This is a genomic window from Vibrio cionasavignyae, assembly GCF_050337155.1.
In the GTDB taxonomy this organism is placed as follows: domain Bacteria; phylum Pseudomonadota; class Gammaproteobacteria; order Enterobacterales; family Vibrionaceae; genus Vibrio; species Vibrio nomapromontoriensis.
The window spans coordinates 403,701-461,371 of the sequence record NZ_JAKJSR010000010.1; the positions used below are offsets into that span (position 1 = coordinate 403,701).

General features: G+C 44.8%; 55 protein-coding genes (2 of these 55 cut by a window edge). 29 read left to right on the forward strand and 26 right to left on the reverse strand.

What is annotated here, in order from left to right:
* Positions 1 to 966: the end of a beta strand repeat-containing protein gene (locus tag L4D74_RS05050; RefSeq protein ID WP_428751044.1), read on the forward strand. 3,474 nt of this gene lie to the left of the window's left edge; 966 of the gene's 4,440 nt are visible here — the last part of the coding sequence; its start codon lies beyond the left edge, outside the window; its stop codon occupies positions 964 to 966.
* Positions 967 to 1,090: 124 nt separating this feature from the next.
* Here the strand turns inward: L4D74_RS05050 and L4D74_RS05055 are convergent, their stop codons facing one another.
* The 4 genes from L4D74_RS05055 to L4D74_RS05070 form a co-directional block, all read right to left on the reverse strand.
* Complete coding sequence (locus tag L4D74_RS05055; protein WP_428751045.1) at positions 1,091 to 1,324, reverse strand: YfgJ family double zinc ribbon protein; 234 nt, start codon at positions 1,322 to 1,324, stop codon at positions 1,091 to 1,093.
* 433 nt (positions 1,325 to 1,757) lie between these two features.
* Positions 1,758 to 3,062: an HlyD family type I secretion periplasmic adaptor subunit gene (locus L4D74_RS05060; protein ID WP_428751047.1), complete on the reverse strand. Its 1,305-nt coding sequence runs from the start codon at positions 3,060 to 3,062 to the stop codon at positions 1,758 to 1,760.
* Positions 3,063 to 3,070: 8 nt separating this feature from the next.
* Entirely contained in the window at positions 3,071 to 4,771 is a 1,701-nt protein-coding gene (locus tag L4D74_RS05065; protein WP_428751048.1) for a type I secretion system permease/ATPase, read from the reverse strand.
* 125 nt (positions 4,772 to 4,896) lie between these two features.
* On the reverse strand, positions 4,897 to 5,529 hold the full coding sequence (locus tag L4D74_RS05070; RefSeq protein ID WP_428751049.1) for a hypothetical protein: 633 nt from the start codon (positions 5,527 to 5,529) through the stop codon (positions 4,897 to 4,899).
* A 232-nt stretch (positions 5,530 to 5,761) separates the two neighbouring features.
* Here L4D74_RS05070 and L4D74_RS05075 point away from each other — a divergent pair, with 232 nt between their 5' ends.
* The gene (locus tag L4D74_RS05075) at positions 5,762 to 7,249 is read left to right on the forward strand and encodes a DUF3131 domain-containing protein (protein WP_428751050.1); all 1,488 of its coding nucleotides are present in this window, start codon (positions 5,762 to 5,764) and stop codon (positions 7,247 to 7,249) included.
* Between the two features lie 75 nt (positions 7,250 to 7,324).
* On the opposite strand, the gene L4D74_RS05080 is transcribed toward L4D74_RS05075, so the two are convergent.
* Positions 7,325 to 7,669, reverse strand: coding sequence for a RidA family protein (locus tag L4D74_RS05080; RefSeq protein ID WP_428751051.1), 345 nt, complete (start codon positions 7,667 to 7,669; stop codon positions 7,325 to 7,327).
* A gap of 258 nt (positions 7,670 to 7,927) precedes the next feature.
* On the opposite strand from L4D74_RS05080, the gene L4D74_RS05085 reads away from it, so the two are divergent.
* The 9 genes from L4D74_RS05085 to L4D74_RS05125 all read left to right on the forward strand — a co-directional run bounded on the left by L4D74_RS05085 (position 7,928) and on the right by L4D74_RS05125 (position 18,068).
* Positions 7,928 to 8,857, forward strand: a complete 930-nt coding sequence (locus tag L4D74_RS05085) for a 2-dehydropantoate 2-reductase (protein ID WP_428751052.1) — start codon at positions 7,928 to 7,930, stop codon at positions 8,855 to 8,857.
* A 160-nt stretch (positions 8,858 to 9,017) separates the two neighbouring features.
* Complete coding sequence (locus tag L4D74_RS05090; RefSeq protein WP_250617161.1) at positions 9,018 to 9,248, forward strand: glutaredoxin family protein; 231 nt, start codon at positions 9,018 to 9,020, stop codon at positions 9,246 to 9,248.
* A gap of 372 nt (positions 9,249 to 9,620) precedes the next feature.
* Positions 9,621 to 11,738, forward strand: a complete 2,118-nt coding sequence (gene nosR, locus L4D74_RS05095; RefSeq protein ID WP_428751053.1) for a transcriptional regulator NosR — start codon at positions 9,621 to 9,623, stop codon at positions 11,736 to 11,738.
* A 78-nt stretch (positions 11,739 to 11,816) separates the two neighbouring features.
* Positions 11,817 to 13,709: a TAT-dependent nitrous-oxide reductase gene (nosZ, locus tag L4D74_RS05100; protein ID WP_428751054.1), complete on the forward strand. Its 1,893-nt coding sequence runs from the start codon at positions 11,817 to 11,819 to the stop codon at positions 13,707 to 13,709.
* Positions 13,710 to 13,784: 75 nt separating this feature from the next.
* Positions 13,785 to 15,110, forward strand: coding sequence for a nitrous oxide reductase family maturation protein NosD (locus L4D74_RS05105; RefSeq protein ID WP_428751055.1), 1,326 nt, complete (start codon positions 13,785 to 13,787; stop codon positions 15,108 to 15,110).
* A complete protein-coding gene (locus tag L4D74_RS05110) occupies positions 15,107 to 16,045 on the forward strand; it encodes an ABC transporter ATP-binding protein (protein ID WP_428751056.1) in 939 nt (312 codons plus the stop codon). Before L4D74_RS05105 ends, L4D74_RS05110 begins: the two co-directional genes overlap by 4 nt.
* Positions 16,042 to 16,860 (forward strand): ABC transporter permease, encoded by an 819-nt coding sequence (locus L4D74_RS05115; RefSeq protein WP_428751057.1) that lies wholly within the window; start codon positions 16,042 to 16,044, stop codon positions 16,858 to 16,860. The genes L4D74_RS05110 and L4D74_RS05115 overlap by 4 nt, the downstream gene beginning before the upstream one ends.
* 122 nt (positions 16,861 to 16,982) lie before the next feature.
* Positions 16,983 to 17,468, forward strand: coding sequence for a nitrous oxide reductase accessory protein NosL (locus tag L4D74_RS05120; RefSeq protein WP_428751058.1), 486 nt, complete (start codon positions 16,983 to 16,985; stop codon positions 17,466 to 17,468).
* A 246-nt stretch (positions 17,469 to 17,714) separates the two neighbouring features.
* Positions 17,715 to 18,068 (forward strand): DMT family transporter, encoded by a 354-nt coding sequence (locus tag L4D74_RS05125; protein ID WP_428751173.1) that lies wholly within the window; start codon positions 17,715 to 17,717, stop codon positions 18,066 to 18,068.
* A gap of 73 nt (positions 18,069 to 18,141) precedes the next feature.
* Here L4D74_RS05125 and L4D74_RS05130 read toward each other — a convergent pair whose 3' ends face one another.
* On the reverse strand, positions 18,142 to 19,011 hold the full coding sequence (locus L4D74_RS05130) for a LysR family transcriptional regulator (RefSeq protein WP_428751059.1): 870 nt from the start codon (positions 19,009 to 19,011) through the stop codon (positions 18,142 to 18,144).
* 117 nt (positions 19,012 to 19,128) lie between these two features.
* Here L4D74_RS05130 and L4D74_RS05135 point away from each other — a divergent pair, with 117 nt between their 5' ends.
* Together L4D74_RS05135 and L4D74_RS05140 are read left to right on the forward strand one after the other, a co-directional pair.
* Complete coding sequence (locus L4D74_RS05135) at positions 19,129 to 20,331, forward strand: MFS transporter (protein ID WP_428751061.1); 1,203 nt, start codon at positions 19,129 to 19,131, stop codon at positions 20,329 to 20,331.
* A gap of 79 nt (positions 20,332 to 20,410) precedes the next feature.
* Positions 20,411 to 20,974, forward strand: coding sequence for a DUF1415 domain-containing protein (locus L4D74_RS05140; RefSeq protein ID WP_428751062.1), 564 nt, complete (start codon positions 20,411 to 20,413; stop codon positions 20,972 to 20,974).
* Here L4D74_RS05140 and L4D74_RS05145 read toward each other — a convergent pair.
* Entirely contained in the window at positions 20,960 to 21,124 is a 165-nt protein-coding gene (locus L4D74_RS05145; RefSeq protein WP_428751063.1) for a hypothetical protein, read from the reverse strand. The genes L4D74_RS05140 and L4D74_RS05145 overlap by 15 nt on opposite strands.
* A 53-nt stretch (positions 21,125 to 21,177) precedes the next feature.
* On the opposite strand from L4D74_RS05145, the gene L4D74_RS05150 reads away from it, so the two are divergent.
* The 3 genes from L4D74_RS05150 (at position 21,178) to L4D74_RS05160 (ending at position 22,752) form a co-directional block, all read left to right on the forward strand.
* Positions 21,178 to 21,306 (forward strand): hypothetical protein, encoded by a 129-nt coding sequence (locus L4D74_RS05150; RefSeq protein WP_428751064.1) that lies wholly within the window; start codon positions 21,178 to 21,180, stop codon positions 21,304 to 21,306.
* Between the two features lie 173 nt (positions 21,307 to 21,479).
* Positions 21,480 to 21,743: a hypothetical protein gene (locus L4D74_RS05155; protein WP_428751065.1), complete on the forward strand. Its 264-nt coding sequence runs from the start codon at positions 21,480 to 21,482 to the stop codon at positions 21,741 to 21,743.
* Positions 21,744 to 22,179: 436 nt separating this feature from the next.
* On the forward strand, positions 22,180 to 22,752 hold the full coding sequence (locus L4D74_RS05160; RefSeq protein WP_428751066.1) for a nucleoside triphosphate pyrophosphohydrolase family protein: 573 nt from the start codon (positions 22,180 to 22,182) through the stop codon (positions 22,750 to 22,752).
* A 132-nt stretch (positions 22,753 to 22,884) separates the two neighbouring features.
* Here the strand turns inward: L4D74_RS05160 and btuD are convergent, their stop codons facing one another.
* From btuD to L4D74_RS05205, 9 genes are all read right to left on the reverse strand, one after another.
* Positions 22,885 to 23,640, reverse strand: a complete 756-nt coding sequence (gene btuD / locus L4D74_RS05165; protein ID WP_428751067.1) for a vitamin B12 ABC transporter ATP-binding protein BtuD — start codon at positions 23,638 to 23,640, stop codon at positions 22,885 to 22,887.
* Positions 23,624 to 24,622 carry a vitamin B12 ABC transporter permease BtuC gene (btuC, locus tag L4D74_RS05170; RefSeq protein WP_428751068.1) on the reverse strand — a complete coding sequence of 333 codons (999 nt, stop codon included), beginning with the start codon at positions 24,620 to 24,622 and terminating at the stop codon, positions 23,624 to 23,626. Before btuC ends, btuD begins: the two co-directional genes overlap by 17 nt.
* A 44-nt stretch (positions 24,623 to 24,666) precedes the next feature.
* Positions 24,667 to 25,695 (reverse strand): succinylglutamate desuccinylase, encoded by a 1,029-nt coding sequence (locus L4D74_RS05175; protein WP_428751069.1) that lies wholly within the window; start codon positions 25,693 to 25,695, stop codon positions 24,667 to 24,669.
* 211 nt (positions 25,696 to 25,906) lie between these two features.
* The gene (locus L4D74_RS05180; protein WP_428751070.1) at positions 25,907 to 27,703 is read right to left on the reverse strand and encodes a M3 family oligoendopeptidase; all 1,797 of its coding nucleotides are present in this window, start codon (positions 27,701 to 27,703) and stop codon (positions 25,907 to 25,909) included.
* Positions 27,696 to 28,313: a histidine phosphatase family protein gene (locus tag L4D74_RS05185; protein WP_428751071.1), complete on the reverse strand. Its 618-nt coding sequence runs from the start codon at positions 28,311 to 28,313 to the stop codon at positions 27,696 to 27,698. Before L4D74_RS05185 ends, L4D74_RS05180 begins: the two co-directional genes overlap by 8 nt.
* Before the next feature lie 19 nt (positions 28,314 to 28,332).
* Positions 28,333 to 28,884 carry a bifunctional adenosylcobinamide kinase/adenosylcobinamide-phosphate guanylyltransferase gene (gene cobU / locus L4D74_RS05190; RefSeq protein ID WP_428751072.1) on the reverse strand — a complete coding sequence of 184 codons (552 nt, stop codon included), beginning with the start codon at positions 28,882 to 28,884 and terminating at the stop codon, positions 28,333 to 28,335.
* Positions 28,885 to 28,899: 15 nt separating this feature from the next.
* Positions 28,900 to 29,679, reverse strand: a complete 780-nt coding sequence (locus tag L4D74_RS05195) for an adenosylcobinamide-GDP ribazoletransferase (protein ID WP_428751174.1) — start codon at positions 29,677 to 29,679, stop codon at positions 28,900 to 28,902.
* A 38-nt stretch (positions 29,680 to 29,717) separates the two neighbouring features.
* Positions 29,718 to 30,746, reverse strand: coding sequence for a nicotinate-nucleotide--dimethylbenzimidazole phosphoribosyltransferase (gene cobT, locus L4D74_RS05200; protein WP_428751073.1), 1,029 nt, complete (start codon positions 30,744 to 30,746; stop codon positions 29,718 to 29,720).
* A gap of 229 nt (positions 30,747 to 30,975) precedes the next feature.
* The gene (locus L4D74_RS05205; protein ID WP_428751074.1) at positions 30,976 to 31,260 is read right to left on the reverse strand and encodes a hypothetical protein; all 285 of its coding nucleotides are present in this window, start codon (positions 31,258 to 31,260) and stop codon (positions 30,976 to 30,978) included.
* A gap of 378 nt (positions 31,261 to 31,638) precedes the next feature.
* Here L4D74_RS05205 and L4D74_RS05210 point away from each other — a divergent pair, with 378 nt between their 5' ends.
* The 9 genes from L4D74_RS05210 (at position 31,639) to L4D74_RS05250 (ending at position 42,156) form a co-directional block, all read left to right on the forward strand.
* Entirely contained in the window at positions 31,639 to 32,526 is an 888-nt protein-coding gene (locus tag L4D74_RS05210; RefSeq protein WP_428751075.1) for a sigma-70 family RNA polymerase sigma factor, read from the forward strand.
* Between the two features lie 140 nt (positions 32,527 to 32,666).
* Positions 32,667 to 33,350: an NAD(P)H-binding protein gene (locus L4D74_RS05215; RefSeq protein ID WP_428751076.1), complete on the forward strand. Its 684-nt coding sequence runs from the start codon at positions 32,667 to 32,669 to the stop codon at positions 33,348 to 33,350.
* Between the two features lie 160 nt (positions 33,351 to 33,510).
* A complete protein-coding gene (locus L4D74_RS05220; RefSeq protein WP_428751077.1) occupies positions 33,511 to 34,881 on the forward strand; it encodes an L-cystine transporter in 1,371 nt (456 codons plus the stop codon).
* 378 nt (positions 34,882 to 35,259) lie between these two features.
* The gene (locus tag L4D74_RS05225) at positions 35,260 to 37,500 is read left to right on the forward strand and encodes an FUSC family protein (protein WP_428751175.1); all 2,241 of its coding nucleotides are present in this window, start codon (positions 35,260 to 35,262) and stop codon (positions 37,498 to 37,500) included.
* A 10-nt stretch (positions 37,501 to 37,510) separates the two neighbouring features.
* Positions 37,511 to 39,178 carry a TolC family protein gene (locus L4D74_RS05230; RefSeq protein WP_428751078.1) on the forward strand — a complete coding sequence of 556 codons (1,668 nt, stop codon included), beginning with the start codon at positions 37,511 to 37,513 and terminating at the stop codon, positions 39,176 to 39,178.
* Positions 39,178 to 39,381 (forward strand): DUF1656 domain-containing protein, encoded by a 204-nt coding sequence (locus L4D74_RS05235; protein WP_428751079.1) that lies wholly within the window; start codon positions 39,178 to 39,180, stop codon positions 39,379 to 39,381. The genes L4D74_RS05230 and L4D74_RS05235 overlap by 1 nt, the downstream gene beginning before the upstream one ends.
* A gap of 25 nt (positions 39,382 to 39,406) precedes the next feature.
* On the forward strand, positions 39,407 to 40,327 hold the full coding sequence (locus L4D74_RS05240; RefSeq protein ID WP_428751080.1) for an HlyD family secretion protein: 921 nt from the start codon (positions 39,407 to 39,409) through the stop codon (positions 40,325 to 40,327).
* A gap of 19 nt (positions 40,328 to 40,346) precedes the next feature.
* Positions 40,347 to 41,039: a potassium channel family protein gene (locus L4D74_RS05245; protein ID WP_428751081.1), complete on the forward strand. Its 693-nt coding sequence runs from the start codon at positions 40,347 to 40,349 to the stop codon at positions 41,037 to 41,039.
* The gene (locus L4D74_RS05250) at positions 41,032 to 42,156 is read left to right on the forward strand and encodes an AI-2E family transporter (protein ID WP_428751082.1); all 1,125 of its coding nucleotides are present in this window, start codon (positions 41,032 to 41,034) and stop codon (positions 42,154 to 42,156) included. Before L4D74_RS05245 ends, L4D74_RS05250 begins: the two co-directional genes overlap by 8 nt.
* 131 nt (positions 42,157 to 42,287) lie before the next feature.
* Here the strand turns inward: L4D74_RS05250 and trhO are convergent, their stop codons facing one another.
* From trhO to L4D74_RS05270, 4 genes are all read right to left on the reverse strand, one after another.
* Positions 42,288 to 43,268, reverse strand: coding sequence for an oxygen-dependent tRNA uridine(34) hydroxylase TrhO (gene trhO, locus L4D74_RS05255; RefSeq protein WP_428751083.1), 981 nt, complete (start codon positions 43,266 to 43,268; stop codon positions 42,288 to 42,290).
* A 159-nt stretch (positions 43,269 to 43,427) separates the two neighbouring features.
* On the reverse strand, positions 43,428 to 44,039 hold the full coding sequence (locus tag L4D74_RS05260; RefSeq protein ID WP_265673546.1) for a LysE family translocator: 612 nt from the start codon (positions 44,037 to 44,039) through the stop codon (positions 43,428 to 43,430).
* Between the two features lie 394 nt (positions 44,040 to 44,433).
* Positions 44,434 to 44,865 (reverse strand): hypothetical protein, encoded by a 432-nt coding sequence (locus L4D74_RS05265; RefSeq protein WP_428751084.1) that lies wholly within the window; start codon positions 44,863 to 44,865, stop codon positions 44,434 to 44,436.
* Complete coding sequence (locus L4D74_RS05270; protein ID WP_428751085.1) at positions 44,858 to 47,071, reverse strand: LysM peptidoglycan-binding domain-containing protein; 2,214 nt, start codon at positions 47,069 to 47,071, stop codon at positions 44,858 to 44,860. Before L4D74_RS05270 ends, L4D74_RS05265 begins: the two co-directional genes overlap by 8 nt.
* A gap of 438 nt (positions 47,072 to 47,509) precedes the next feature.
* Between L4D74_RS05270 and L4D74_RS05275 the strand changes: the two genes are divergently transcribed.
* Together L4D74_RS05275 and L4D74_RS05280 are read left to right on the forward strand one after the other, a co-directional pair.
* Positions 47,510 to 48,349 (forward strand): helix-turn-helix domain-containing protein, encoded by an 840-nt coding sequence (locus L4D74_RS05275; RefSeq protein ID WP_428751086.1) that lies wholly within the window; start codon positions 47,510 to 47,512, stop codon positions 48,347 to 48,349.
* Between the two features lie 69 nt (positions 48,350 to 48,418).
* Positions 48,419 to 49,006, forward strand: coding sequence for a GNAT family N-acetyltransferase (locus tag L4D74_RS05280; RefSeq protein WP_428751087.1), 588 nt, complete (start codon positions 48,419 to 48,421; stop codon positions 49,004 to 49,006).
* 55 nt (positions 49,007 to 49,061) lie between these two features.
* On the opposite strand, the gene L4D74_RS05285 is transcribed toward L4D74_RS05280, so the two are convergent.
* Positions 49,062 to 49,745 carry a DNA alkylation repair protein gene (locus L4D74_RS05285; RefSeq protein WP_428751088.1) on the reverse strand — a complete coding sequence of 228 codons (684 nt, stop codon included), beginning with the start codon at positions 49,743 to 49,745 and terminating at the stop codon, positions 49,062 to 49,064.
* A gap of 261 nt (positions 49,746 to 50,006) precedes the next feature.
* Between L4D74_RS05285 and L4D74_RS05290 the strand changes: the two genes are divergently transcribed.
* The gene (locus L4D74_RS05290; protein ID WP_428751089.1) at positions 50,007 to 51,269 is read left to right on the forward strand and encodes a metal-dependent hydrolase family protein; all 1,263 of its coding nucleotides are present in this window, start codon (positions 50,007 to 50,009) and stop codon (positions 51,267 to 51,269) included.
* Positions 51,270 to 51,349: 80 nt separating this feature from the next.
* Here L4D74_RS05290 and L4D74_RS05295 read toward each other — a convergent pair whose 3' ends face one another.
* From L4D74_RS05295 to L4D74_RS05315, 5 genes are all read right to left on the reverse strand, one after another.
* Complete coding sequence (locus L4D74_RS05295) at positions 51,350 to 52,000, reverse strand: DUF3299 domain-containing protein (protein WP_428751091.1); 651 nt, start codon at positions 51,998 to 52,000, stop codon at positions 51,350 to 51,352.
* Between the two features lie 86 nt (positions 52,001 to 52,086).
* Positions 52,087 to 53,475 carry a metal-dependent hydrolase family protein gene (locus tag L4D74_RS05300; protein WP_428751092.1) on the reverse strand — a complete coding sequence of 463 codons (1,389 nt, stop codon included), beginning with the start codon at positions 53,473 to 53,475 and terminating at the stop codon, positions 52,087 to 52,089.
* An 84-nt stretch (positions 53,476 to 53,559) separates the two neighbouring features.
* The gene (locus L4D74_RS05305) at positions 53,560 to 54,765 is read right to left on the reverse strand and encodes a carbohydrate porin (RefSeq protein ID WP_428751176.1); all 1,206 of its coding nucleotides are present in this window, start codon (positions 54,763 to 54,765) and stop codon (positions 53,560 to 53,562) included.
* 275 nt (positions 54,766 to 55,040) lie between these two features.
* A complete protein-coding gene (locus L4D74_RS05310; RefSeq protein WP_428751093.1) occupies positions 55,041 to 56,285 on the reverse strand; it encodes an NADH:flavin oxidoreductase/NADH oxidase family protein in 1,245 nt (414 codons plus the stop codon).
* Positions 56,286 to 56,657: 372 nt separating this feature from the next.
* The gene (locus L4D74_RS05315; protein WP_428751094.1) at positions 56,658 to 57,095 is read right to left on the reverse strand and encodes a carboxymuconolactone decarboxylase family protein; all 438 of its coding nucleotides are present in this window, start codon (positions 57,093 to 57,095) and stop codon (positions 56,658 to 56,660) included.
* A gap of 126 nt (positions 57,096 to 57,221) precedes the next feature.
* Here L4D74_RS05315 and L4D74_RS05320 point away from each other — a divergent pair, with 126 nt between their 5' ends.
* Positions 57,222 to 57,671: the 5' portion of a LysR family transcriptional regulator gene (locus L4D74_RS05320; RefSeq protein ID WP_428751095.1), read on the forward strand. 459 nt of this gene lie beyond the right edge of the window; the window shows 450 of its 909 coding nt (coding positions 1-450); its start codon is at positions 57,222 to 57,224; the stop codon falls past the right edge of the window.

The following is a 57,671-nucleotide window of genomic DNA, read 5'->3' on the forward strand; positions in this document are numbered from 1 at the left end:
GGCGAAGGTGATGACAAGCTTTATGGATATGGCGATAACGATACGCTAGACGGGGGCACTGGCGCCGATAAACTTTATGGCGGTGACGGTGACGATACGCTAACAGGTGGTACTGGTGATGACCGGTTGAAAGGCGACAGTGGCACTGACCAACTATTCGGTGGCGAAGGTAATGACCGCCTTGAAGGTGGATCCGGTAACGACCTTCTCTATGGTCAAGACGGCAATGACACTATGTATGGTCAATCTGGCGACGACCACATGTATGGCGAGCTCGGTAATGACAAAATGTACGGCGGTTCTGGTGCTGACCACATTTCCGGTGAAGAAGGTAACGACACACTCGATGGTGGCGGTAACAATGATTACATTGATGGTGGAGTTGGTGATGACACACTTCGTGGCGGATCGGGCGATGATTTGATCTTTGGTCAAGAAGGCAATGACTCGCTCGACGGTGGTAGCGGCCTTGATCAATTATTTGCTGGCAGTGGCGACGACACGCTTATATTCGACAGTGAAGAACTGACCTCTGGTGATGTTAACTCGGTCTACTTTAGCGGGGGCGAAGGCTTTGATGTTCTGGTCGTGGGCAACGATGGTGACAACCAAACCATCGACATGTCAAAAACCGCCTTCCAAGAAATTGAAGGCATAAAAGTCAATTCAACCGATACCGACATTTCAATTGCGCTCGATAAGGTCACCGTCAATGACACCGCCGGCGACGTAAACGGTCAATTTGTTTGTACCGGTGCAAAATCTATCGACTTATCTGGTTGGGGATGGGAGCTCAAAAGTACCACGACAGATATGGACCAAGGGCTTAAAGATGCCTACGAAGCACAAAACCTTGATACGTCTAATCTGTATGGCTACAAACTCGAAAGCTCAGATGGAAAAGAAGTCACTATTTGGAGCGACTTAGAGCAAGACGATATTAACTTCCCATCAGACGTGGTTTAACTATTTAATTAATAACTTAGCTATTGAATTAACAGTTTAGCTTCCTTGCAACATTTGACTGTTTGCCCTCTTCTACAGAGGGCTTTTTTTATCGCAGCCATGAGCAAAAATTAATTCGCTAAGGTTAATTCGCTACGGGATGCAATCTCCAATCAATCGTCGTGCGAGACTTTTGCATCCTGCAACCATTACAGTAATAGCTCACATTACCACACGCTTTTAACGCTTCAAGTGAGTCACCGCACTCTGGACAAAAAGGGATTTTACGGTATTTCGTTGTACACTCTGAACATGTGTGTCCGGCGCTGCTTGTTACTTCCGCGTCGCAGTTCGGGCACAATAACGTTGGCTTAGTCATAACGGTTCCTCTTTCGCCAAATCTATGGCAAGTTCCTGAATCTACTGAAAACTCGCCGAATTATTGACCGTAAGAAACTGACAAACAAGTAACATACCGTATTGACGGCATCTATTAGAGAAGGCGATTAGAAACTAAGCTGAGAGCAGCCTACAAGTGCGTTTTCACGTTAGTGAGAGTGCAAACAACCGTACACTTTTTCATGACAGCATTGGCACTGGTATGAGTGTCGGTGCGTCTTCTCGCCACAATGGGGACAAGGTATCATCCTCTTATCAGAGCTGCATAAAATAAGGATTAACCCCACAGGACCAAGTACATACCCTAATAGCGCACCCGCAATGACTCGCCCCTTCTTTGCCCCTACTATGACGGACAGCACGAGAAAAAAACCATAAAAGGACAACCAAAATACCATCTCCGGCTCCATATCCTATACCTCTCTCATCGCTCGATAATAACTGACTGTCAATGGCGCAGTTAAGTAGTCCCATAATGTTCGTTGCTCTAACACAATAAACACCTCGGTCTGCATGCCCGGATATAGCTCTATATTCTCTAATCCGTTCAATGCATCTTTTCCTAGTTTGACCTTCACCATATAGCCCGTTTGTTGCTCGTTCGTGTCACCACTTAATCTGTCAGCGGCAATGTAAGTCACTTCTCCATCTACTGGCGGTGTTTTCCTCACATTGTACGCACTTAACCGCACCTTAGCTTGCTGCCCTACGCGCACCACGTCGATATCTTGCGGTGGAATCAGCGCTTCAATAATAAGCTCGTCACTATCAGGTACAATCTCCATCAGCACATCGCCTGGATTAACCACGCCACCAACACTGGCCACATTAAGTCCCACTACCGTGCCATTATGTTCACTTCGAATAGTGACTCGAGACTTAACATCCGTGGCGGCTTTTAATGCCTCACTAATATCGCGTGACTCCTTTTGAATCTGTGCCAGTTGCGAAGAATAGGTCTGTTTCAACTCCAAAAGCTGTGCTTGATGAGTTTGTTCTAATGTCTTCAATTGACGATGATTCACTTCTGTTTCTGCCGTAACTTCTGCAAGCTCTGCGTCTACCCGTGCCGCGGCTCTTTTTAATTCCAACATTCTTGTTTTTGACACGTAGCCTTTTTTGACTAGCCCTTGCGTCATATCAATTTCTTCTTTAAGTAGTGCTCGCTGCCTCGCTATCGCTCTTCTTTGGAAAGTCCCACCGCGAATCTGCTCGTCCAATAGTGCTTTTCTTTGAGTATACTGACCTTTTGTCAGCTCCAACTTCAGCATTGCTTGCTGAAATTGAAGTTGCTCGCTACTAATGACATTGGCAACAATTTGAGTCTTATCGACGGTATCAACGTCTAAGCCATCATCAATAAACGTCCAATCCACGGTATTCTTTCCAGCAAGCAGTGCATTAAGTCGACGTTTTTGATAGTCCAAAGAAATAGATTTCAACATCAAACGTTGAAAGTCTGCTTCGGCTTTTGAATTGGATAACTCTAGGAGTACGTCTCCCACTTTTATACTTTGCCCTTCTTTCACATAAACTTGTTTCACCCACCCCCCTTCAAGGTGTTGAACTTGTTTACGTTTGCTTTCTACCACCAGCACTCCTCTGGCAATAGATGCGGCACTTAAGTCGACAGACGTCGCCCACCAAACGAAACCTATCGTTGTAAGTAAGCTAAGAATAATGCCCTTTTTAACGACGTTCGCTGTATCAAAAACCATACCGACTCCTAACTCGCGCTGCGCGATTGTCTCTTAGATGATCCCACTGCATTTTCCGCTTCCGCATGCAACCCAAGAAACTGTTCACTTTTGCCCGCTTTTTCTACCTTTCCATCTTTAAGTAAAATGACCCAATCCATTTGCCTTAAAAATCCAGGACGATGGCTTATCATAACCGCGGTGATTTCATTTTCCTTACAGTGCTGCAATACAATTGCGAGTGCGACCTCACCTTCGGGATCAAGGTTTGAGTTCGGTTCATCAAGCACCAAAACCTTAGGGTTGGAGAAAATGGCGCGAGCCAAACCTATGCGCTGCATTTGTCCACCTGAAAGTTGTAAACCTCCTTCGCCACAATAGGTTTGATAACCATCCGGTAGAGATATAATCAACTCGTGTATACAGGCAAGTTTTGCAGCGGCGACGACATCTTCATCTTTGGCATTGCTAAAACGACAAATGTTGTCTCTAACCGTACCTGACAGCAACCCCACATGTTGGGGTAAATAACCAATATGTTCACCAAACTGGGTTTCTGACCATTGTTCAATCGTCGCCCCATCGACTTCAATCATGCCAATACTAGGTTGATAGATACCCATGATGAGCTTAGCTAGCGTCGACTTTCCAGAACCCGAATTCCCCAAAATGGCGAGCGACTGACCACCTGCTAATTTAAAGTTAATATTTTGCAGCAAGGGCTCTTGCATCGCTGGCAGCTTCAGTGCCACATTTTTAAACTGAATATTACCCTTAGGTTGCGGTAGCGTGACTTTCGCCACGGAGTGTTCGCTTTCACCTAGTTTATTTAAACGACGCCATGCGCCCATCGCGCTATACCAAGACTTCCAGCCCGATACGGCTTGTTCGAAAGGCGAAAGAACACGTCCCATTATGATTGAACTCGCAATAATCGCGCCTGTCCCCAACTGTTGAGTCAGTACCAAATACACACCCAATGTGAGCACTGCTATTTGTAACAAGGTGCGAAAATATCGACTCAATGACAGCAGCCAGCCAGTTCGAGAATTCACCTTCCATTGATACGCTAATAGCTTTTCACTCTTGCTTTCCCAAACCTTACCAATATTTTCAGACATCCCCATCGCTTTTAACATGGGAGCATTTCGTAGGTAGTCGTTTAACTCCATATTGGTACGATTAGAATACTGGTTGGATGCATCATTCGATTGTCGGCTCTGATACATCATCACCACAGCCATCACCATAAAAACAGTGCTGCCCAGCAATGCTACCGCCCCAATATATGGATGAAGCATAAACAAAATAACAACAAAGAAAGGCACCCAAGGAAGGTCAAAAATAGCGGAAGTAGATGGTGTCACTAAAAAGTTACGTATTTCAGAGAGATCTTGTAGACCTTGCTTCTCTATCCGATTGGTAATGGATGACTGAGAAATACTTTGCGCGAGCAATAGACCGCTCAAAGAACAATCTAACTTTAACCCTGACTTTTGCAGCAGTTCTGTACGAATATATTCCATCAAGAATTGCGCTGTCACTAAGAAAAGAGCAATTCCCATCAGAGCAAACATCGTTTCAAGGCTGGAGCTTGACAGCACTCTATCGAATAGCTGTAAGCCATAAATAGGCAGTGACAATACTAAAAAATTAATCACTAGGCTGAAGTAACACACTATCCATAGTTCTTTTCTTGCTTGTGCAAAGGCAGACTTTATGCGCTCCATGAAAGTCTTTACTCCAAATAAGGTCCATTTAAAAAGGAGTATAGTAACTACAATGCCAATGTGTACTTTTTTACGGTTCTATAAATTTCTTTACAAACAAATCGTTAGCTCCGTCAATTACGACGTTATGCTAAGTTAAGTTTCTTACTGATTTCAACACCGGTCGCCACCGCGCGGTGGCTTTCTTTTAGTATCCAGTTAATTGGATTCCTGACCCAAGGTTGTGGGTCTTCCGCAGGAAAGCGGTTCACTGTTTTAACCGCGACGACATTGAGCCCCACCTCCTCACACGTTTCAATACAGCGTTTAGCATGCCATGACTGAGCCACTACAATGACATTTCGTCCCACAGCACGCGCAAGTGCTTGCTTAGCAATATCCGTTGTTGTTAGGTAGCTTTCACTTGTTATGACATGAGCGTGTTTAATGCTATTGATGGCATGGGTCGCAACTTCTTGTTGAAGGTGTGCATCCAAAAATGGATATTGCTTAACAATTTTTATTGTTTCTTGAGCAAGAGAGCTATTCACGTCATCGCTATCGCCAAAGGAAAATGCAATCACGCTGTGAGCATCTAAAGGGTTACCATAATCGTCAATCGACAGAGGGGTTTCCCCTAAATAAGTTTCCACTCTTTGTTTTTGTTGTTGACTAAGTTGATAGTCGCGTGAAGACGCAAGGAATTGTTGTAACACTGTCGCCGAATGGCGAACGGGAGAAAGTTCTGAGCGAGTTAAAGTATTGATAAAGTTTCGCATAGCAGCACCTCGTTAGGTTAGCCCTGCCTATCCGTTGACTCAATACAGTCCGTTGACGCCATGATAGTATCAACTTCAACGGAAAAATGACAGCGCCTAGTATAAAAAGTAATCACTTTTTCTTAACGCTGAGCGTTCGATTTTGAGACACTCTCGATCTAATCAAACTCGAAAATAATAACTTATGTATTATCATTAAGTTATCTTCTGTATTCCTTCCGGGGACTTTTTATTGGCATCTCGCTTAATTCGGTACTTTTTCATCACCTTACTGTCAGCGGCTTCTGTGCACGCTGATACTGACGCACCCGAATTGCCAAGCTTTTACGGCGGTCGGTCTGTGGCTCCCGGTGAAACAGCAAAAGAAGCGACAGCCATAGACTATCAACGGCGCGCTTTAGCACCGCCCATTCTCCCAGAAGACACCATTGAAGAGTATAACAAGGCCAATTCATCCCCCTCTCCCTTAATCGTGATGGATGAGTACGTACACAATCAGGAATTGTTTTTAGCAGACATTCAAAAACTTTCTCGCAATGATTGGCTTCTTGCACGAAAAGCCCAGCATTACTTTCAGAAAAACTACCACGAACCAACGGGGATGTGGGATTCTGTCCAAGGCTACCACCACGCGACAATGTGGGATATTGCCAGCGGGTTAGCCGCCACATTAGCGCTGCACGCTCTTGAGTTAGAAACAACCGAAATAACCCGAGATCGACTTCGTACCACCTTGACCACACTCGCTGACTTTCCGCTTTACAAAACAACGCTGCCCAATCGAGAATACAGCGCAAAAACTGGCTTACCCAGTGGCAGTTATAGTACCAGCTCATCAAATGGTAACGGTTGGTCAGCATTAGATATTGGCCGTCTGCTCATTTGGTTGAAGATTACCGAAGCTCATTTTCCGGAGCTGTCACCCATTGTCCAAGACATCACATCCCGTTGGACCTTGTCGGCAGCAATAAAGAAAAAAACTCTCTATGGGACAAAATTGTATAAAGGTAAGGAGTATTTTAGGCAAGAAGGTCGATTAGGTTATTTGCAGTACGCGGCACAAGGTTACGCGCTCTATGGATTCGACTTATCTGCTAGCTACGACAATACCACATCAGAAACCATTACCGTGGATGGGATGGACCTGCATGTAGATACACGCAATGTGCCCTATTTTACCAGCGACCCCTATGTATTACTTGCATTGGAGATTGGTCGTCCACAAGTATGGTGGAATCAATTAGATGCGCTCTATCAATTGCAGAAAAAACGCTCAACGCTAACAAATAAACTACACATTTACGCAGAAGATGCGATGAGTAAAAGCCCTTGGTTCGCCTACAATAATATCTACTATTACGGGACGAGTTGGTTGAGTGTCAGCCCTGGAGGCAAACCCATTGAAACACCACAGCGATTTAGTAATAAAGTAGGATTTGGTTTTAGCGTGTTATTTGACGACACTTTCAGTACAAAACTAAGAGATGAAGTCCTTCGAACCAGCTTAAACGCTAGAAGCATACCCACAGGTATCTATACTGACAATGGCACTAACAACGCGTTCAACATCAACACTAATTCATTAGTTTTGGTGTCATTATGGTACAAAGCACTCGGAAAAACCCCAATCCTAGAAGCCTCAATGAGCCAGCGTCTTCAGTGGAAAAATCAAGTATCCGAAGATCAAACGTTGCGAATAAAGAACATGAACGACGGATAGTCAGAGAATGTTGATGTCCCTTTAAATAGACCACCTTTTTTAGGGTAAAGGCGGTCTTTGTACTACAGCGCCGATTTATACTGCTGCGACGACTGATATTTCCACTAACAGCTCTTCTCTCGCCATGCTCGCTTCAACACACGCTCGCGCAGGCGCGTGGCCTTCAGGTACCCAAGCATCCCATACATCATTCATGGCTTTAAAGTCATCCATGGTTTTCACATAGATAGTTGCTGACAGTAGTTTTTCGCGGCTCGAACCCACGCTTTCTAATAGCTCGTCCACTTTTTCTAACATGGTTGTGGTTTGGTGAGTAATATCTTTTGTTGAATCCTTAGCCACTTGCCCACAAAAATAAACCGTGCCGTTATGAATCACGGCGCGACTCATACGTTGTTTTGTCTCTTTTCTTTCAATCATCTTACTACCTACTATTACATCAACATGTGCGGCTTAAACCGAATAAATACCCGCAAATGATAAATTGCATATCATGGTGTAGCAATGGATTCCTTCTAAAACCGAGAACACGCGCTAAGTATCTGTATCATCATTATTAATATCAGAAACTTAAGGTAGCCGACAATTCACATTTTGCTACCAATGTTGCCTCCAAAGGTTCACTAATTCGTCAGTTCATGTACATTACTTGAATCAAGGTATAACAAGGATGTAGATATGACAAAGAAGGTGTTCGCGGTAATTGGGACTGGCGCTATTGGCGGCTACTATGGTGCAAGGCTGCATCACAGCGGACAAGAGGTGCATTTTCTTTTTAACTCTGATTTTGCGCATGTTCGTGAGCACGGTTTAACAGTTGATTCTCACTATGGCGACTTTTCGATTGCTCCCAACTCGCTGCATGCCTATTCAACAAGTGAAGCGATGCCGAAAGCCGATGTCATCTTGGTTGCCATCAAAACGACAAGCAACCAGCTGTTATCTAAGCTCATCGCACCAATAGCCAAACCCAATACGCTAGTAGTATTACTGCAAAACGGTATTGGCGCAGAACAAGAGCTATCTGAACAGCTCAACTTACCCTTTGTTGCTGGTGGGCTTTGCTTCATCTGTTCTAATAAGATTGGCCCTGGGCATATTCATCATATCGATTACGGCCGACTGACTCTGGGAGTGTATGGCGAAGAAGGGCTTATACCATTGGAAAATGTTGCGAGCGATTTTCGAGGCTGTGGCGTAGAAGTTGACGTAGAACAGCGCATTGTCGACGCGCGTTGGAAAAAACTGCTGTGGAATGTGCCATTCAATGGACTGTCCGCCGTATTATCTGCCGATACCAAGCAAATCATGCAATGCCCCGAACTTGTCTCTTTAGCAAAAGAAGTCATGCAAGAAGTCCAAACGGCAGCAAAGGCATTAGGAACAGACCTGCCATCCTCTTTAATTGATACCATGCTTAGCAATACGGCGGCGATGAAGCCTTACCACACGAGTATGCTGCTCGATCTAAAGAACCAAAGAGCATTAGAACTGCAATACATGTACAAAAATGTATTAGAGCTCGCAGGTTCTCATGATATCGGCATGCCGAAAACAGCAACGTTATATCAACAACTGTGTTTTATCGACCCGGCAACAAACACTTAACGCACTGTCACACATCATCTAAACGAGTCAATTTCACTCATAAACAACGAAAAGACCAATTTAGTCACTCTACTCACCTGCTCATCGTTAGCAGGCGAGTGGTAATTTCCACCAATTATCGATAAACTGCGCCCGTCAAAACCCGCTTTAGAGTAATGCTATGAAACGTTTAGTCCTGTATGTCGCTGACAAATGCCCTCACTGTAAAGATGCCCAACGCTATTTGGATAGTAAAGGCTACAAATATCGTCTGACTAACGCAAAAATGCAAAGAGGACGCAAAGAGCTACAAGCAATGGGGGCTCGCTCTATTCCTGTGCTAAAGATTGGCGATCAAGTCATGGTTGGCTGGAATCAAAAAAACTTCGAGCGCATGTACAATTCGAACTAAGCCGTCGCGCTGTATATAAGTAATAGCGCTCCATAACCATTCCTTTGCTCTAGTCAAGCAAAGGAAAATGGATCAAATAGCATTCAGCGTTTCACGCCTCAGTTACTCATCCTTAACCTCTTCCTTCTAATCTCTAATTCCGCTTACACTTATAGGTCAAAATGACCTACTAAAAATCAATAATATTTCGTTACAACTCTGTGATCGCGAGCAACCCTTGTACTATTGATAGCTTGCATTGTATTTAAACTTGATACAAATCAAAAACACCCCATTAACAAGACTCTACTCTAACGCCTCACACCTGCCCGTCTCATCGTATTTATCTCGATGATTGTTCGGTCTGGCAATATGGATAGAAAGGGAGCGCTTATGCTGAGAATTGCCACAAAAATTCTAGTGTGTCAGGTGTTCGCTCTACTGTTTATTAGCGTGCCCAGCTACGCACTATTTGTCAGCCCTCCCAAAGATCCTATTCCGCTCATCGAACAAGCCTTCCCTACCCAGACATCCATTTCAGATAAGCTCGGCGATCCTCTAGTAAGAACCATCAAACATAATGAGGACGTTCTCGGCTATGCCTTTGAAACTAATGACATTGCAAGCATACCTGCCTACTCAGGTGAGCCTGTTAACATGCTAGTGATTATGGATCCTGAAGGCACCTATCTCGCCTCCAAAGTTCTTGAGCACCATGAACCGATCATTTTAGCCGGAATACCCGAAAGCAAATTATGGGGATTTAGCGATCAGTATGTCGGACTGTCAGTGAAAGACCGGATTAAAGTGGGCGGTAAGGTAAACGAAAACTACATCCCTATTGACGGTTTATCAGGTGCTACGGTCACAGTCATGGTCATGAATGTCGCCATTACAAAAGCAGCGACCAAGGTGGCCGAGTCTTTGGGCATCGTTAAACCGAGCAGCAATATCATTCAACCAAAATCAACGATAAAAAAAGAACTATTTGAGCAGAAAAACTGGTTGGAATTAACCGGGGATGGCTCCATTCGTAAATTATTGATACGAAAAGGAGCCGTTCAAGACGCGTTTACCGATACCGCAGCAGAAAACATTGATCGCGTAGCAACCAGCGAGAGCGATCAGCCTTTTGCTGAAATCTATTACGCACAAGCCGACATCCCTACCATTGGCAAGAACCTATTCGGCGAGCAAGAGTACCAATGGCTAGTTAACGATCTTCAAGTCGATGAACATCTTATTGCTATTTTTGGCAATGGTTACTCTTACAAAGGCTCTGGCTATGTGAGGGGTGGTATCTTCGACCGAATCCAAGTCCACCAAAGCGACAATGAAATCTCTTTTCGAGATCTAGACCATAATCGAATCCTCGACCTATATATCTCAGGTGCCCCACGATTTCATGAAATGTCGGTATTTAAAGTACAAGCGCACCATGAATTTGACCCCGGTGCCGACTGGCAAATTGAATTGCTTGTGCGCCGCCAACTTGGCGCGGTGGATAGCGTTTTTACTAGCTTTAAAGGCGACTATAGCCCTCTACCACAATACGTAGACACACCAGCGCCGATCATATTGCAACCCGAGCTTTCCTTAACTCAGCAAGTGTGGCAAGAAAACCAAGTAAAAGTAGTGCTGCTTTCTCTTCTCATTGTGACCTTACTGCTTATTCTATTCTTCCAAGATCTCTTAGTACGCCATCCGACTTTCATGCACCGCCTACGCCACGGTTTTTTAATTATTACCGTTGTTTTCATAGGCTGGGTCTGGGGCGGACAACTTTCCGTAGTCAATGTTTTCACTTTCCTCAACGCGCTAATGACACAATTTTCGTGGGATCTTTTCCTACTCGACCCAATAATTTTCATGCTGTGGTGCGCCGCGGCAGTGACCATTCTAATGTGGGGACGCGCAGTCTATTGCGGCTGGTTATGCCCTTTTGGCGCGCTGCAAGAGTTGATCAATCAAAGTGCGAGAGCGTTTAAAATCCCACAATTCGAATTGCCATGGGCAGTTCATGAACGACTATGGGCGATCAAATACCTTATTCTTCTCGGCCTATTTGCTCTGTCTCTTGACTCACTAGCACTCGCAGAACAGTTCGCAGAGATCGAGCCTTTCAAAACCACATTCTTGCTCAAGTTCGACCGGGAATGGCCTTTCATCCTGTGGGCGGTATTTTTGCTGTCTCTTAACTTATTTAACCGCAAAACCTTCTGCCGCTACTTGTGCCCATTGGGCGCTGCACTTTCCGTATCCAACAGTATTCGTCTTTTCGACTGGTTAAAAAGACGCCCTGAATGCGGCTCTCCATGCAAAATTTGCGCAAAAGAATGTGAAATTCAAGCAATCCATCCGAACGGGGTTATTAACATGCGTGAATGTCACTACTGCTTAGATTGCCAAATCACCTATTCCAACGATGGAAAATGCCCACCATTAAAAAAACAGGCATATAAAAAACGGAAACAGAGCGACGCTGATATCCCAGTAACACAAATACCGTAATGGATAACGAGGCAATGACGGACTTACCGCATTGCAACACTACGTATCAGCCCTACATACGAAGAATGGAGACTCAACATGAGCGATGACAAAAAGACCCTCACCCCGGACAATATGCCCGTCGATACCGAGCGAAGAAAGTTCTTTGGTAAAACTGCTGCCATCGGGTTAGGCGTCGCAGCTGCGCCAATGTCGGCCGCCATGTTTGCCTCAATGGCAAAAGCGCAGGCAGCCGAGTCAGGTAACAGCCCTTATGTTGAGCCGGGTGAGATGGATGAATACTATGGATTTTGGAGTGGTGGTCACTCGGGCGAGGTACGAATCCTAGGCATCCCATCAATGCGTGAATTAATGCGTATTCCAGTCTTCAACGCAGATAGTGCAACGGGCTGGGGATTTACTGACGAAAGTAAACGAATCAAAGGTGACAGCGCCCATATTCTATCCGGTGATTCCCATCACCCTCATATGAGTATGACCGACGGTCGCTATAACGGTAAATACGTGTTTATCAATGATAAAGCAAACTCACGTGTTGCCCGTATCCGCTGTGACGTCATGAAAGTGGATAAGATGATCACTATTCCTAACGTACAAGCCATCCATGGTCTTCGAGTCCAAAAAGTACCGGAAACCAAATACGTTATTTGTAACAGTGAATTTGAAATTCCAATGAACAATGATGGCAAGGCGACGCTAGAAGACGTCAGCACTTACCGTTCACTGTTTAACGTTATTGATGCAGAAAAAATGGAAGTGGTCTTTCAAGTCATGGTTGATGGCAACCTAGACAACACCGATGCAGACTATGATGGTAAATACTTCGCTTCAACGTGTTATAACTCAGAAATGGGCATGAGTCTGGGTGAGATGATTACGGCAGAACGTGACCATGTAGTGGTCTTTAGTCTGGCACGTTGTGAAGCCGCATTAAAAGCCGGTAAATTTAAAACCTACAACAACAATGACATTCCAGTACTCGATGGCCGTAAAGGATCTGACCTTACTCGCTATATTCCTGTTCCAAAATCGCCACACGGAATGAACACCTCTCCAGACGGCAAGTATTTCATTGCTAACGGTAAACTGTCCCCTACTGTTTCGGTTATTGCCACAGCAAAACTCGATGATCTCTTCAATGACAAAATCCAGCCAAGAGACACCATTGTCGCTGAGCCAGAACTTGGTCTCGGTCCTTTGCATACGGCATTTGATAACCGTGGATTTGCGTATACTACGTTGTTCCTAGATAGCCAGATTGCCAAATGGAATGTAGAAGAAGCCATCCAAGCGTACAACGGAGAAAAGGTAAACTACATCAAACAGAAAATTGATGTGCATTACCAACCTGGGCATAACAGCACGTCCAGTGGCGAAACTCGTGACGCTGACGGAAAATGGCTGGTCTCACTCTGTAAGTTTTCTAAAGACCGCTTCTTACCTGTTGGGCCACTGCGTGCCGAAAACGATCAGCTAATCGATATCTCCGGTGACGAAATGAAACTGGTTCACGACGGACCTACGTTTGCAGAACCGCACGACGGCACCATTATTCACCGCAGTAAAGTGAAGCCAAGTAAACTTTGGTCACGTGATGATCCTATCTTTGCTGAAACCATTGAAATAGCCAAAAAAGACGGAGTCAACGTGATGACGGACAACAAGGTTATTCGAGACGGCAACAAAGTCCGAGTATATATGACCTCCATCGCACCAACTTTTGGCATGAACGATTTCAAAGTCAAACTCGGTGACACTGTGACCGTGGTCATTACTAACTTAGATACGATTGAAGACGTCAGCCACGGTTTCTGTATGACGAACCATGGCGTACAAATGGAAATCAGTCCTCAACAAACCTCATCTATCACGTTTGTTGCCAATAAACCTGGAGTGCAATGGTACTACTGTAACTGGTTCTGCCACGCCCTACATATGGAAATGCGAGGTCGAATGCTCGTCGAAGCGTAGACACTTCTGCGTATTGCTCCCTCTGCGATGATGGAGGGAGCACTCTTCTCCCACGACTTAATTAGGATAACGTCATTGAAGCATTTTTCTTGGCTACTCTTTGTTACTTTCCTCTATCACGGCATCGCCTTCGCCGCGGTAACGACAGTGAACCCAAGTGATGATTTACAACACGCACTCGATCGTGCCCAACAAGGTGACACCATTGTACTTGGGCAGGGGCGGTTTTACGGGAACTATGTGGTTTCGACACCGCTGATACTCACGAGCAAGGGCGACGCGATTATTGATGCACAAGGCACTGGCAATGCGATTACCCTTACCAATTCGAATATCGAGGTTTCCAACTTACATATCGTAAATTGGGGGCAAGATCTTACCGAGCAAAATGCAGGCATCTACTCAGACACCACAGCAGAGCAACTCACTATCATTAACAATAGACTTGAAGGTGATGGGTTTGGCATGTGGATTCAGCGTGCTCAAAACATTACCATTAACGACAACACGATTATTGGCAACACCGCATTGCGCTCCGCTGATCGAGGTAATGGCATACAGCTTTCAACCGTCAAATATGCTTACGTTAGTAACAATACCATTTCTCAAACTCGTGATGGTCTCTACATCATATCAAGCCAGGATTGTGAGCTTCGCAATAACACCATGTATAACCTCCGCTATGGCATTCATTACATGTACTCACACAGTAATCGCGTCATAGGAAACACCGCTTACAACACACGTGCAGGCTACGCTTTAATGAGTTCGAAACACCTTCAAGTCATGGGCAATATTAGCCGTGACAATGAAGACTACGGCATGCTAATGAACTTCATCACCCACTCCACCATTAGCTATAACCTAATAAACAATATTTGGACGAAGCCAGAGAATAAAGTGGTGGGTCGCGAAGGCAAAGGACTCTTTGTCTACAATTCTGGATACAACGAAATTAGCCACAACACCATAGATACCGCTGAAATTGGCATTCACCTCACTGCGGGCTCTGAAAATGTCAAAGTCACCGGCAATAGCTTCATCAATAATCCGATTCAAGTTAAGTATGTTTCAAATCAAGCGCAAGAATGGAGCATTAACGGCAAAGGAAACTATTGGAGTAACTATCTAGGATGGGACCTCAATAATAGCTCAACGGGCGATACCCCATTCGAGCCCAACGATGGTATTGATAAAGTGGTATGGAAATACCCAGAATCCAAAGTACTGCTCGATAGCCCTACTATTTTGATGCTGCGCTGGATTCAAAAACAATTCCCAGTATTAAAACCATCGGGAGTGAAGGATTCCTACCCACTCATGTCACCGCCCAATCACTCGGAAAAACGCGAGCAACTACTGGCTCCAACAGCATCACAATTACAGGGGAGTCACTCATGAATCAGGCTATCGTTCAACTCGACAATGTGAGCAAGCAATACAAAAATGTCTGTGCGGTTGATGCGCTGAGTTTCTCCATTATGCCCGGCGAGGTATTGGGGTTATTTGGTCACAATGGCGCGGGCAAAACCACGACCATGAAACTCATTCTAGGCGTCACACAAGCATCGCAAGGAAGCGTATCCGTCTTTGGCATGAATCCAAGCGGTCAACAAGCATGGCAAGAACGCAAACAAATTGGCTATTTGCCTGAAAATGTCAGCTTTTACGAGCAACTAACCGGGCTCGAAGTCCTCACCTACTTTGCTCGTTTAAAATCGGCGCCGAAGCAACAGATCACAGATTTACTCAACCAAGTGGGTCTGTCCCATGCACTACACCGACAAGTCAAAACTTACTCAAAAGGCATGCGACAACGTCTCGGTTTAGCACAGGCTTTTCTTGGTAAACCGAAACTACTGCTTCTCGATGAGCCCACAGTTGGACTCGACCCAATTGCCACTCAGGAATTTTATCAAAGTGTCGACACATTAAAAAAAGAAGGGGCAAGCATCATACTCTGCTCTCATGTACTACCGGGTGTCGAGCAACATATCGATCGAGCGATGATCTTATCTCAAGGTCGCTCAATCACCATTGGTACTTTGGATGAACTGAGGTCACAAGCACAGCTACCGACAAAAATAAAAACCAGTGGGCTGAATGGCGCAATCTATAGCAACAGCAAACTCGCGGAATTCGCGATTTCAAATGATCAACTCTCTGTTCCCAAAGAAGACAAAATGCGAGTGCTCAAAGAGTTACTCGCACATGAATCGTTGAGTGATATTCAAATGGAACCCGCTAACCTAGAGCAGATTTACCAACACTTTCTCGGGTTAACACCAAGCACCAGTCAGGACAAATTCACTAAGCCGCAGGAGAACACACTATGAACCCTATTTTTGCTGTCGCGCTTAAAGAGTTTCAAGACGGATTGCGAAACCGCTGGTTAGTGTCCATCACTCTGGTCTTTGCCTTGTTATCGATTGGTATTAGCTATTATGGAAGCGTCGCCTCTGGTCAACTGGCGACACCATCGCTATCTTCCACCATTGCGAGCCTCTCTAGTCTATCCGTATTCATTATTCCGTTAATCGCGCTGCTACTTTGCTATGACAGCTTTGTTGGCGAGCAAGAGTCTGGCACCTTACTATTATTAATGACCTACCCTGTGAGTCATGCGCAATTGCTGTTCGGTAAATTTATCGGACAGGGAGGAATCATTACACTCGCAACGGTACTAGGTTTTGGTTCTGCTGGCGTTTTGTTAAGCCTTACCACACCAATTCAAGCCATTTGGGGGGCGTTTACTCTATTTATTATCACCTCTAGCTTACTCGGTTTATGCTTCGTTGCACTGGCGTATCTCATTAGCCTTATGGTGTCTGAAAAATCCAAAGCGGCCGGGGCTGCATTACTCACTTGGCTATTTTTTGTTCTGGTTTTTGATCTTGTGCTACTAGGGGTACTTATTGGCGGATATGAATTACTCGACCAACAGACGCTCGTGCAGATCATGCTACTCAACCCTGCCGATCTTTTCAGGCTCATCAATCTTTCCGCCCTTAATCAAACCGATGTGAATGGCGTACTCGCCGTCGCAATAAACAGCAGCCTATCAACGCAGAGCCTAATTTTCGCCTTGTTCGCTTGGATCTTATTGCCCCTAAGCGTGTCACTTTTCATTTTTAGACGTAAGCATTTATAGCAATAACGCACGTACGCATCACCGCAACAACATTTATAACAGCAGTGATTACGACAATAATAATCACAATAACGATATACCTTGAATGACTTAAATCTCCAAAAGACTAAGGACGACGACTAATGAATACCATCAAATCACTGTTTATCTCTATTTTTGCCTTGCTCCTTTTTGGCTGCGGAGAGTCGGAACAACAGCAGGTTATTCGACAAGCACAAGCTATCGAAAGCGCTGACGAATGCCACCTTTGTGGCATGGTCATCACCAATTATCCCGGACCAAAAGGGCAAGCCTATCAAAAAGGCAGCGACACGACGGTTCGCTTCTGCTCCACCAAAGATATGTTTAGCTATATTTTACAGCCAGATAACCAGCGCCAGATCGAGCAGATCTTTGTCCATGACATGAGTAAAACACCATGGCAGAAACCAGAAGATGAGTACTTTATTGATGGCAAAACAGCGTGGTATGTCATTGGTTCAAATCAAACCGGAGCAATGGGCAAGACATTGGCAAGTTTTAGTAAAGAGTCCGACGCCAAGGCATTTTCAACGGAATTTGGCGGCGAGGTCTATCGCTTTGACGATATCACTCTCGACAAGCTGTAACGGACACACTGCATCGGCTTCACTTTAGCCTTTAGCCTATTTCATCTAGCCGTTATACATGAAAAATCGACCTGTCTGGAAAGAATGGAGCCACTCTTTCCAGACGGTAGTCAACTCGTCCCTAGATTATTGCAATACCGTAATATTCAATTACGCTTTCCGTACTTCCAAATTGATATTTTTTATTTATACTTCGCGCCTCAGAATACGAGTTGTTTCGTATTCATCTATGTGGCGTGTTGCTATATGTTCCAACTACTCGTTTCGTTACCCCCAGCAATTGCACTTTCTATTGCCATCGTGGCTGAAGTTATTGCAACTTCATTTATTCCAAAAACACAACAATTCACCAAGTTATCACCCAGTATTATTGTGCTCATTGGCTACGGCATCGCTTTCTTTTTACTGTCCGTCACGGTAAAAACAATGCCCGTTGGCGTGGTGTACGCGATTTGGAGTGGTGCTGGTATCGTGTTAGTCGCAACCGTTAGCTACTTTGTTTACGGCCAAAAACTCGATTTACCAGCATTAATCGGCATTGGGTTTATTCTTGCCGGAGTTCTTATCGTGAACTTATTGTCAAAAACCGTTGGTCACTAAATACGCGCTTTCGTTGGGAACCATAGAAAAGACAAGGTCGGATTAAAAGTGCCTACCTTGTCTAATTAAACGCTTACGTGTGGTTTTTGATGTATTCCATAAACGCCCTATCGGCGCGAGACAAATAGCCATCTTTACGCCATGCTAATGCAAGATCGACAAAAACAGGTGGATCAAACGAGACACCGCGCGTTTTGGGTTCGTGCTCCGTCACCAATTCTAATAAAGCGGTGATAGCAAAGTCTTGCTTTACTATGCTTAAAATCATCGGCAGTAAGTTCGTTTCGTAAGAAAACTGAGCTTCTACCCCTCTTCTTTGACACTCTTCATCAATAAAATCCCGGTGAAAATAACCCGGCTTGAACATCACCAACTCTTCTTGAAAGAACGCATCAAAGGTTAATGTGTCTTGCGACGCAAAAGGATGGTGTTCGCTCATTACCGCAACCATCTCTGAACGGTAAATGGGGTCGACATCTAAGTCATCCGGTACATCGGTGTTGCGAATAACGCCTAAATCAATCTCCCCTGCCAGTAGCATTTTACGAATATCTTGCGTGCCCGCTTCAACCACTGTCATTTTTAAGTTGGGGTACCTTGATTTAAACGCCATGATGATTTTTGGGAAAAAATAGCTCCCCATCATGCTTGGAGTGCCTAAACGCACCTCCCCTTTCAGCAAGCCTTTCAGCTCATCAATGGCCAATGTCGCGTCGTCGACTTGCTGCAATATTTTTTGGGCGTGCGGCTTCAGCGCCCGCCCTTCCTGAGTCAACACCACCTGCTTGTCGATCCGGGAAAATAGCTGAACACCCAATTGTTGTTCAAATTTTTTGATTGAAATACTTAACGCCGGTTGAGCAATGTTTACCTTCTTTGCTGCTCGGGTAAAGTTTTGCTCTCGAGCCACCGCGAGGAAATGTTTGAGCTGTCGAATATCCATATAAACAAAATATATTGTAGTGATATTTTTAATATATTTTATTTATTACCATTCAGGTGATAATTTCGTCACATTGCTGCATTTTAGTCGGCATTTAGAAACCAAATGAGGTGAATTGTGATTGAACGACATTCAGCAGAATATAGTAAAGTGACTTGGGGACTTTCACTCGGTTCATTTCTGGTATTTTGTAACCTCTATATCTTTCAACCAATCCTGCCCCAACTCTCACAGCATTTTGCGGTTTCTGAAACCGAAATCAATTGGGTCTTTGCCGCTGCAACGTTAGCACTCTCCCTTTCATTGGTGCCGTGGGCAATCAGTTCAGAGAGCTTGGGACGACGCGCGGTCATGTTAACTGGGCTATTTCTACTGCCTGTCATTGGCGCATTAATGCTACTTACGACAAGCTTATTATCGCTTGTTATGCTGCGCGCGTTAATGGGGTTTGCTTTAGCCGCATTTGCCTCTGTTGCTGTCGCCTATATGGTTGAGGAGCTCTCTAGCGAAGCATTTAACAATGCGATTGGCGGTTACATTGCAGCCAATTCTTTGGGGGGAATCGCCGGCCGTATCGCAGGAGGCGTATTAACCGATATGTTTGATTGGCAAACCGCTGTCATTGTTATCGCTTGCTTTACCTTTGTATGCGTCTTAATAGTGGCATGGCTGCTTCCGCAACAAAAACACTTTAAACCCACTAGAGGCATGTTCCGCCACCACAACCGAGCCTTAGTGATGCATCTCTCCAATCGCAATATATGGCTTGCCATGCTGATTGGCGGGGTAAATTTTGCTTTGTTTGTTAACCTATATTCAGTCATGGGGTTTAGGCTAGTCAGTGAGCCTCACAACCTGCCCATCGCAATGGCGGCACTGATTTTTCTTTGCTACCTCGCTGGTACACTAAGCTCCAAATGGAGTGGTATTTGGAGTCGCCACTTTCCCCCTATCACCGGAATGGCACTCGGCGCGACCATTAGCCTATGTGGGATGCTCATTGCCATTGTCGACACCATTCCTGCAATGGTTGTTGGGTTACTATTCATTAGTGGCGGCGCTTTCTTTACGCATACCTTAGCCTATGCATGGGTAAGCCAAAAAGCGCAACAGGCCAAAGCGACCGCAACTGCATTATATTTGGTGCACTATTACATAGGCGGCAGTTTAGGAGGATTCTTTCTACTTTATTGCTGGCAACACTCTCAATGGCTCGGGGTCGTAGAAGGCGGGGGAATATTATACTTACTGCTATTCTCACTTTGTTGGAAGCTAAAACTCGTCAACGAGTCTCTGCTAGTCGTCAACTCTCCCGCTTAACGGTTATTTTGAGCGATTATTAGCGAAACGTCTTCAGCGATCATATAATCCGATTTAAGAATTTTATCGGTAGAGTGTTATGTCGTTACGAGAAGAAATCGTCCACATTGAAGAGCAAGTCCAGCAATGGTTAAAGGAGGTCGTAATCGGGCTCAATTTGTGCCCTTTTGCAGCAAAACCAGAGCGCAATAAGCAGATCAAAACCTTTGTAAGTTTAGCGAATAAGGAAGAAGGACTGCTAGAGGATATTTTGGGAGAACTCATGCTATTGGAGCAGACAGAGCCCGAAGATCTCGAGACGACTTTGGTCGTTGTACCTAACATGCTTGATGACTTCATGGACTACAACTTCTTTATCGATTGGGTCGAAGCGCTCATTAAACAAAATGATTGGGAAGGCATCTATCAAGTGGCTACCTTTCATCCAAATTACTGTTTTGGTGGTGCCGACCCTGAAGACGCAGAGAACCTGACGAACCGTTCCCCTTATCCTATTTTCCATTTAATTCGTGAAGCGAGTATGGCAAAAGTACTTAAGCACTACCCGGATCCAGACGCCATACCCGATAACAATATCGCCCGTGTCAGTGGCCTTAGTGAAGCTGAACGTAAAAAACTATTCCCATATTTATTTGTCAGCTAAATCAACCGATAGCCGTTGGCTTGGCTTGGCTTGGCTTGGCTTGGCTTGGCTTGGCAGTATTCGTTTCTTTTTAGAGATGAATACTGTCAACGCTGGCATAACAGAGTCAGCGAAGACAGCAAAGTAACATTGCGATAATAGCGATTTCATCGTAACCAAGTGAGTGATAATTTCTCAGTATTCACCTATTAGAGACTATCGCTATGAAAGCTTGGATCAAATTTATTCCACTCGTATTACTTATCACCTACTGCATTACTTACGACGTCATGGACTCAATGCAGCACAACGATGCAAATACCCCATCTCAGCAAGTAATTTCCGGCGATTAATCCTCGCCTTAGCGCATAAATGTAAACGCTCAATACCCTATCAAAGCGAGTGTGTAATCGCCCGCCATAAAGGCTTTACAAACGCTCACAAATTTCACTATTCCATATGGTGATAGGTAATGTAATAACTGTTACCATCGCGCTCAAAAGTCGTGTGCGACAATGGAGCAATCATGAAAATGTCTCTTGCTATTTTTATGCGTAATGAAGACAGCGGTATCGAGCTTGCGCGCAGCAATGAGGTCAGCGAAAACGAATTATTGGCGCAATGGCATGCGATTCCACAAGCAAAAAGCATCACAAGTCATTTTTTAGTACTAATGAGCGGGCACGAGCACATTAACGCAAAATTTATTGATGACCCATCGCTCAATCAGCTGCTTCATTTGTGGGGAAAATTCGACAACTTTTACCAAGACCTATCGGAATGTGGCTAAATCATAGCGTATTTAAATTAGGTTTTTAGGACGCCAAACGTCATCAAGTAAAAAGCCACCTCTTTCGAGGTGGCTTTTTGTGACGAATCGGGACCCTAATTCCAAAACGTCGTTTCCAAAAAGTACGTGTACCTTTTGAAACTGGCTGCCTAACAAAAGCAATTCCCCCCCCTGTCAGACATTAACCATAAACAACCGAGCGGTCACCACTCCATCATTTTTAATCTAATAAAAGTATATGACGTGATAGCCTCACAAGCAAAACCTTGTAAGATATCAATCACTTTGTATATAAACCTTATAGAATCACCACTAATTTTACAAGATAAAATTAGTCACAGAGTGTGTCTTCTCCTTCACGACGCTAACTTAATCTAGCTATAACGAAACGCGTTTGATAGGATCACAAGCATTGTTGCCTAACGAATAATTATCAATGAAACTAACAAAACTGACACCAGAGATTTTTACCCACCTTTATCGTGATATCACTGAGTTTCGTGCCACGTTCGACTTACCGGTTAACGCACCCGAGACACTAGACGACGCAGCCGACACGCTGCACAGCTCGCTAGCTATCGAAGAGATGACGGAGCTTGCAGAAGCCGATTCAAAAGTAGAACAAGCTGATGCCATCATCGACTCTGTTTACGTATTGATGGGGCGACTGGTGCACTTAGGTGACGACAAAGTCGAAGCAAACGTAGCCATTAGCTATTTGATTGAATTGCTACTGCACGTGGCAGCGAATCGCAACATCGACTTCATCAAGTGCTGGGATGAAATCCATTCCAGCAACATGAGTAAAGTTTGTCGTAACGAGCAAGAATACGCAGAAACAGAAGCACATTATGCGACCCAAGGCATCACTTTGATGGCGGTTCAAAAAGGGGCTTACGTGATTGCTAAGTGTGCAGAAGACTTCGTATCCGATGCTAAAACGATTCGTAAAGGCAAAGTACTCAAGTCGGTTTACTACCGCCCTGCTGACTTAGCACCGATCGTATAACGTTTACTGCAAGTAAGTTTGTAAGAAAGGGCCGTGCGGCCCTTTTTTTATTCGACTTGTTTGGAGATCTAATACTGTAGATCATTTCTAGCCAAACGCTGTGATGAATCAGAAACCCAAGCCCCCCTCGCATCACTCATCAAAAAGTAAATAATCCCGTTGATTAATCGTAACTCGCTGCACTCGGGTTGAATAAACGTCACTCACGTTCTCTTCCGTCAATACGCTGCGGCTATCGCCTTGCTGTACCAACACGCCGTTGTTGAGCATAACAACGTGATCAGCTCGCTTTAGCGTCACGTTCAGATCGTGGTTGGCGACGACGACCGCGGTTCCCTGTTGGGTAATCCTCGCGATCATTTCGTGCAGATATTTTTCTTGGCCTACATCAAGCGGTGCTGAAGGTTCATCAAGGATCAGTAGCTTGGAAAAGGGGTTGATGGGCTTCCAAATCTGTAAACAACACGCCGCTAACCTCACTCGTTGCCATTCACCGCCAGACAAATGATGAACGGTTCGAGTTAGCATTGACGTTAAGTTGAGCAACTGAGTGATCTCTTCTACCGCTGTGTTGATCGCAGCACTTGAGGTGGCACAACTTGGAATGGAGAGCGACAAATATTGATAAACAGGCATATTAAAAGCCGGACGCGATGACTGGTTTAGGTACGCACGCAGCAAAGAGAGATCCGCCAATGACAGCGTTGCCATTGATACATTATCAATGGTTGCTTCCCCTTCTGCACTCAGTACACCAGCCAACGCCGATAAAAAGGTGCTTTTACCACTACCATTGGGGCCGATAACATGCGTGACTTTACCTTGAGGAATCCTCACCGATAACGGTAATAAACGCGTGCCCACCGCTAAATTATGAACCTGTATCATGACTCTTTACCAACATCCAAATAAACACAGGCGCACCAATTGTCGTCGTCATCACGCCAACAGGAAGTTCAGCAGAGTCAAGCACAGTGCGAGCTAATATGTCTGAAACCACCAGTAACGCGGCACCAGACACCGCAGACAATGGTAGTAAGTAGCGGTTCTCAGTACCAAAAGTGAGACGAAGTAAATGGGGAATGACCAAACCAACAAAGCTGATCACCCCACCTAACGCGACTGAACCACCCACCAATAGCGACACCGCAAGTATTAACTGCCAACGAATACGGTGTACATCAACACCCAGTTGCTGCGCATGCACTTCGCCAACCATGAGCTTATCGAGCACAGAGCCCTTAGCACACAACCACAGCGCAACCGGAATCATAATCAACGTCAAACTGTGTTGGTACCAACTCACCCCGCCTACGCTGCCCATCAACCAATACATTAACTGGCGAATACTTAAGTCATCACTAAAATAAAAAGCCCATGTCACGACAGCACTCGATAAAATGCCCAACGCGACACCGACGAGCAAGAGGCGAGTGGTCGTTAGATGCATTGCACGCGCCATGCCCACCAGAAGCAGCGTAAAACATAACGCTCCTCCCACCCCTGCTAACATAAATGCTAAAGGCGTTGCTGCCACCGGAAGGATGAACAACACCAAAACCATGCCTAGACTGGCTCCACCTGAAATACCCAGCACACCGGGTTCAGCAAGCACATTGCCCAATAACACTTGCAATGCCGCACCAGAAAGCGCCAATGCAGCACCAATCGCCGCAGCGGCAAGTAAGCGAGGCATCCTTAAGTCATACAGTAGTCGCGACTCAAGTGCGCTATTGGGAGAAAATGGATTAATTAAGATTTCACCCACTGAAAGGTGAAGAAAAGCGCAACCTAGCAAAACGCAGCTCATCGCAATAATTAAATTGCGCCAACGTCTCTGGTTTCTATGCAGTAACTGATTGAATTTCATAAGAGGAGAATAACAGTGGCGCTAAAATACGCCACTGTTTTTTGTTAATCGTAGACGAGTTGGTCATCCTCGTAGCGAATCGCGACTTTAACGACCATTAATGCCGCGCGCTGACCAATTTCAACATTGCGGTTAGGAAACACAATCGCTTCATTGTCATTTTTCGCCATCAAAGGTTTGTCTCCATCATGACCAAACACTTCACCGTGTTTAAACTCAGTGAAATTAGCCACCTGTTCATCAAACAAAAAGTCAAAATCTTCATGATGACGAGCAATGGTTCTGGAGACACGATACATTATCGAAGGTTTGGCGATATGCTCGGCCGTCTCATCCGAAAGTAGGTCCCTTGTTGCGATATCAAACGCAAGTAATTTATCGAGATCATTTTCACCAATTTTGGCAACACGACCCAACTCCATCGTTAGTGCCTGAGCGGCAAAGTTTTCAGCGGAGTACCAGCTAAATGTACTCGATGGTGAGTTAGAGAGTAGTACCGCATCAATATGTGCGCTAGCTACGTAATCAAACAAAGCTTGGCTACGAACTGGATGGCGAGTTTTAGGACTCACTACAAAGGAATAATGCGCCGATTTACGTATCGCACAATGCAAATCTAAATGCCAGCGCTGAGACTCTAATGTACCTTGATAAAACGCCGTCACCTGAGACTTAAGATGCTTAGCAATAGCAACTTCGCGGTTCATCGGATGCGAACGTTCATCGAAGAGTCGATTTAAGTTTTCATCAATGTAACGAGTGTGTTTATTCGTCGACTCTGGATGAGCGATAATAAACAGGCATCTCGATCTCAAAGTAAGAAAACCAGATTCGATGTCTTCCACCATCTTGTCAACGAGTTCCATGGGCGCAGTCTCGTCGCCATGGATACCACAAGAGATGATGATATGTTTCGTGTCCTTATTGACCGAACACGGTGTCACTTCCAACATTCCACGGTGAGTAAGATCCATTTTGATACCGGCATCGGTCACCATGGATTTTGCTTGAAACTCAATATGGGTTTCTAACGTATCTTTAAGAAATGATTGGCGAAAAAACGATTTCGTCATGCGCTGCTCCCTATCTGACAGCGGTATGGTAATGAATCAGAGCGTAAATTTATACTGAGATGATCGCGTTTATCGAAGTAAATCGCGTTTAGAGAGACGAAAGACTTCAATTTGGACACAAATCGCCCCTATAAATACAACCAATTGAGTTGGTTAGCCGCGCTTTGGTTCAATACCGTCCACGGTAAATGGCGTATTCATTGCCACCCTATTACAAAAGGGTGGCTAATAATGTTTCAAACTCATCCACTTTTTGTTCCAACCTTGCCATGCTCTCCTGCCAGAACTCAGGTTGCGTTAAGTCGCGTCCCATATGCTGCGATACCACCTCTTCGGCCAAGAAGGATCCCGTATCTCTAAGTAATGAGACATAATCGGAATAAAATGCTTCCCCTTTCACTGAGCGTTGTGCATATACCCCTAGGCTAAACAAGTAGCCAAACAGATAAGGATAATTATAAAAACTTAACTCAGAGATACTAAAGTGAAGCTTACTCGCCCAAAAATACGGATCCTGCCCTTCCATGGAATCCCCGTACCAGGCTTGCCAAGTATCTGACATCAGTTGGCACAGCTGCTCTGCATCCAGTTCATTGCGTTCACGTGCTTGATAAAATGCTTTTTCAAACTCATAGCGAACAGGGATGTTGATGGTCAATGCATAAGCTGAAGAAAGCTCTTCCCATAACATTTCCAACTTTTGCTCTGGGCTTGTCGCATGGCTAAGCAAGTAATCTCTAACAATATTTTCAGCAAAAATAGACGCCGTTTCGGCCAAGGTCATTGGATAACGAGTACGACAAAGCGGTAAGTCTCGCATCACCCAGTTGTGGAAGGCATGCCCAAGCTCATGCGCTAAGGTCAGCAAATCTGAGCGGCTGCCTCCCCATGTCATGAACACCAACGGCGTACGCGTTGCCGCCAATTTGGTACAATAGGCGCCTAAGCGGCGATTTTCTGATGGTTGCGCATCAATCCATCCGTTATCAACCATAGTCTGAACAAACTCTGCCATCGCGGGTTCAACGGTAGCGAAAGCGGCTTTAATAACATTAATGCCCTCTTCAAATGTGTAGACTTGTGGCTCAGTTTTCCCCAACGCAGGCATAGCGGCAAGGTGGTTCCACGGTGTCATCGCACTACCGCCATGAACCTTAGCCATCAATCGACCCGCGCGCTGACCAATGTGCTTGTTCGACTCGGCAACCGACATCATCGCATCTAGGGTTTCGCGCTGAATACGATTCTCCCTTAAACTGGAATCTAAGAAATGTTCCGGTTGGTGAGAAGAGCGCTTCTTCGCTTCCGACAGTCGCCAGCCTGCCAAAGCATTCAAAATGGCGGCGAAGGAATGGCAATGTTGCGCCATTGCGCTCTGAATGCCTTTCCACGCGGCTTCTTGCTTGGCAAACTCACTGCCGTAAAGCAAACTCGCCGCTTGAGAAAAACCGATAATCTCTTGCTTATCATCGCACTCTATTGTGATTTGAAGTGCGCCGGTGATGTTATCGTAAAGCCGCCCCCACGCGTCTCTACCGTCCACCTGCATCGCAGATAATAGCTGCTCTTCCTCTATACTTAATTGCGTTTGCGCCTTGCGCTGCAACAGCTCTATTTGAAAACCTTGCCCTGCAACACAAGGATCTGCATGATCCAAAACTTGCTCAATAAAGGGGAAGTCAGCCAACGCTAGGGTGTTTTCATACGGGGTAAACGCCTGCTCTAGTTGAGAGCTCAGTTGGGCAATGCGTCCAATGAGTTGCTTAGCTTGAGTATTCATGGCATTGGTTGAAGCCGCACACGTCGCTAGCGTATTTACCGTTGCTAACAGTGTACTTGCGGCTGACTGAGTTTGAATCGCGTTCTGCATCGCAATCACTTGCGCTCGCTCGTCTTGATAACTTTCAAGCAGCTCAATCGAACGTTGAATTAATACGATATCTTGCTCTATTTTTGGATCATCTAATCCACTATAGGCAATCGTCAGATCCCAAATAGCTTTAGTCATCGTTAGGTCCTTTTATCGGCATACCGATCGCTTTGATCAATACATGCTCTGGAAATTTAGGGTTAATTTGAATATGTGTCAGTGAGCCGTTTTGGATAGATAAGGTCGAATACCATTTCGCATTCGTCCAATCAAGATCTAGAAGGTGGGCGAGAATCATTCTAATGACCCCACCATGCGTCACGACTAAGGTGTCTTGTTTTTGTGTAGCCAGTGACTCCCAATAACCGACAACACGAGTGTGAAAGTCACTGAGTGATTCTGCGTTAGGCAGCCGTATTTGAGCTGGCACTGTCCAAAATGGTTCAAGCATTTGCCACTCTTGCGTCGACATCGTATCAAAAGGGACACCATCAAGATCCCCAAAGTACATTTCGCTAAGTTCAGGCGCCACGCATAACGGCAAGGCTTGTTGGTGCGCATATTGCTCGGCAACGCTGTGACAACGGACTAAGGGTGAAGTAATCACCTGCCTTAACCCTAAGGATAAGGAGCCCAAGTTAGCCGCTATACGATCATTCTCTTCACAAGGTACTGAAATATCCGTATGACCATAGAGGGCAGCCTTTCCGGTCACTTTACCGTGCCTGAGTAGATAAATATTAATCATTGAATTAGCCGTTCCGTGCTCACTCACTCTCCGATTTTAGCGTCAGCGGTAACCCAGCTGACACCAACACCACTTGTTGTGCAATACGTGCCAGAGCCTGATTCATCCTGCCTGCATTATCTACAAACAAACGCGACACCGCCCCCATAGGTACGACCCCCATCCCCACTTCATTTGAAACTAGAATCACATGGGCGGAACATTGCTGCAGGGCAACCACTAACCTTTCAATTTCTTGTTCTAGACTCTGATTGCTACACGACGCCCCTTGATGATAAATCACATTGTTTAACCAAAGCGTTAGGCAGTCAATCAGTACCACATCCGCTGAATCAAAACGGTCAAGTTGCGAGACAAGATCACAGGGGCACTCCCATTCTTTCCAACCTTCGCCTCGCTGCAGCTTATGATGTTTGATCCGGCTTACCATTTCATCATCTAAGGCTTCCGACGTAGCCACATAATGTCTAGTGAGTGGTTTTGACGCTTGCGACGCGAGTGCTTTGACTCGGTTTTCCGCAAAGCGTGATTTTCCCGAGCGCGCGCCACCTAAAATAAGTTCTATTGGCATAGTAATTACCGCCTATTACCCTAAATACACCAGCAAAGCGAGATAGATCAGCAACTCCATAATTTGCTGCGCTGCCCCCAAGCAATCCCCTGTATAGCCACCAATTCTAAGCTGTAACCAGCGTCGAAATAAGACATGGAACGCCACCGCGATAACAAAAACGATTAAAGTGAAATCGATGCCTATGAATAAAGCGGGTAGAACACCGCAACCCGCTAGAAACAACAGTTCGCTTGGGCGTTGTGTATTGGCAAGTGGTTTGCTTTTGCTGCCATCTGGGTCAGAGACGTATGGCATCGTTGATATAAATGACGCGGCAACGGCTCGGCTGGTGGTATAACCAACGATCCACACCGCGAACATGGACGTAATAGCCGTTAATTCAACTAATGTGACGAACTTGACAAGCAGCCCCATCATCAGTGTCGCCGCACCATACGTGCCTAATCGGCTGTCCTTCATAATGGTTAAGCGTTTATCTAGCGTCATCCCACCGCCAATACCATCCGCCATATCGGCCAATCCATCTTCATGAAATGCCCCCGTTAGAAGCAAACTCACGACCATAGTCATTACAATTGACACCGATGACGGCAACACCATATTTAGCAGTTGGTACGCTATCGCACAGATCAGCCCTAGAAGCAGACCAACCAGCGCAAAGTAGCGCCCAGAACGATTCATTCGCTCTGGAGAATAAGGGGTTGAAGCAGGGATGGGAAGACGAGAGAAAAAACTCAAAGCCAAGCAAAATAGTTGCCACTGAACCAATAGCCACGAAGAACGCGGATCTATTACACCACCCTCGTGATTCTCGACCTCCCTTTTATCACTCACACCGTCACTCCGGCGCTTTCAAAACTGGCCATATGATTATAGAACTCGACCGCGCATGCCAGAAGCGGGTATGCCAGTGCAGCGCCTGTGCCCTCTCCTAATCGAAGAGACAAATCCAATAACGGACGAGCTTGCATGCGCTCCAACACCAATTTGTGTGCCCCTTCATCCGAACGGTGAGAGAAGATCATGTAATCGCGAGTTTCTGGAACCATTTGGGTCGCAATTAATGCTGCAACAGAAACGATGAACCCATCGACCAATACTGGGATTTTGTGCTCGGCTGCACGAATAAAACCGCCCACCATATGAACAATCTCATGACCTCCAACTTCACTCAATACTTCCATGACTGATTTGTCTGCGCAGCGCTCAATTCCGAGCTGAACCAAATGACGTTTTCTAGCAAGTTGGTCTAGAGTAATTCCGGTACCAAAGCCTACGCTTTGTTCCACTGGCACTTGGGCAATACTCGACAGCAAGGCTGAAGCTGAGCTCGTATTGCCAATACCCATCTCACCAAAGATCAGTAATTCACATCCCGCCTTTACTTTGCGAGTGACAATTTCGCTACCGCTAGAAAGCCCTTGCGCCACTTGCTCCATCGACATCGCCGCCTGAACGGAAAAGTCATGGGTACTTGCTGCCACACGACTAACAATTAGGTCTTGGGAATCGCTCTCTACCGCGGCCAACATCCCGCAATCCACAACGGAAAACGCTAAATGATTGGTTCGACAAAAACAATTAATCGCAGCGCCACCGGCTAAAAAATTAAGCACCATTTGCTGCGTGACTGAACTTGGCGCGATACTCACACCTTGATTGGCGATGCCATGGTCCCCTGCAAAGACAATAACAGACGCTGCATCAATGGAGAGCGACGACACAAACTTACCGGTTCGATTACTTTGGATCTGGGCGAGCTGAAACGCCACGTTTTCTAGCGCACCGAGAGCACCGAGTGGTTTGGTTTTTTGGTCGATTCGATGTTGTATTTGCGCGTCAAACTGTTTATCTAACATAGATCCATTCTTGTTATCGATATGATGGGAGTCAGTTTCGCTATCTGACTGAAGGCTAAAGCGAAACGACAGTACTTTTGTGGCAAACAGTGTACTGGTTCAACCTAGGTAAACCAAGGTGAATAGATAAGTTTCTGTTAACAAAAAGTCCTCGATGAACGAGGACTTTATTAACAATAAAATGTGAACATGGCATTAGAAGTAATGCACCATTTAAATTACAGGATCTTCAACTTGGTTGCTGCAATTCACTAAAGAGCAGTGCTAAGCTTTCTTGCGACACTTTCGATGACTCCATATGGCATGCATCACAACCATCCGTCGCCCCAGAACACACCTGTCTCATCATAATTTGGTCTAGGTTTCTAATTCCCGCTTTGCTGTCAGCTTCAATCGATTTAAATATGTGGCAACGCTCCGTATTTGGCGCATCAACCAACCCGACAATGGAAACACCTTGTGACTTTGCCAATACAAGGAGTTCTTCCAGTTTTTGTTGAAGTTGTTCGTTCATTGATCTATCTACCTCTACGCCACTGTGAATAACAAACACATTTTGACTAAAGTCTAATGCAGTTTATGAATGTCACAACCTTAACCTTGTAAAACGGTAGCCATGTCATATTTTGCTGTTTGAATGCGTTCGTTCCCCTCGCATTAAGGAGCAAAAACCAACAAGAGCGAACAATAGCGATAATAACAATGAAATCAATAGGCTATATAGCCGTGTCGAAGTAATTAATTCGCAGCGTGAATAGCTAATTCTGACAAATATTTAATTGTAATTTGTTTTATCTTTGCTGTAACGTAAGAGTACAGCGTACAGTGAATGCAGCATAAACCAAATAATAACGGTATTCATATAATAACAAGCATTAAGAAAGGACTCTCTATGGGTAAAGTAGACGCTAAGGATAGCCAAGCAACAACACGAAGTGACGATGGATTTAACATCGGTACCACTTATTTCAAAGAAGTCTCTCATCATGACTTGCTCAGCGCTGAAGATGAACGACATATTGCCCGAAAAGCTCGCGCAGGCGATGCCCTCTCCCGACAAAATTTGATCAATGCCAATCTACGCTTAGTCATCCGAACTGCGAAACGCTATACCGGCCGAGGTGTGGATTTTTATGACCTCATCAATGAAGGCAACATCGGCTTGATCCAAGCCGTAGACAAATTTGACCCAGAGCTTGGTTTCCGCTTTTCTACTTACGCCGTATGGTGGATTCAACAATCCATCGATCGTGCGATTATGAACCAAGGGCGTACGATCCGCGTTCCAGTTCACGTGACCAAACAAATTCGAGAATGCAGTAAAGCAGAGCGAGAACTCAGAAAAGAAGGCAAACACGAGCCAACGTCGTCAGACATTGCCACTCGTACTGGACGCTCCCCTGAAGACGTGAGCAAGCTGCTTAAGTTGTCTGAACAATCCCTCTCTTTAGACAACGGGTGGGATGACGACGGTGAAAGTAAAGACCACTTTCAAACCATTGACGATGACGATGTTTTCGAACTCCCAGAGCGCGATATTGTCAATCAGGACCTTAATAAAGCCTTGCTTGGCTTAGTCGATAGTTTACCCGAGAAACAACGCGTCATCCTTTATCATCGCTTTGGTCTACTTGATGACACCCCAAAAACCCTAGAGGAAGTGGGCGAAATCGTTGGCGTCACGCGAGAACGGGTACGTCAAATACAAAAAGGTGCCATGGACATTCTAAAAGAAAAGCTGCACCGCCAAAACTTAACTAAGGAAGAAGTTGTCGAGTAACGCTTTAGTTGGATTGATACTAATTAGCTGATTATTTTGAGTTAATTAGCTAATTATTTTCAACGAATTTAGGTTAAATCACAGCATAATGGCAAAATGTTCTCTATAGTCCCTGATAGCTTATATCGAGGGACTTTTTTATGGCTCAACATTTCAATGTGATGATCGCAGGGGCCTCAGGTTTGGTCGGGAGTAAACTGTTATCACTGCTTGAGCAGACCTCACATATACAATCCATTTACGCCTTGTGCCGCTCACCTATAGACACCCCGTCCGATAAAACCACAACGCTATTGGATGGCGCACTGCGCATCACCGACTCTGATCGGCTTCACCCCTTCCCAACATTAGGCTTTATTTGCCTAGGGACCACGTTAAAACAAGCAGGAAGCAAAGCCGCCTTAGAAAAAATAGATTATGAACTGGTGTGTGATGTCGCCCAAACCATGAAAATGGTGGGCATTACTCACATCGCTGTAGTCTCCAGCCTTGGCGCATCGCCACGATCACTCTCCCACTACCTAAAATGTAAAGGTCGCGTAGAAAAACGAATAAAGAGTATGGGCTTTCAGCGAGTTGTCTTTGTCAGACCGGGGCCGCTCGCCGGAAGAACAAAAGACATCCGACCTGACGAGACCGCTGTTCAAAGTTTATTCAAAGTTATCAATCCACTCATGGTGGGGCCGTTAAGAAAGTTCGCACCGATCTCGGCAGAGTCTGTGGCAAAGGCGATGCTTTACAGTTTGATAAACCAAGATGAGACCCCATGTGCTGTCTATGATTCTGCTAATATGCGTGACATGCTCGCTAAATATAACCATTAAATATACTCCTCTCTTTTTGATATAACTATTAGCACTAACTAATGACGTTTATTTATTGTTAACGATTACACTAGATCGGTAACTTAGCGCGTTCGAATCCTGAAACCCTATATATAAAAGGGTTTTATAAAAGCTAAAATATAGATAAAGGACGCTTATTATGTCAGTCGCTGTTATCGCCTCACTCGCGGTATTTTTGGGCATACTTTTTTTCTTGTATGGACAACAGAAAAAAGAGAACACACTTTCACGCCTAGTGCTATTTGGACTGGTGCTGGGTAGTGCCTTCGGTTTAGCACTTCAACTGATATTTGGTGAGGGTAATGAAGCCATTGCCGCTACGCTAGAATGGGTGAATTTCGTTGGCCGCGGCTACGTTGGCTTACTAAAAATGGTCATCATGCCATTAGTGCTTGTCTCCATGATTGCCGCTGTAGTCAAGCTTGAAAAAGGCGGGTCACTAGGCAAAATTAGTGGCCTAACTATTTCTGTTTTACTTGTTACTACCGCTATTTCTGCCGTGGTCGGTATCGCCGTAACTCAAGTATTCGGTTTAACCGCTGAAGGACTCGTAGAAGGGGCTCGCGAAACCGCACGCATCGCCGTGTTAGAGAATCGAATCGACCGTGTAACCGATCTCAGTATCCCTCAAATGTTGGTGAGCTTTATTCCAACCAACCCATTTGCAGATCTTACTGGTTCTCGCTCTACTTCTATTATTGCGGTCGTCATCTTTGGCGTTCTTACTGGTATTGCCGCTCGTAAAGTAATGGCGGAGAAAGAAGAACTCGAATCTCCTATTCGTACTTTTGTTGAAGCGACTCAATCGGTTGTTATGCGATTGGTTAAAATGATCATGGCGCTCACACCCTACGGTATCGCAGCGCTTATGGCTAAAGTTGTTGCCACGTCGAGCGCTGGCGATATCTTAAGCTTACTTGGGTTTATCGTTGCTTCTTACGTTGCGATTCTGCTTATGTTTGTTGTCCACGGTTTCTTGGTGTCACTGGTTGGTGTAAGTCCAAAAGAGTACTTCCAAAAAATCTGGCCAGTGCTTACGTTTGCGTTCTCATCACGTAGTTCAGCTGCAACGATTCCACTTAATGTTGAAGCGCAAGTGACTAAGCTTAACGTACCACCAGCAATAGCTAACCTTTCTGCGTCGTTTGGTGCAACAATTGGTCAAAATGGCTGTGCGGGTATCTACCCTGCGATGCTTGCGGTCATGGTGGCACCCTCGGTAGGTATTGACCCAATGGACATCAATTTCATTTTGTCGCTTATCGCTATCATTACGGTGAGTTCATTTGGTATTGCTGGTGTTGGTGGTGGTGCTACGTTTGCCGCATTGATTGTTCTTCCTGCGATGGGCTTACCAGTAACGATTGCCGCGCTATTGATTTCTATCGAACCACTTATCGATATGGCACGTACCGCACTGAATGTCTCGGGAGCGATGACTGCTGGTACCATTACAAGCCGCATACTCAAGAAAAAAGAAGCCAAAGCGCTAAAACAAGCAAACGCTTAGGTTTACCCTCTATTAAGCGGTACTCAGGTACCGCTTAAATCTTTCAACGCTCATTATTAACCTTCCCACCCTCCTGTTCTCACCATCATTTTATACCCACTCACTTTTGCATTGTGCCTAGGTGCATCCTAAAAAGTAATTAATACAATAATTTTCAAACACCTAGAGAAATTACGTCTATACTTTCCGTTATTGCAATCAGTGTTTTTTTTGCTTTGAGACTGAATCTCTGAGGAAGAACAATAAGTGGACAGCGTTCCGTACTAAACTCAGTATTCTCAACGCGCGGTAACCCACATTCCTACTGGGCGAGTACCAGTGTCAAGAATCGCGCGAATCGCAATACTGCTATCAAGGATGATATTGTTTTAAAGGATGATGACTAACAAAACTCTATTTGCGCTTAAAGTCGCAGTCAGCCTCACGTTGGCTTACCTCATTCCTTTTGCTCTGGGCTGGCCTCAAGCCTCAACAGCCGCAACCACTGTCATGCTTATTGCTTGTACAGGTGGTCAAAGGGAATCTTTAGAAAAAGGAACTTTACGTGTTCTAGGGACCATCGTTGGAGCAGTCATCGGACTACTGTTAGTTGGGCTATTTGCGCAAGACCGCTTGCTATATATGCTCAGCGTATCCGTCGTAGTCGCCTTCATTTTTTACCTCCGTAACGCCTACCAAAAAGATCCAACCTTGTTCATGCTAACGGGTGTGATGACACTCATGATGTCTAATGGCGGCGACGCCAATGGCGCATTTCTTTATGGCATCGATCGTGCTCACATGACGATTTTTGGTGTTGTCATTTATACGCTAGTTGGCACCTATTTGTTTCCCTTCAAAGTGGAGCAAAATCTCCAAGCTTTAACTCAAGAAGTGTTGCTGGCGCAGCGTCAACTATTTACCTCCGTTATCACCCAGCTGCGCGATCATGCCCAAATGACTAGCGTCAACGAGGCTAGTACTAATGAGGCTAGTAACAATGAAACTAGTAAAAACAAGACTGGCACCATAAATGAGAGCTCAACAGACTTCACCGACTTGAAGGAACACATTGATAAACAAGTCGCTGCGTTATTTAGCGCCCAAAATCAATTGGAGCAACGGTTTTCCAGCGTCAGTAAAGAAAGTAGTGACGTCGCAGCCTACTTAACCGAGTGGCGCTTAGCCCTCCATTACAGCAAAAGCATTACTCAATTATTGGTCACGGTATCTCAGGGGTACTTTCACCACGGCAACACACAACACCTATTAAACGACTATGATGAATTTGTAGAAAATATCGACTCACTTTTCCAGCGCTGCCATGATACTTGGGGGGAAGAAGGCGCGTCATACCGAGCCACTGAAACAAAGATCCAATTAGACGACCAACAGCTCAATATGGCGGCTCACCTCGATAAAGCGACAACACTTACTTTGGCTTACGCCATGAACCGACTTCATCGCCACCTTTCTCGCCTTGCTGAAACCATTAGTTGTATTGACTCGATCACCAAACAAGTGTCCTTCAAAGAAACACTGCCACCCGCACCGAGTACGTTCGTTTGGTGGGACAGTGAGAATTTTAAAACCGCTATCAAAGTCTTTATTACCTATTGGGTATCAAGCGCCGTTTGGATTTTTATCAACCCGCCGGGCGGTTACAGCTTTGTCATTTTTTCGACCATTTTTATGTCGTTGCTGTCGTTTATGCCGATACACCCCAAACTGCTTGCTGGGCTATTCACCTTTGGCTTTATTTTTTCTGTTCCTGCCTACGTTTTCATTTTGCCCCAACTAGAGCTGGGCATTGAATTAGCACTGTTTCTGTTTAGCTATACCTTTATTGGCTTTTATCTGTTTAAAGGCCCCATCACCATCTTTTTTATGTTGGGACTGTTTACCCTAGGCATCAACAACACGATGACGTATCACTTCGGAATTATCATGACCATTATGATGCTGTTTTACTTAGTCGTTATGATGATCGTGTTCTCTCACTACTTTCCGTTCTCATCAAAAGCAGAGCATCTTTTTCTCACGATTCGAGAACGACTATTTCGCCATCAATATCAACTTTTTACTCGCTTACAATCGCCCTCACCGTCTTGGCTCGACACATTTGCCATTCCTTTGCATGCAAAAACCATGAATATTGCCGCCAAAAAGCAAACACTATGGGCCAGTAAAATCGACGTCAGCTACTTTTCGCAAAACACAACATCATCGCTTAATCATTACACCAAAACCTGCCAGACCTTAGTCGATCACACAAACAATCTACTACTGGCACAAGCCACTCTAAAAAATAACCCCTTGATTACTCGGCTTAGATTGGAGCAGCAAGACACAGTAATCCCAAAACTAATTCAACTACATGCGCTTTATACAGAGGCGCCGTACGCTGAACATCAAGAAAGAGAGCGCGTATTCTCATCGCTTCACGATGAATATGACAAAGCGGAATCCGCTATTGAATCATTTTTCCAAGGACTCAATTTGGACGATTACAGCCAAAACGACATTGCTCGTTTTTATGTGTTTCTAAATTTAAAGCGAAATATTTTTGAAGCGCTTATTCAAGTAAATGATGCTAGTCAAGCACTGGCATTCGACAACCTCAAACAGCATCGGTTTTAAGGATGGAACGATGAACTTAGCTAATCTTCGCTCCTATGGGTTGGTTTTAACGACGATATTACTATCAGCCTGCACCACGGTGGGCCCCGATTTCCAAAGACAATCTGAGTCGGCGGTATTACCAAGCCAATGGACTCAGCAACAAGTCAATGCCGACAGTCAGTCGACTGCACTTTGGTGGCAGCAATTTAACGATCCCATACTCAACACTTTAATTACTCAGGCCTCTCAACAAAACCTTGATGTTGAAGCGGCGGGATTGCGTATCCTACAAGCACGATCCGTACTAGGTATCGCGGATGGGTTTCGCTACCCACAAGTGCAAGCCCTATCGGGAAACTTAGCCTACGCTTATCAGAACAATCATTCCTTCAACAATGCTGCTCTAACCTTTGATGCAGGATGGGAAATGGATGTATGGGGAAAATATGCGCGAGGAATTGAATCCGCGCAAGCGAGCTATTACGCTTCCGTCGCGTCCTATAACGATATACTGGTGACCATTACCTCGGAAGTCGCCCGTAACTACATCAACTATCGGACGTTCCAAGAACGTATTCTCTTATCGCAACGTAATATCGAAATCCAACAGCGCGTCGTCAATATCACTCGCGTTCAATTTGAATCGGGCAATGTCACTGAACTCGACGTTCAACAAGCCCAAAATCAATTATTCACTACCATGGCGGCGCTCCCTAGCCTAAAAGTTGCGATGCTCCAAGCCAAAAATGCGCTCGCGGTATTACTTGGCACCTTACCTGAATATGTCGAGCCGATGCTTCACAATGATGAGAGCAAGCTCACTCGTAATGAACAACAATTTCAATCAACCGGCAAAAAAGTCTCGGCACGTGAAAGTGATATTCAATCTATGGTTCCCAGCACCCTGCCTCTTGAACCTAGCATTGATGCCAGTTTGATTTTAAGACGACCAGATTTACAAGTAGCAGAGCTACAGGCCCATGCTCAAAGTGCTCAAATCGGCGTTGCGGAAGCAGCGCTCTACCCTAGTTTTTCATTATTTGGCTCCATTGGCGTCAATAGCACAACACCAACAGGCAGCAGCTTTAGTTTCAGCGACTCACTAATGCTTGTGGCGGGCCCTAGTTTTAGTTGGAATATTTTCCAATACGGCCGGATTAAAAATAACGTCCGCTTTGAAGATGCACGCTTCCAAGAAACCCTGACCAACTACAACAAAAAAGTGCTGCAAGCCGTGCAAGAAGTCACCAACGCCCTTGACGCGTACCAGTTATATCAACAACAGCAGGCATTGCGTTTGCAATCTGTCGATGCCTCTATTCGAGCGTTCAATATTTCGATGACGCAATATGAAAATGGTCAAATTTCCTTTGAACGACTGCTTAGCTCTCTAGAAAAGATGACTCGTAGTGAAGACAGTTATGCGCAAATCAAAGGAAACGTGGCGAATCAGGTAGTAGCGCTATACAAATCATTAGGCGGTGGCTGGCAGGTTAACTCCGGTAAACCCTTTATTTCTAACGATCTCGTGGAAACAATGACTCAGCGGTCTGATTGGGGAGGAGCCCTATCTGAAGACGCGGTTACGTTACCAGCAAGTTCACAACCCCGCGCAAGCGGTGCGATAGATTCGTCTCCTGCTAACCAAGAGACATCGTCTCAGGCTACGCCACTTGCTAATAAGGAGCCGCACTAATGCCTCACGAACTCGCATGGGGAGACATTTATTTCTCCCCGTTATTACTGGTTCTCATCTTGGCACTCGTGGCTACTTGGGTAACCGTTATCGTACTGAACAAAACAAAATTATCGCGGTTTGTCGCATTCCCATCCCTGACATTTTTGGCACTTTTAGTGATGTATGTCGTGGCTATTGATGGTCTTTACTTAAGGTTCTAGGTCAAATAAGGTTCTAGGTCGAATTATGAAAAAAACAGTTGTTGTGGTAGTGAACCTCGTTGTCATCGGCTTCGCCGTTTGGCTCGGCTATGCCAAATTCCAAGAGTATTTTAACAACCCTTGGACCCGCGATGGACAAGTCCGAGCCAATGTCATCAAAGTGGCTCCGCGTGTGTCAGGGCCCATCATTCACGTCGCCATACGAGATAATCAGGCAGTATCGCAAGGTGACTTACTCTTCGAAATTGATGATGAACCCTATCGAGTGACGCTGTCACAGTCAGAGGTGGCACTTCAGAAAGCTATCGTCAGTGCCAGAGGGAAAAAGATCGAATATGACAGACTGCTTGATATACGAAAAAAAGATAAAGGCGCGGTATCGCACAAAGATCTGACGCGTCGTGAAATCGCTTATGAAGAAGCCCAGCTACAAATCAAAGCAGCAGAGGAAAACGTTCGCTCCGCGAAGCTTAATCTCAGCTACACAAAAGTCTATGCCAGTGTTGACGGGCTTATTTCAAATTTAGACATTCGAGATGGAACCCAAGCCGTTGCCAATCAGCCCCTTGTTGCACTTATCGATAGCAACAGCTTTTGGGTATTTGGATTTTTTAGAGAAAACCAACTCAGCGGAATTCATCCAGGCGATGAAGCAAAAGTCACGCTCATGTCTCACCCTGACACTCCCATCCCCGCTACTGTGGACTCGATTGGTTGGGGGATTGCACCTACTGACGGTACCGTTGGGTATAACTTGCTTCCCAATGTTAACCCCGTATTTCAGTGGATTCGCTTAGCACAAAGAATACCGGTAAGAGTCACCTTAAACGAACTGCCTGAAGGGATTAAATTGCGGTTTGGCTTAAGTGCGTCCGTCATGGTTATGCAAGACGCCAACAGCAATAACAACACCGAAGGCAGAAATAGTGACAACACGTCGAACTAAATTATCACAGGAATGAGCCATGCAAAGAAAACTCGGGCGACGGATAAAAAACATCAACGACGGTAATAACTTTTTCTATCTTACCTTGTCTTTGATTGCGCTATTAATTAGTGCCTCCCTTGCTGAAGTCGTGGGTGAAGGCGTCATCGACCACATATTACAAGGCTTCATTATTTGGACCTTTGTTGTTTGCCTCGCTAGCCTTAGGTTTGACCGTAAGTGGTTTCGCTTTCTCGCTTTCCTCACCGCCGTCTGGGTTGCTGTTCTGATCCTAAAAAGCGTGTTAAATATCCGGCATATGGATCTCGCGATGCTGGCACTGACCTTCGCTTTTTTCTTTGCGACTTTTCAGTCCACCGCTAAGCAAGTTCTATTTCACGGTAACGTGAATGCAAATAAAGTGATCGGTTCTATCGCATTATTTCTTTTACTTGGGCTAATGTGGGCTATCGTTTATTTATTGATCCTTGAATTTTCTCCTACCGCGTTTACGGGCATGACAGCCTTAACTTGGGGAGATAACTTTTCAAACGCGGCGTATTTTAGTTTTGTAACACTAACAACCTTGGGGTATGGCGACATCAGTCCAACCACGCCATTTGCTCAGGTTGTCGTATATTTAGAAGCAATCACTGGCGTATTTTATATGGCTATTGTGGTGTCAAGTTTAGTGAGTGCCAACATCGAGCACAGGGAACATAAAAATGGATAAACAAATAGAGCAACGCCAAAGTAAACTCTTCATCAACAATATGGTGGAGTCTGCCATCAGAATCGGATTACTGATTCTACTCATTACCTTTACCTATGGCATTATTAAGCCGTTTATTATTCCCGTATTGTGGGGGGCGATTATCGCCGTCGCATTATTACCGTTAACCAAACGGCTTGAAAAAACCTACGGCGGAAAACGTGGATTGGCTGCAACATCTGTCGCTCTCATTGGTATAGGAATACTCGTGGTTCCCTTCGCGCTCGTCTCTGGCTCCTTGTATGAAGGGGTCGCCCATACGACGGAAGTGCTTCAAAGTGGTGAAATCAAAATACCGGGGCCAACGGCTAAAATCGCAGAAATCCCCGTCATTGGCGACAAGCTCTACAGTATATGGAATCTGTTTTCGACCAATTTAGAGAAAGGCATTCAACAGTTCTTACCTGAGATTAAAGGGTTTTTAGGTGCGATTGCCTCAATATTAGGTGGGGCACTGACGAGCTTGGTGATGTTTATTATTTCCCTCGCGATTGCAGGTGGCTTCATGGCACACGCTGAAAAAATCTCCGGGGCACTAGAAACCGTCGCGGTACGAGCGGTCGGAAAAAAAGCCGAGCAATGGGCCAACCTAATGGCGGCGACCATTCGCAGTGTATTACTCGGTGTTGTGGGTGTTGCGTTTATTCAAGCGGTGATCATTGGTGCTGCGATGTTTGTGTTTAAGGTTCCTGCTGCGGGTCTATTAACACTGGCGATCTTAATACTCTGTATTGCCCAATTACCCGCCCTTCTTATCGTCGCCCCTGTCATCTTTTATGTCTATTCGACTGGTGATGGCACCAGTACCACACTCTTTACTATCTGGGCCTTGGCAGGTGGATTATCGGATAACTTCCTAAAACCTATGTTAATGGGCCGTGGTGTCGACGTGCCAATGCCGGTTATTTTGATTGGTGCCATTGGGGGGATGTTATTTGCAGGGATTATTGGCTTGTTCTTAGGGGCAATCGTACTGGCGATTTGGTATGAATTGTTTTTGTTCTGGTTAGATTACGAAGTGGAAGACGAAAGTAAACCCGAAATCAACGAAGATACATCATCTCAAGAGTCTTCCTAAACCCGTAACCGAGTAACCTAACAAGCACACACCTTCGAGTTTGAAATAGGCAGAAGGTAAATAAAAGGGAGCAGACTACTGTCTTGCTCCCTTTTATTGGTCATTAATAATGCCGGTATGGCGTACTTAGCTTACTTTCCCGAGCGTTGCTGAGCTTTCATCGCGCGCTTTTGTTTTTTACGCTGCTCGATGAGTTGTGCCGCTTCCCCACCAACGTGAGTTTCGCCCCGCGCATTGGAAAGTTGAACCTGCTTCTCTCGCTCACGGAAACGCGCTTTTTGCTCGTCGCTGTGTTTATCGACACACTTGGGGCAGCTCACCCCTTTTTCAAAGTGCTCCGACGCTTGATCTTCGATGGTAATCGGTAAGCGACAGGCGTTACAGACATCATAACCACTTTTTTCTAGTTGGTGATTCACGGCAACACGTCCGTCGAACACGTAGCAGTCGCCTTCCCACATACTGTCTTGTTCAGGCACATCTTCTAAATACTTAAGAATACCGCCTTCGAGATGATAGACTTCTTCAAAGCCTTGCTCTTTCATATACGCGGTGGATTTTTCGCAACGGATCCCTCCGGTGCAGAACATCGCCACTTTCTTGTGTTTTGTGGGGTCTAGGTTATCAGCAACGTATTGAGGGAACTCCCTAAACGTTTCCGTATTTGGGTTAACGGCATTTTTGAAAGTACCAATATCCACTTCATAGTCATTGCGAGTATCCACCAGCAACACGTCTGGATCAGAAATCAGTTCATTCCAATCTTTCGGTTTTACATAGGTACCCACGACATTGAGCGGATCAATCCCTTCCACGCCCATCGTCACGATTTCTTTCTTCAGTTTCACTTTCGTGCGGTTAAACGGCTGCGTGTCACTAAACGACTCTTTATACACGACATCCTTTAATCGAGAATCTTGTTGAAACCAATGGAGCAACGCATTGATTGATTCTCGTTTGCCTGCAACGGTACCATTAATGCCTTCGCTCGCAAGCAATAGCGTTCCGCGAATAGCATTAGTAGTAAGGATTTCAGTGAGCGGCTGGCGAATATCTTGGTAGTCATTAAGAGTGACAAACTTATATAACGCACATACAACATATTGAGACATGGTTCTTCCTTCTGCGAGCTGGAACGTAAATCCAGAGCGTCGTGCCGTGATCGGCTTGTTAATGTGACGCGAAGTATAACCAAGCATTACTATGACAAAAACCAACCAAAAATAGGGCTATATAACAGCATTAAGAGTAGGGTTTACGTGTCCACGTCGCTAAGTGATCTCCTGTGTGATCTCCACCAGCACAGGATAAACCGATAGCACCAGTAACCCCGACATGGCGAAATTAAACCACTTGCGGCGCGTTGGGCTATTGAGAATATTTTTCAGCAGTGACCCAAACGCCAACCATAGACCGACACATGGAAAGGAAACCACAAAAAACGTTGTGGCTATCATCATGTTCTGAGCAAGGAAACTCGTACCAGCGGTGGTAAACGCAGCAATTGCCCCAGTAGCAACCACCCATGCTTTAGCGTTGAACCATTGAAATATTGCGCCTTTCATAAAGGATAAAGGCTGATTTTGATGGTCCGAATGAATGGAGGAAGAGGAGCTTGCAATCAGATAAGCGAGATATAGTAAGTAAAGCACCCCAACACACTTAATAATAAAATGTAGATTGGGGAATAGCTCAAAGAGTTGTGAAAATCCGACGCCCACCAGTAGCAGCATCATGGTAAAGCCAACGCAAATGCCAAAAAGCAGCGGTAAACTCTTCTTAACGCCAAAATTTACCCCCGACGTCATCACCATAATATTATTCGGTCCAGGCGTAACCGATGCTGACACCGCAAATAACGCAACCGTGAATACATAATCCATATATCGCAATCCTTGCATAATAGAAACGAGCTTAGATATGACATGGGGTCGTACAAAGATTAATCAACCAAGCTGACCTAAATGTGTGTGACTCCCAATCCTTTTACCGAGTTGCTTGATTGAAATCTATTCTAGGCAACAGCGCGTGTCACTCAAAGGGACTGGACTAACAAAACATTTGTCCCTTTCGGTACTTCTGACCGCAAGTACCTCATTCCAAACACCACTCCCCCGCACACTGAAACTCTTTTTTGGACAAAAATGCGTTGCTAAAAATCTAATATTAGCAATTCATAAATAACTTCAAGTATTGCAAAGTGAGTTTTGGAGAACTAGCGCGAGCAGTAAACTTGCGCTAGCTGGAAGACTTAACTTTATCGTAGGTAAGGAGGTATTATTGTGCTGTACCGACTTTTATAAGCTTTCCTGAAAGGAGTTTATAGCACTCATGATTATAAAACTCTGAGTCAAAAGCACTCTTGCCTGTAAAACAGATTTTATTTGAATTCACATCATAATCCATACTAAATTCCCCTTCTTGCGAGTCCACCAAAAACTCACTTGGAAAATCGGTCAAAACATTGCCTGGAGATGACATAATATTCCCACAAATAGCCCCACCTCCGCAGGAATAGGTAAAGACATAATCATGCTTGTTAAAGTTGGGACCTGAGTGGTACTGGTTTTTTAAGCTAGTCTTAAATACATCGCTATAATTTTCATTATTGACAAAATTACAAATATCATCTCCTATTGTTACGGCTTTGGCATAAGGAGTTAAATTAACAAGTAAAATCATAAGTGGTAAAACATATTTTCTAATCATGGTAAGCACTATCTTTCTTTGCTGTAATTAAAGTTTCTTTCATTGTATTAGGTGTTAAATGAGCCTTATTTAACCCATCCCCTGAGTAGTAGGACTCTCCACCTTTCGCGATTCTATCACTGCTTATTTTTCTTCCTTTTTCAACCCCTGCAGATGCAAACTCTTTTGCCCATGCGTAGATAGCATCTTCAACACTACCCGAGCCTTCAAGGTATGCGATAATCTGAGGCCTCTTCTTTTTTATTAGAAACTCATTAAAAATACGATCTTGAATTTTCTTGTCAAATACATCTTTTTTATTAATTGATAAGTACTCAACTGCCTCATTTAGAGTTGAGGGGATTATCTGGAAACGGCCAACCGCAAACATACTTCTTTCTTTTTGCTTGGCGATCACCTCAGAAACAGTAAACGTCGTTAGCTTAGTTTCAAAAAAGGCTTTCAGTCCTCCTTTTGTTCTGTTATATGCGGAGTAGTCATTTTTGGACTCAACCGAACCTAAAACTTCTCCAAAAGAACTGTCTGCCCAATTAGTTACCTTGTCTTCTTTAAGCATCCATTGAAGTACGACAGCCTCATCCAAAGCTAGAATTTCGTTCTGACCAACCCTCCCATCAATATTACCAAATTGATAAGTCGTATACGTGTTATGTGAAGGTTCATAAGTCTTTTGAAATCGCTTAATTGCATTCTCGGTGGCTGGTCCAAAATCTCCGTCGGCCCCCGCAGGACCTAAATCGAAACCCAATTCAATCAATGCCTCTTGAACGATTTTGACTTCAAGGCCTTTACTTCCATTACTAAGGGCCTCTCCATCACCAAAAGCCAATAACTCCAAGTTGTCCGATGTTGATAACGGCTCTGAACGAAGAATGAGCTGCTTAACTTTAATCACAGGTGTGTTCTTATCAGCGCCCGAATCACCAATAATGGGATGCACATGACAGTGGGATTTACTGCCGACTTCACACTGAATATTGGAATGAGCAAACACTATTTTTGATGTTGTCACGTCTTCAGCAGGCAAAGGAGAACGAGCGGAATATTGACCACTCGACTCTTTAGGTAATGTCACTTGAAGCTTATCACCAAGTAATAACGCAGAAGGGTCGGCATCATAGCGCGGGTTCATYCCTAATAGGGACTTAGGCGAAAGATTATATAACGCAGCAATACTACTCCATGTTTCACGTTGATTCGTCTTAGAGTCAAGTTGACAGGTATGATACTCAGGTTCAAATTGTGTCATTTGGTCAACTTCAATGATAATTTCATCACCGACATTCACTCTGTCTGGAGAGCCCTTGTACCTAGGRTTTAAAGTCAGTAATTCTTCGAGTGTTATTCCCTGTCTGTGCRCGACTTTAGACAGACTATCCCCACTCTTAATGATGTAAATGACTTTACCATCCTGCTCTTTCTCTTTTTCTAAAATCGATGCTGTTCGAGTGGAAAACACCGTATCCATATCAAGAAGACAAGCGTATTCATCGAGCCACTTCGCCGTAATATCACCCAAAAGTAGGTCTTGTGAGAGTTTCTCTTTTTTATACAAAAGGTGTTGCCTGGCAATCACTTGATTRTCGATTTTATAAGGCAGCAAAATCGTAGATTGTGGTTTGGGTACGATGATTTCATCRCTGAGCCCATCTTTAGTGGACTCTGTGACATTGAAACCCCACTTGTTATTACCCGCGATTTTGTACTCATGGGTAAGTTCATCATCAATAAAGTGGTAGAAATAYCCCTCTGTAGGCCAACCTARACGCTCCCCAACTTGAACGGAAGGCTTAACTGGTATAAAGACATCACGATAAACGGCACTGCCTTTTTTGACAGGAAGGACATTGTCATAGCTCAACGCTGTTTTCTTAGAGCCCACAAACTGATAGAGCAGAGTCTTAGGCTCATTAACCAATATTGGAGTACTCAATATGGTGCTGATGTTATCTGAACCTCTTGATTTAACCCAAGAATTAAGGGGGTTCTTTTCTTTGTTCGTTTCAGCTACAACAAACGAATCAATACTGAATGCTTTTACTTCATCGAGTGAACAAGCTAACGCCACATTGTATTCTAAGGTAACTTCTTGAGGGTCACCCGTTGGCGTKGGGTTATGAGCGATGTTGGTTTGTGTTTTCTCTTTAAATGTATCTTCAGGTGCCATTAGTGGYATTGAATCTACGGGTTTACTTTGATATCTCATTAACTCGGCCAATGATAGCTAAATATTGACCGTGTTTGTGTTGGTTTACCTATGCAAGATAACTAAATTCAATTTAATTTTAGGCGTAAACTCTCTCCATCTACATTCGGATAACTTTTGGTAGGGCAAACGCATATAAACAGGATCTGTATAAGTAAAAGGTCTACCTTACAATGGGAGCAAAAGTGAGTTAAACCGTAACCTTGTGATCTTGTAATCACACAGTTATCTATAAACGCTGTAGAGTAGATGCCTGCCTGAGTAGGCACACGGCTAGTAGAATGACGATATTTGGTCTTGGATTCTTTCTGTCAGTAGCACCGAAGGGGCGGCTCTATGTCAGAGCAAGCTTGCTCTGACAAACACAATTTAGTCCATATAAACGAGGAATTCGATTAGAATTAATGCTGAATCAGCTCAATAACGCACAGGGTATTAATGATCACTTGGAAACAGCCTCTCGAAGGATATGAATGGTTAATTCATCAGATTTGGTACCTAGAAGTTGGGGATGATGAAACCATGGCGTCGCCGCCACAATTGATCCCTAACCCGAGAGCACATCTGCTTTTTACGCCCCCAAATCAGACCTACCATTATGACAACGGGCAGCAGATTATGACTGGCCTCGGTAGCCATTTGCTCTCAGCATCTGAACATTTACTGATTATGGATGATGTTGCCCCCTTAAAGCGAATTGGCATCACCTTTCAACCTGACGCTCTCTATTTGATCAACCAGAAATCTTCTGAGCTAACAAACCAATGTGGCTGGTACGATTGGCTAGAGACAAACTTCAATCAGCAGTTTCAACGGTTATTATTGGACTGCGTTTCTCAGCAAGAGATTGTTGGCTGTATCGAAACGCAGCTAAAACACTTGGGAATTTGTTATCAGCAAGATAAAGCGCATTCGCTGGTTAATCGCGCGCGCTCACTGATAACCGAGAGGTTGAATAAAGATGATGCCATTGAATTGGACGTCGAACGGCTAGCACAGGGTTGTCATAGTACTCGGCGCACGCTTGAACGTCATTTTCGGCAAGTCACGGGGCTTAGTATAAAGAAATATCAATTAATGCTGAAACTCGAACGAATGGTCATCGCCTTATATGAAGAAAAAGGTCCTGTGGATTGGGCAGAGTTTTCACAACGATTTGGGTTTAGCGATCAGTCGCACCTTATCAAGCAACTAAAACAACAAATCAAACGGACACCAAGTCGTTATCTGCATCAGAGAGATCTTACCATCGATATTTATGGGGACTTTGAGCCGTAATTTGTCGCAAAAGTACAATTCGTCACTGGCTAAAAACATTAAGATAGCCCGCAAATAACGAGGTAACCCATGTCATATTCAAAACTAAAACAAGGCGAGTCAGTACCATTTAGTGAAACGCTGTCTATTCAGTTAATTCAACAGAAAGATCTCGTTGATATCTTCAAGATGCTCGCAGACGAAAACGTTAACCAGTACCTGTTCTTTGCACCGGCAGACGAAAGCGTATACCAAAGCTTTTTTGGTCCTATCGTTGAGAACACTGAAGCGGCACTTAAAGAACAACAGTGGCCAGACAATCCAACATTTGTCATTAGAAATCATCAGGGCCAGTACATGGGAATGACCGCGATTACTCAAGTGATGTTCTTAGACGGCAATCGTGAAGTAGGCTATCAACTTCCAGTTCATGCATGGGGTCAAGGCATCGCTACCCGCGCGTGCCAGCTCATGACTGAATTAGCGTTTAAAGCGCTAGGCTGTCATAAGGTGTGTGCGGACTGCTATGGCTCAAACATAGGCTCGTACACAACACTTGAAAAGTGCGGCTATGTTCAAGAAGGTGAACATGCTGAATATTACCAAACTGCACAAGGGTTTGACTCTAAGCGGTTATATGGCCTCACTCAACAACAGTACTTAAACAACGGTACTTAAACAACAGTTGATACCCTTGCCTACCGACTTAATGAACGTGAAGTGGTTAACATAGTCAAACAAGCTGTTTACTCTTTAACCACTTCAGCCCTTCTCTTTTGGCAAGCCCTTCGATTTTCTCTGTTTCTATAAACCGAACGACAGATTCTGCATCGGTTTTTGAGTACTCTCTTAGCACCCATCCAATGGCTTTTTGAATGAAAAACTCTTTGTCTGAGCGATTCTCTCGAATAAGTTCAAATAGTAGATCTTTGTCAGTCTCTTGTTTGAACTTAAGCTGATAAAGCAATGTAGCACGGCGTAACCAAATATTATCTGAAAGGCGCCAGCGCCCAATTACCTCAGCCGTTTCTTCAGGAAAGCGAATAAAAAAGCTCGCAACGATGTGAGTCGCTAACATATCCACCGTATCCCACCATGACTTCGTCGTGATCCAACGCTCTAAGCCCTCTAACATAGCTAACGGCAATTGGTTCTTTAGTTTGATAAGCAGGTCTACCGCGACCATTTGAAACTCTCGTTCGGGCTGTGCCCATAACTCATCAATCACGTCAGGAAGCTCATCGAAAGAAGGGCGTTGCTCTTTTGCAAATAACGGCTTTAATGCCGTTCTTCGTGGCATCGATTGAATACCAAAGAACTGATATTGGTCGCGCATGTATGCTTTCATAAAACAGGCATTTTCAACGTTCGCCAGAGGTACTAGCGCCAGTTTTACAGATTGGTTCCATGAATGCATCGCTTAACTCTACCCTTCGATAATACTCTTTAGGTTAGCATGTTAGTCTCGCCATTCTAGGATTTCAAACCCTAGTACTGATTTGGGAACACACCTAGCGCATTAAGAAGCTCGGCCGTAGCAACTACTGAGCCCGAGTAATTGACTTACACGATGCAAGAAAACCCTATTTGTTGCCGTGTCGTAAAATGGCAATTAACCCTCATTGGACAAGGTTATGATCTCTCCATCAGCTAATCGCAGTCCACTGGGGAATCCAATATGAACAAGCTAATTACCAACGCTAATGTCTTTAACGGTACAGATAACAAACTGATTGAAAACGTCTCTATTTTAATTGAAGACAACCTAATTACTAAAATTGGTCACATTGACCCAACGCTCGCAGACGAAATCATTGATGCTAAAGGTGGCACCGTGATGCCGGGTCTTATTGATGCGCATGTCCACATTACGCTATCTGGTGGCTTCACCATGATGGACTCGATGACTCGCGATGAAATCGCGATTCGCTCTGCAAAAATTTCACAAGAAATGCTCATGCGTGGTTTCACTACTTGTCGCGATGTTGGTGGTAATACGCTGGGTCTTAAAAATGCTATTGATAGTGGCTATGCCACCGGCCCACGCATTCTGCCTTCACAAGCGGCCATTTCTCAAACCTGTGGGCATTCCGACTATCGCCAGAATCAAGCTCAAGAGCGTTTAACCAATGGCCATGAAGATTCACCACTCATGAAAACCGGCACCTTTAAAGTGGCAGACGGTCGCTCTGAAGTGCTTAAAGCGGTGCGTGAACAGCTCTTCATGGGCGCGTCTCAAATCAAGATCATGGCAGGTGGTGGTGCATCATCCACGTTCGATCCATTAGATACGCTGCAATACACGCTTGATGAAATGAAAGCGGCAGTAGAAGCCGCCTCAGACTACGGCACGTATGTCGCGGCGCATATCCATACGACTCCCGCGATGCACCGCGCAGCAGAAGCTGGCGTGATGTGTTTTGAGCACGCGACCATCATGGATGACGACATTGCCAAGGTTATTAAAGATAAAGGTATTTGGGTTGTGCCATCGTACTTTACCTCTTCATTGATTGCTGAGCGTAAGATTCCCCTACCCAATGAGGAGACTTACAAAAAAACCGAACGCGTTGGTAAAGCGATGTTCAAATCAGCGGACTTGATTAAGAAATATGGTATTGAAAATCTTGCTTACGGCACAGACTGTGTGGGCACCGCGAATGTTCATGAAACCCAAATGCAAGAGCTCGGTGCGATCGAAAAAACATTCGATACGATTACCGCGCTTCGTATGGCGACGTCGAACTGTGGTCGCTTATTTGAAATGTCGACATACCAACACCCCTACCAAGAAGGCAAGTTAGGTCAAATTGTTGAAGGCGCTTACGCAGACCTTTTAATCATTGATGGCAACCCGTTGGAAGGCGTTGACTGTGTGATGAGTGATGACGCTAAAAAAGTCATCATGAAAGACGGCGAAATCTACAAAAACACTCTATAACCCTAAATACAAAAAGAGTTAATAATCTGAAAGCAAAAAGAGCCTAGTGATAGGCTCTTTTTGTACGCGATAACATGAGTCTATTGATGGTAATTGACAACAGATGAAGCCGTAAGTCGGTAACCCATGGTTACATCCGTATCCCCATCAACAAGATAGACATTATCTGTCTTTAAGTGAGAGGAAATAACCCCTTCGACCCAAACAGGATACTGCACAGTTTCTACTTCATACCCTTGCGGGTAAGAGACCCTAACAATTTGATTCGCTGGAGGGGGTGGCATATGAATGCACGCCCCAGCGGTAGGAACCAGCAAAAACTCCGTTGCGACCAAAGGCGCGCTAAATTCTATTGGAACGAGAAATCCAGGGATCCGAACACTCTGTCCATCAAAATCAGACGTCACCGCTTCTGCGGCGCGCTGCTGCTTTTGGATATACTCAGCGCGAAGTTTTAATAATCCATCGGCATCTAGCCCCTCAGCCTTTAGGGTAGCTTTAAGTTCAGCTAAATCTTTGTTGGTCTTAGGATCATCATACTGACTTAGCGTGAATATTTGCTGAAGAATCATTTTTTGCTGATAGCTTAACTCTGGCAACACCATTTGATTTTGCGCTTGGGCTGGCTTTAGATCCTGCCAATCTAATTGAGTTGGTTCACCAGAAAAACTAAAAAATGAAACAGTCGATAATGAAACAATCGATGCAAAGAGGACAAATAATCTATTCAATGCTTGGGTTCACTTATTGGTTGGTGGGAGGTCATTACGAGGACTTCATCGGCTTAATAAAAAGCCGATGAAGCATACCATGCGACTTAAAGAGCGTTTTTATATATAACACCATCTTTCATAATCAATGCGATTGATTCTGGAGACTCCGGTCGTTTGTCTGCACCAAACCATTGTTCACCCGTACCCACAACAGAGAAGTCTTCAAACGGGTTACCATCAAGAAGCAAAATATCGGCGTACGCCCCTTTTTCAATCACACCCAACTTAGCGTCTGGGTACGGGTTCATGAAATCACCCGATAATGTGGCAATTTCTCCCCCTACTGACGTGAGTGTTTTCAATGACTCATAGGCACCAAAGAAGTCGTAATTGAGTTTCTTTTCGTAAGCAATTTGGATGTTACAGGCATCAACTGAGCCTACGCAGTCCGTTTGGAAACCACGGGGCGCTGGACATTTTTTCATATTTGGAATGTAGTCTTTAAACGCGGCAGAAGCCGATTTTGCTTTAGCCAAACTAGATGGAACGCTTTTCACCGCAGGGATTTCTAATAGATTTGGGTCAAACGCCGTTAGGTTAGTCGTGATATACGCGCCTTTTTCCTTCATTAACTCTGAAATCTCACAGTCGAACATAAAACCATGCTCGATCGATCTCACCCCGGCTTCTAGCGCGGCTAAGATGGCTTCTCTTCTGTAAGAGTGAGCCATAACATAGCTACCATAGGTATTTGCCACTTCTACAGCCGCGCCCACTTCTTCCGGCGAACCGGCTAGCAACTGCCAAGGGTCAAAGGCAGAAACAACCCCACCCGACTGCATGTACTTCAACTGGGTTGCTCCCATGCGAAAGTTATTACGAGCATACTTCTTCACGTCAGCAACACTGTCAACTTCTTGAGCCATGTTTAAACGACTGAAGTTCGTTTCTTGCCCTACTGGCGCTGTGTAGTTTGCAAAATCGGCATGACCACCACGTGTACCTAAAAATGCACCCGATGGGTAATAGCGAGGACCAATAATTTCACCCGCATCGATCGCTCTTCTTAAACCTCCGTTCGCACCACCAGCATCACGAACCGTGGTAAAGCCTTGCATCAAGTACATTTCAGCCATACGTGTGCCGTGTATGGCAAAATCTTCCCACGTGGTATTCGACTCCATAGCGGGTAATGTCGGTCCCATCAGCATTAAGTGAGCATGATTTTCTATGAAGCCGGGGGTTAATGTTTTACCAGCGCCATCTATAATGACCGCATCATCGCGTACTTCGATCGTTTTAGCTGAGATCGATGTGATCTTATTGCCTTCAACCAATACAAAATGATCTTCGTATAACTTGTCTTCAGTACCGTTAAATATGTCCACATTTTGGAATAACGTTTGTGGCAGCTGCGCTGCTTCGTCGGCTTCTGCCGCGTAGGTAAATGACGTCATCAACGCTAAAGATGAGGCGAGTAAAGTCTTCTTCATGATATGTCCTTATAGTGAAGTCGTTCGTTATGTACAGATGATTCCTAACCATTTCAGGGGATGACTTAGCTAAAATGACTTAAGCTAAATAAACACCCTTGCCCTTATACCCATAACCCACGCCGAACTCTCGCTGGAGAAAGAAGGGTCTTTGATGTATTGAATATCAGGCGTAACTTGCAAGTAATCACCAAACTGCATGTTGTAGTACAGTTCAGCGGTCCACTGTTGTTCTGAGTTGGCGATTGGTTGCAATATTTCTTCATTTATCTGCGACCAATTCATGGCAAAGCCTAGATTATTGGTTGGCGCACCCAGACCAAAATAGCCAAGCCCCGCGCTCAAAGATTTATCGTAAAGGGCTACTTGTCCATCAGAGATACCGCCACGAACGAACGGCATTATTTGCGGTGTTATAAACTGACTCCAAGAAATATTGACGCCCTTACCTCCATCGGTAAAACCAGGTGTTGGATAATTCAAATTATGTCTTGTACCCTCACCAAAATTCCATAACGTCACATGAAAGTTGTCGGTATAAATCTGCTCTTGTGAGGCCGTCCACCCCAACTCCAGTGTAGAAAAGTAAGCAGCGTCATTACCAAAAGCGCTATTAAAGCCGTCAAAAATATCCTCGGACTGACCATTAGCATCAGCGATACCACCAACAACATAAAAGTTTTCGCCCAGCATATGACCCACCGACAGTGCCAATATGCCGTCATCAGGCAAGCCCATGACACCCGAACCTGTTGAGAATGCGAGATTGGTAAAACCCGACCATGGACTCGCTAATGCATAAACGTCAACGTAATTGGTAACGTCTTGCCAACCGATGATAACCGTGCCTTTTCCATCGTTAATTTTTTGCTTCCAATTTAAATCGGTAACTCTAAAGCCTTGGTCGCTAAAAGCAGGTGCTATCAAACCAGCGTATCCAAGGCCGTCTTTCCCGGAAAAATTGTCGATAAAGGCAAAGTTCTTCGGCGAACTGTCGCCATAGGCATGACGATGCTCCACCTTCCAAACCAAACTGCCACTGTCATTACTGCCTTTGTTTAGTAGATTCCAAGACCCATAAACCCGCGCGACACCAGAAGATGCACGTACCGTATTGCCTTCAGAGCCATTAGGCGAAGTTAGCCCTAATGCGAAGTAATCAGCACCAAAAGTAAAGCCGTTGGCGGTGAGCTTTTCACGCCAGCTGAGCTGTTGTTTTTTTTGTTGCGCGATGGTGTTTTCAACCGAATCTGGACCTTCAAAGTTGGCACCGTTCGCAGAGGTGAACATAAAAGAGGTAGATGCCGCTATGCATAGACACGCTATTCTTGTGTGATTAAAGATCGTTGCCATTCAGCCGAGTTCCTTTCGATGAAATAAACGTAACTCTATAAAACTAGCACATTTTCTCCTATGTGCTCCGGCTAACACATAATACTCCCCCCTCCCCGTTTAAACACAACTTTGGTCGCGTAAGCGATGAATGATGACTAAAGGAAGGCGTCCTCTTCAAAAATAGCAGAACCTCGAACACGCAAAGTTCTGCCATGTGACAAATTAACGCTCTAGACTCGACGTTTTTTAAACGCATGCCAGCCCGCGCTTAACATCGTTTTCACCACGACGCCAAGCGCACTTAAATGAGGATCGGCATTTTTCCCCGCGGCAATCCGCCACATTTGATGCTCGTACCAAACCAACCCGACCATCGCCATTTTATCCAAGCCGGGTTTACCGGTCGTCGGGGCAATGAGTGGCATACCGTAGTCTGGGTTGTCGATGAGCTTATTGGGGAAATCGGGATCCACCGCCATGGTGCGTGCTAGACCAATAAAATCCGTCACGGAAGTGGATAACGCTTCATTCATTGCGGGCGCCGTGCGAAAACCGCCCGTGACCACTAGCGGTGTGTCTACCAGCTTTCTCACTTTTTCCATGTAATCCAAAAAATACGCTTCGCGTTTTACTGTGCTGGCCTTAACGGGTTTATCTTTATCTTTAGAGCCCATCATGGACGGGCTTTCATAAGTCCCACCTGATATTTCGATGAGATCGATGCCATTTGCACTGAGCGCTTGCACTACCTGCATAGACTCTTCTTCAGTAAAGCCCCCCTTCATAAAGTCGGCGCTATTGAGTTTAATACCCACCGGAAAGTCATCACCCACCTCGCGACGGATCGCCTGATACACGTCAACGACAAAACGAAGTCTATTCTCTAGTGTTCCTCCCCATTTATCCTGACGCTGGTTGTGCCTGGCAGATAAAAACTGACTAACCAAATAACCATGCGCACCGTGAATTTGCACCCCTGTAAATCCGGCTTGCTTCGAAAGTTTGGCACTTAATGCAAATTTATTGATAATGTCATAAATTTCAGTTTCACTCAGCTCACGTGGTGTATTGAAGCCTTTTTCTAATCCACGTCCGAGTGAAATAGCAGAAGGAGCAACCGGCTCATCACATAAAAATTTCGGGATCTGCTTGCCTGGGTGGTTAAGTTGCATCCATATTTGAGTGCCACTTTGTTTTCCAGCTTCTGCCCACGCCCTAAAGCGTGCTAAATCACTTTTCTCATCTAACACCACGTTTTTAGGTTCGCCCAACGCACGTCGATCCACCATAACATTACCGGTAATCGCTAAGCCGATACCGCCTTTAGCCCAACGTTGATAAAGGGTTACTAAGCCGGCGGTAGGGTTATGTTGCTTGTCAGCGAGCTGTTCACTCATCGCCGATTTAAACAACCTGTTTTTAATCGATTGACCATTAGGTAGGGAGAAAGGTTCGCTGAGATTAATTGAATTCATATGTGCTCTTATCTGCTATCTGGCTTGATTTGGTTGATTGATTGGTTGGTTGGCCGAGTGCGATAGTGTAGAACCGAGGGTATCGCAAATATCAGTATTGAGAAACATCATGGGCGGTGTCGCCCACTTCAGAACATCGACAATCGATACGCTACACTCTTTAACAAAACTCGGTCAACTCATGATGCGTTAATTGAGACACGATCCGCCTCTCTTCATCGCCGACATGAGACCCAGAATATTCAAATAAGGACACCTTTAACTCTCGTAATGTGGTTGAACAAGAGCAAAGCACGGACCCGATAAAACGCCATGGCCTAAGATATGTCACTGACCTTCGATCAGTGACATCCCCTACTCTCTATGTATGTCCTATGCATGCTTCATTTTGGTAGCAAGCGCAAATCGGTTCCAAGTATTGATCATTATGACTTGCATCATGGCTTGAGCGACGAACTCTTCACCTAAAAGTTCAAGGCACTGCTGATAAGTGGATTCCGATACGCCAGAGTTGGCGATCAGTGTCATTTCATCAGTAAGCGTTAGTAGCGCCTTTTCTGTTTTGCTAAACAATGGTGACTCTTGCCACGCTGCAAGCGCAAATAATTTCTGTTGTTCAATGCCTATCTTGATCGCTTCCGTCGTGTGCATCTGAATACAGTACGCACACCGATTTATTAAGGAAGCTCGTATCTTAATCAGCTCTTTTAGCTGACTGTCTAACTCGGTTTCCGTTAGATAATTTTCTATCGATAGCATTGCGACTAGTGCTTTTGGTTGAACTTCTGCAAGATTTATACGTTTAGCCATTGTTACACCCTCATAGGATTATTTAGCATCGCCTTAATACGATGTTGGTATTGTGCATCATTCGATTTAGTCGCAGAATATGTGATAAAACTGAATCAGTTTTGCATAAAACGCAAAGGTAGGGTCATGTTAGAGTTAATCAAAGTATTTGATCAGGTGGTGGAGTCAGGAAGTTTCTCTCAAGCAAGTAAAGCGCTCAATATGGCGCCCTCCTCTGTTGCACGAAATATTGATAGCCTTGAAGCTAGAATTAAGACCACGCTTTTTAAGCGCAGCACTCGCCAACTCATACTGACTGAGGAAGGGCAATATTTTCACCAACAAGCGTCGCAACTATTACACGATAGCGATAAGCTACTGGCAGAAATGCGCGGGAACCATGGTGTACCAGAAGGCATGCTACGCATTTCGGTTTTTGAGAGCTTTGGGAATTTGTGCCTCACCCCATTGATTCCAGAATTTCTTGAACGCTACCCGAAAATACACATTGAATTAGAGCTAGATAACAACGTCGTAGATTTACACAGTGACAATATCGACATTGCCATCCGCATCGGAACGCCACAAGATAGCCGC

Bases quoted from the DNA above. Each gene is read 5' to 3' on its own strand.
- nosR (WP_428751053.1), top strand. From the start codon at position 9,621: ATGCTGAGAATTGCCACAAAAATTCTAGTGTGTCAGGTGTTCGCTCTA.
- L4D74_RS05115 (WP_428751057.1), top strand. From the start codon at position 16,042: ATGAACCCTATTTTTGCTGTCGCGCTTAAAGAGTTTCAAGACGGATTG.
- L4D74_RS05235 (WP_428751079.1), top strand. From the start codon at position 39,178: ATGCCTCACGAACTCGCATGGGGAGACATTTATTTCTCCCCGTTATTA.
- L4D74_RS05260 (WP_265673546.1), bottom strand. From the start codon at position 44,039: ATGGATTATGTATTCACGGTTGCGTTATTTGCGGTGTCAGCATCGGTT.
- cobU (WP_428751072.1), bottom strand. From the start codon at position 28,884: ATGCCAATAGAACTTATTTTAGGTGGCGCGCGCTCGGGAAAATCACGC.
- L4D74_RS05125 (WP_428751173.1), top strand. From the start codon at position 17,715: ATGTTCCAACTACTCGTTTCGTTACCCCCAGCAATTGCACTTTCTATT.
- L4D74_RS05065 (WP_428751048.1), bottom strand. From the start codon at position 4,771: ATGGAGCGCATAAAGTCTGCCTTTGCACAAGCAAGAAAAGAACTATGG.
- L4D74_RS05225 (WP_428751175.1), top strand. From the start codon at position 35,260: ATGACTAACAAAACTCTATTTGCGCTTAAAGTCGCAGTCAGCCTCACG.
- L4D74_RS05110 (WP_428751056.1), top strand. From the start codon at position 15,107: ATGAATCAGGCTATCGTTCAACTCGACAATGTGAGCAAGCAATACAAA.
- L4D74_RS05280 (WP_428751087.1), top strand. From the start codon at position 48,419: ATGTCATATTCAAAACTAAAACAAGGCGAGTCAGTACCATTTAGTGAA.
- L4D74_RS05090 (WP_250617161.1), top strand. From the start codon at position 9,018: ATGAAACGTTTAGTCCTGTATGTCGCTGACAAATGCCCTCACTGTAAA.
- L4D74_RS05300 (WP_428751092.1), bottom strand. From the start codon at position 53,475: ATGAAGAAGACTTTACTCGCCTCATCTTTAGCGTTGATGACGTCATTT.
- L4D74_RS05215 (WP_428751076.1), top strand. From the start codon at position 32,667: ATGGCTCAACATTTCAATGTGATGATCGCAGGGGCCTCAGGTTTGGTC.
- L4D74_RS05120 (WP_428751058.1), top strand. From the start codon at position 16,983: ATGAATACCATCAAATCACTGTTTATCTCTATTTTTGCCTTGCTCCTT.
- L4D74_RS05220 (WP_428751077.1), top strand. From the start codon at position 33,511: ATGTCAGTCGCTGTTATCGCCTCACTCGCGGTATTTTTGGGCATACTT.
- nosZ (WP_428751054.1), top strand. From the start codon at position 11,817: ATGAGCGATGACAAAAAGACCCTCACCCCGGACAATATGCCCGTCGAT.
- L4D74_RS05060 (WP_428751047.1), bottom strand. From the start codon at position 3,062: ATGGTTTTTGATACAGCGAACGTCGTTAAAAAGGGCATTATTCTTAGC.
- L4D74_RS05315 (WP_428751094.1), bottom strand. From the start codon at position 57,095: ATGGCTAAACGTATAAATCTTGCAGAAGTTCAACCAAAAGCACTAGTC.
- cobT (WP_428751073.1), bottom strand. From the start codon at position 30,746: ATGTTAGATAAACAGTTTGACGCGCAAATACAACATCGAATCGACCAA.
- L4D74_RS05285 (WP_428751088.1), bottom strand. From the start codon at position 49,745: ATGCATTCATGGAACCAATCTGTAAAACTGGCGCTAGTACCTCTGGCG.
- L4D74_RS05310 (WP_428751093.1), bottom strand. From the start codon at position 56,285: ATGAATTCAATTAATCTCAGCGAACCTTTCTCCCTACCTAATGGTCAA.
- L4D74_RS05155 (WP_428751065.1), top strand. From the start codon at position 21,480: ATGAAAATGTCTCTTGCTATTTTTATGCGTAATGAAGACAGCGGTATC.
- L4D74_RS05080 (WP_428751051.1), bottom strand. From the start codon at position 7,669: ATGATTGAAAGAAAAGAGACAAAACAACGTATGAGTCGCGCCGTGATT.
- L4D74_RS05140 (WP_428751062.1), top strand. From the start codon at position 20,411: ATGTCGTTACGAGAAGAAATCGTCCACATTGAAGAGCAAGTCCAGCAA.
- L4D74_RS05275 (WP_428751086.1), top strand. From the start codon at position 47,510: ATGATCACTTGGAAACAGCCTCTCGAAGGATATGAATGGTTAATTCAT.
- L4D74_RS05150 (WP_428751064.1), top strand. From the start codon at position 21,178: ATGAAAGCTTGGATCAAATTTATTCCACTCGTATTACTTATCACCTAC.
- L4D74_RS05085 (WP_428751052.1), top strand. From the start codon at position 7,928: ATGACAAAGAAGGTGTTCGCGGTAATTGGGACTGGCGCTATTGGCGGC.
- L4D74_RS05130 (WP_428751059.1), bottom strand. From the start codon at position 19,011: ATGGATATTCGACAGCTCAAACATTTCCTCGCGGTGGCTCGAGAGCAA.
- L4D74_RS05160 (WP_428751066.1), top strand. From the start codon at position 22,180: ATGAAACTAACAAAACTGACACCAGAGATTTTTACCCACCTTTATCGT.
- L4D74_RS05175 (WP_428751069.1), bottom strand. From the start codon at position 25,695: ATGACGAAATCGTTTTTTCGCCAATCATTTCTTAAAGATACGTTAGAA.
- L4D74_RS05055 (WP_428751045.1), bottom strand. From the start codon at position 1,324: ATGACTAAGCCAACGTTATTGTGCCCGAACTGCGACGCGGAAGTAACA.
- L4D74_RS05250 (WP_428751082.1), top strand. From the start codon at position 41,032: ATGGATAAACAAATAGAGCAACGCCAAAGTAAACTCTTCATCAACAAT.
- L4D74_RS05185 (WP_428751071.1), bottom strand. From the start codon at position 28,313: ATGATTAATATTTATCTACTCAGGCACGGTAAAGTGACCGGAAAGGCT.
- trhO (WP_428751083.1), bottom strand. From the start codon at position 43,268: ATGTCTCAATATGTTGTATGTGCGTTATATAAGTTTGTCACTCTTAAT.
- L4D74_RS05265 (WP_428751084.1), bottom strand. From the start codon at position 44,865: ATGATTAGAAAATATGTTTTACCACTTATGATTTTACTTGTTAATTTA.
- L4D74_RS05205 (WP_428751074.1), bottom strand. From the start codon at position 31,260: ATGAACGAACAACTTCAACAAAAACTGGAAGAACTCCTTGTATTGGCA.
- btuC (WP_428751068.1), bottom strand. From the start codon at position 24,622: ATGAAATTCAATCAGTTACTGCATAGAAACCAGAGACGTTGGCGCAAT.
- L4D74_RS05290 (WP_428751089.1), top strand. From the start codon at position 50,007: ATGAACAAGCTAATTACCAACGCTAATGTCTTTAACGGTACAGATAAC.
- btuD (WP_428751067.1), bottom strand. From the start codon at position 23,640: ATGATACAGGTTCATAATTTAGCGGTGGGCACGCGTTTATTACCGTTA.
- L4D74_RS05180 (WP_428751070.1), bottom strand. From the start codon at position 27,703: ATGACTAAAGCTATTTGGGATCTGACGATTGCCTATAGTGGATTAGAT.
- L4D74_RS05210 (WP_428751075.1), top strand. From the start codon at position 31,639: ATGGGTAAAGTAGACGCTAAGGATAGCCAAGCAACAACACGAAGTGAC.
- L4D74_RS05245 (WP_428751081.1), top strand. From the start codon at position 40,347: ATGCAAAGAAAACTCGGGCGACGGATAAAAAACATCAACGACGGTAAT.
- L4D74_RS05230 (WP_428751078.1), top strand. From the start codon at position 37,511: ATGAACTTAGCTAATCTTCGCTCCTATGGGTTGGTTTTAACGACGATA.
- L4D74_RS05240 (WP_428751080.1), top strand. From the start codon at position 39,407: ATGAAAAAAACAGTTGTTGTGGTAGTGAACCTCGTTGTCATCGGCTTC.
- L4D74_RS05070 (WP_428751049.1), bottom strand. From the start codon at position 5,529: ATGCGAAACTTTATCAATACTTTAACTCGCTCAGAACTTTCTCCCGTT.
- L4D74_RS05145 (WP_428751063.1), bottom strand. From the start codon at position 21,124: ATGAAATCGCTATTATCGCAATGTTACTTTGCTGTCTTCGCTGACTCT.
- L4D74_RS05305 (WP_428751176.1), bottom strand. From the start codon at position 54,765: ATGTTCACCTCTGCGAACGGTGCCAACTTTGAAGGTCCAGATTCGGTT.